This is a genomic window from Streptomyces sp. NPDC050433, from assembly GCF_044458565.1.
Classification (GTDB): Bacteria; Actinomycetota; Actinomycetes; order Streptomycetales; family Streptomycetaceae; genus Streptomyces.
In genome coordinates this window covers 57,672-105,120 of record NZ_JBITIB010000031.1, presented here as the reverse complement: position 1 = coordinate 105,120, position 47,449 = coordinate 57,672, and the positions used below count along the sequence as shown (strand labels likewise).

The 47,449-nt window shown below is 70.9% G+C and carries 46 protein-coding genes and 1 pseudogene (1 of these 47 running past the window's edge); 31 read left to right on the top strand and 16 right to left on the bottom strand.

Going from position 1 to position 47,449, the window contains the following annotated elements; genetic code table 11:
- Positions 1-158 precede the first annotated feature (158 nt).
- Entirely contained in the window at positions 159-893 is a 735-nt protein-coding gene (locus ACIBLA_RS30725) for a GntR family transcriptional regulator (protein ID WP_363239624.1), read from the bottom strand.
- A gap of 242 nt (positions 894-1,135) precedes the next feature.
- On the opposite strand from ACIBLA_RS30725, the gene ACIBLA_RS30720 reads away from it, so the two are divergent.
- The 7 genes from ACIBLA_RS30720 to ACIBLA_RS30690 all read left to right on the top strand — a co-directional run bounded on the left by ACIBLA_RS30720 (position 1,136) and on the right by ACIBLA_RS30690 (position 8,444).
- Positions 1,136-2,140, top strand: a complete 1,005-nt coding sequence (locus ACIBLA_RS30720) for a sugar phosphate isomerase/epimerase family protein (protein WP_399200514.1) — start codon at positions 1,136-1,138, stop codon at positions 2,138-2,140.
- On the top strand, positions 2,137-3,903 hold the full coding sequence (locus tag ACIBLA_RS30715; protein WP_399200513.1) for a dihydroxyacetone kinase family protein: 1,767 nt from the start codon (positions 2,137-2,139) through the stop codon (positions 3,901-3,903). The genes ACIBLA_RS30720 and ACIBLA_RS30715 overlap by 4 nt, the downstream gene beginning before the upstream one ends.
- Positions 3,903-4,367 carry a ribose-5-phosphate isomerase gene (locus tag ACIBLA_RS30710; RefSeq protein ID WP_363239621.1) on the top strand — a complete coding sequence of 155 codons (465 nt, stop codon included), beginning with the start codon at positions 3,903-3,905 and terminating at the stop codon, positions 4,365-4,367. The genes ACIBLA_RS30715 and ACIBLA_RS30710 overlap by 1 nt, the downstream gene beginning before the upstream one ends.
- 8 nt (positions 4,368-4,375) lie before the next feature.
- The gene (locus ACIBLA_RS30705) at positions 4,376-5,146 is read left to right on the top strand and encodes a triose-phosphate isomerase (protein WP_363239619.1); all 771 of its coding nucleotides are present in this window, start codon (positions 4,376-4,378) and stop codon (positions 5,144-5,146) included.
- A 57-nt stretch (positions 5,147-5,203) separates the two neighbouring features.
- A complete protein-coding gene (locus ACIBLA_RS30700) occupies positions 5,204-6,121 on the top strand; it encodes a hypothetical protein (RefSeq protein WP_363239618.1) in 918 nt (305 codons plus the stop codon).
- Positions 6,122-6,232: 111 nt separating this feature from the next.
- Complete coding sequence (locus ACIBLA_RS30695) at positions 6,233-7,165, top strand: helix-turn-helix transcriptional regulator (protein ID WP_399200512.1); 933 nt, start codon at positions 6,233-6,235, stop codon at positions 7,163-7,165.
- A gap of 190 nt (positions 7,166-7,355) precedes the next feature.
- Positions 7,356-8,444 carry a hypothetical protein gene (locus tag ACIBLA_RS30690; RefSeq protein WP_399200511.1) on the top strand — a complete coding sequence of 363 codons (1,089 nt, stop codon included), beginning with the start codon at positions 7,356-7,358 and terminating at the stop codon, positions 8,442-8,444.
- An 82-nt stretch (positions 8,445-8,526) separates the two neighbouring features.
- Here ACIBLA_RS30690 and ACIBLA_RS30685 read toward each other — a convergent pair whose 3' ends face one another.
- A complete protein-coding gene (locus ACIBLA_RS30685; protein ID WP_363239614.1) occupies positions 8,527-9,075 on the bottom strand; it encodes a DUF1707 and FHA domain-containing protein in 549 nt (182 codons plus the stop codon).
- Between the two features lie 124 nt (positions 9,076-9,199).
- Between ACIBLA_RS30685 and ACIBLA_RS30680 the strand changes: the two genes are divergently transcribed.
- The 7 genes and pseudogenes from ACIBLA_RS30680 to ACIBLA_RS30650 all read left to right on the top strand — a co-directional run bounded on the left by ACIBLA_RS30680 (position 9,200) and on the right by ACIBLA_RS30650 (position 15,274).
- Positions 9,200-10,126 carry a GNAT family N-acetyltransferase gene (locus ACIBLA_RS30680; protein ID WP_399200510.1) on the top strand — a complete coding sequence of 309 codons (927 nt, stop codon included), beginning with the start codon at positions 9,200-9,202 and terminating at the stop codon, positions 10,124-10,126.
- A 170-nt stretch (positions 10,127-10,296) separates the two neighbouring features.
- Complete coding sequence (treZ, locus tag ACIBLA_RS30675) at positions 10,297-12,048, top strand: malto-oligosyltrehalose trehalohydrolase (protein WP_399200509.1); 1,752 nt, start codon at positions 10,297-10,299, stop codon at positions 12,046-12,048.
- An 87-nt stretch (positions 12,049-12,135) separates the two neighbouring features.
- Positions 12,136-13,119, top strand: coding sequence for an aldo/keto reductase (locus tag ACIBLA_RS30670; RefSeq protein WP_363239611.1), 984 nt, complete (start codon positions 12,136-12,138; stop codon positions 13,117-13,119).
- Between the two features lie 243 nt (positions 13,120-13,362).
- Positions 13,363-13,521, top strand: a pseudogene (locus tag ACIBLA_RS30665) (GTP cyclohydrolase I); the annotation flags it as partial.
- Positions 13,522-13,555: 34 nt separating this feature from the next.
- Positions 13,556-13,912 (top strand): arsenate reductase family protein, encoded by a 357-nt coding sequence (locus tag ACIBLA_RS30660; protein ID WP_363239610.1) that lies wholly within the window; start codon positions 13,556-13,558, stop codon positions 13,910-13,912.
- Positions 13,913-14,002: 90 nt separating this feature from the next.
- Entirely contained in the window at positions 14,003-14,629 is a 627-nt protein-coding gene (locus tag ACIBLA_RS30655) for a TOPRIM nucleotidyl transferase/hydrolase domain-containing protein (protein WP_363239609.1), read from the top strand.
- 111 nt (positions 14,630-14,740) lie between these two features.
- Entirely contained in the window at positions 14,741-15,274 is a 534-nt protein-coding gene (locus ACIBLA_RS30650; protein ID WP_399200508.1) for a VOC family protein, read from the top strand.
- 22 nt (positions 15,275-15,296) lie between these two features.
- Here the strand turns inward: ACIBLA_RS30650 and ACIBLA_RS30645 are convergent, their stop codons facing one another.
- Both ACIBLA_RS30645 and ACIBLA_RS30640 read right to left on the bottom strand, forming a co-directional pair.
- Positions 15,297-16,271 carry a hypothetical protein gene (locus ACIBLA_RS30645; RefSeq protein ID WP_363239607.1) on the bottom strand — a complete coding sequence of 325 codons (975 nt, stop codon included), beginning with the start codon at positions 16,269-16,271 and terminating at the stop codon, positions 15,297-15,299.
- Positions 16,272-16,405: 134 nt separating this feature from the next.
- A complete protein-coding gene (locus ACIBLA_RS30640; RefSeq protein ID WP_363239606.1) occupies positions 16,406-17,044 on the bottom strand; it encodes a nucleoside/nucleotide kinase family protein in 639 nt (212 codons plus the stop codon).
- 67 nt (positions 17,045-17,111) lie between these two features.
- Between ACIBLA_RS30640 and ACIBLA_RS30635 the strand changes: the two genes are divergently transcribed.
- A complete protein-coding gene (locus ACIBLA_RS30635; RefSeq protein WP_363239605.1) occupies positions 17,112-17,501 on the top strand; it encodes a VOC family protein in 390 nt (129 codons plus the stop codon).
- A gap of 8 nt (positions 17,502-17,509) precedes the next feature.
- On the opposite strand, the gene ACIBLA_RS30630 is transcribed toward ACIBLA_RS30635, so the two are convergent.
- From ACIBLA_RS30630 to ACIBLA_RS30600, 7 genes are all read right to left on the bottom strand, one after another.
- The gene (locus tag ACIBLA_RS30630) at positions 17,510-17,971 is read right to left on the bottom strand and encodes a hypothetical protein (protein WP_363239604.1); all 462 of its coding nucleotides are present in this window, start codon (positions 17,969-17,971) and stop codon (positions 17,510-17,512) included.
- Between the two features lie 175 nt (positions 17,972-18,146).
- Entirely contained in the window at positions 18,147-19,577 is a 1,431-nt protein-coding gene (locus ACIBLA_RS30625; protein WP_399200507.1) for a M20/M25/M40 family metallo-hydrolase, read from the bottom strand.
- A 186-nt stretch (positions 19,578-19,763) separates the two neighbouring features.
- Positions 19,764-20,171 carry a peptide-methionine (R)-S-oxide reductase MsrB gene (msrB, locus tag ACIBLA_RS30620; RefSeq protein WP_363239602.1) on the bottom strand — a complete coding sequence of 136 codons (408 nt, stop codon included), beginning with the start codon at positions 20,169-20,171 and terminating at the stop codon, positions 19,764-19,766.
- Between the two features lie 32 nt (positions 20,172-20,203).
- Complete coding sequence (gene murC, locus ACIBLA_RS30615; RefSeq protein WP_363239601.1) at positions 20,204-21,604, bottom strand: UDP-N-acetylmuramate--L-alanine ligase; 1,401 nt, start codon at positions 21,602-21,604, stop codon at positions 20,204-20,206.
- A gap of 88 nt (positions 21,605-21,692) precedes the next feature.
- Positions 21,693-22,211, bottom strand: coding sequence for an indole-3-glycerol phosphate synthase (locus ACIBLA_RS30610; protein WP_363239600.1), 519 nt, complete (start codon positions 22,209-22,211; stop codon positions 21,693-21,695).
- A gap of 152 nt (positions 22,212-22,363) precedes the next feature.
- On the bottom strand, positions 22,364-23,128 hold the full coding sequence (locus ACIBLA_RS30605; protein ID WP_399200506.1) for a pyrimidine reductase family protein: 765 nt from the start codon (positions 23,126-23,128) through the stop codon (positions 22,364-22,366).
- 137 nt (positions 23,129-23,265) lie between these two features.
- A complete protein-coding gene (locus ACIBLA_RS30600; protein WP_399200505.1) occupies positions 23,266-24,519 on the bottom strand; it encodes a PQQ-binding-like beta-propeller repeat protein in 1,254 nt (417 codons plus the stop codon).
- 132 nt (positions 24,520-24,651) lie between these two features.
- On the opposite strand from ACIBLA_RS30600, the gene zapE reads away from it, so the two are divergent.
- The 3 genes from zapE to ACIBLA_RS30585 all read left to right on the top strand — a co-directional run bounded on the left by zapE (position 24,652) and on the right by ACIBLA_RS30585 (position 27,777).
- Positions 24,652-25,743, top strand: a complete 1,092-nt coding sequence (gene zapE, locus ACIBLA_RS30595; RefSeq protein WP_399200504.1) for a cell division protein ZapE — start codon at positions 24,652-24,654, stop codon at positions 25,741-25,743.
- A gap of 105 nt (positions 25,744-25,848) precedes the next feature.
- A complete protein-coding gene (locus ACIBLA_RS30590) occupies positions 25,849-26,274 on the top strand; it encodes an OsmC family protein (RefSeq protein ID WP_330173076.1) in 426 nt (141 codons plus the stop codon).
- Positions 26,275-26,415: 141 nt separating this feature from the next.
- A complete protein-coding gene (locus tag ACIBLA_RS30585) occupies positions 26,416-27,777 on the top strand; it encodes an alkaline phosphatase PhoX (protein ID WP_399200503.1) in 1,362 nt (453 codons plus the stop codon).
- Positions 27,778-27,840: 63 nt separating this feature from the next.
- On the opposite strand, the gene ACIBLA_RS30580 is transcribed toward ACIBLA_RS30585, so the two are convergent.
- The 3 genes from ACIBLA_RS30580 to ACIBLA_RS30570 all read right to left on the bottom strand — a co-directional run bounded on the left by ACIBLA_RS30580 (position 27,841) and on the right by ACIBLA_RS30570 (position 31,295).
- Positions 27,841-29,079, bottom strand: a complete 1,239-nt coding sequence (locus ACIBLA_RS30580) for a S1 family peptidase (protein WP_399200502.1) — start codon at positions 29,077-29,079, stop codon at positions 27,841-27,843.
- A 138-nt stretch (positions 29,080-29,217) separates the two neighbouring features.
- The gene (locus ACIBLA_RS30575) at positions 29,218-30,666 is read right to left on the bottom strand and encodes an SPFH domain-containing protein (RefSeq protein WP_363239593.1); all 1,449 of its coding nucleotides are present in this window, start codon (positions 30,664-30,666) and stop codon (positions 29,218-29,220) included.
- A 119-nt stretch (positions 30,667-30,785) separates the two neighbouring features.
- Positions 30,786-31,295, bottom strand: a complete 510-nt coding sequence (locus ACIBLA_RS30570; protein ID WP_363239592.1) for a hypothetical protein — start codon at positions 31,293-31,295, stop codon at positions 30,786-30,788.
- 163 nt (positions 31,296-31,458) lie between these two features.
- Here ACIBLA_RS30570 and ACIBLA_RS30565 point away from each other — a divergent pair, with 163 nt between their 5' ends.
- Positions 31,459-32,298, top strand: coding sequence for a polysaccharide deacetylase family protein (locus ACIBLA_RS30565; protein ID WP_399200501.1), 840 nt, complete (start codon positions 31,459-31,461; stop codon positions 32,296-32,298).
- A gap of 13 nt (positions 32,299-32,311) precedes the next feature.
- On the opposite strand, the gene ACIBLA_RS30560 is transcribed toward ACIBLA_RS30565, so the two are convergent.
- Complete coding sequence (locus tag ACIBLA_RS30560; RefSeq protein ID WP_363239589.1) at positions 32,312-32,464, bottom strand: hypothetical protein; 153 nt, start codon at positions 32,462-32,464, stop codon at positions 32,312-32,314.
- Positions 32,465-32,635: 171 nt separating this feature from the next.
- A complete protein-coding gene (locus ACIBLA_RS30555) occupies positions 32,636-33,310 on the bottom strand; it encodes an AIM24 family protein (RefSeq protein ID WP_363239588.1) in 675 nt (224 codons plus the stop codon).
- 71 nt (positions 33,311-33,381) lie between these two features.
- Between ACIBLA_RS30555 and ACIBLA_RS30550 the strand changes: the two genes are divergently transcribed.
- The 12 genes from ACIBLA_RS30550 to ACIBLA_RS30495 form a co-directional block, all read left to right on the top strand.
- The gene (locus ACIBLA_RS30550; protein WP_363239587.1) at positions 33,382-34,152 is read left to right on the top strand and encodes a peptidyl-tRNA hydrolase; all 771 of its coding nucleotides are present in this window, start codon (positions 33,382-33,384) and stop codon (positions 34,150-34,152) included.
- Positions 34,153-34,299: 147 nt separating this feature from the next.
- Complete coding sequence (locus tag ACIBLA_RS30545) at positions 34,300-35,088, top strand: DUF4142 domain-containing protein (RefSeq protein ID WP_363239586.1); 789 nt, start codon at positions 34,300-34,302, stop codon at positions 35,086-35,088.
- Positions 35,089-35,224: 136 nt separating this feature from the next.
- The gene (locus tag ACIBLA_RS30540; RefSeq protein ID WP_399200500.1) at positions 35,225-36,631 is read left to right on the top strand and encodes a DUF692 domain-containing protein; all 1,407 of its coding nucleotides are present in this window, start codon (positions 35,225-35,227) and stop codon (positions 36,629-36,631) included.
- A gap of 5 nt (positions 36,632-36,636) precedes the next feature.
- Positions 36,637-37,620, top strand: coding sequence for a TIGR04222 domain-containing membrane protein (locus ACIBLA_RS30535; RefSeq protein WP_399200499.1), 984 nt, complete (start codon positions 36,637-36,639; stop codon positions 37,618-37,620).
- A gap of 211 nt (positions 37,621-37,831) precedes the next feature.
- Positions 37,832-39,493, top strand: a complete 1,662-nt coding sequence (locus ACIBLA_RS30530; protein WP_399200498.1) for an alpha/beta hydrolase — start codon at positions 37,832-37,834, stop codon at positions 39,491-39,493.
- 234 nt (positions 39,494-39,727) lie between these two features.
- Positions 39,728-40,081 carry a mersacidin/lichenicidin family type 2 lantibiotic gene (locus ACIBLA_RS30525; protein ID WP_399200497.1) on the top strand — a complete coding sequence of 118 codons (354 nt, stop codon included), beginning with the start codon at positions 39,728-39,730 and terminating at the stop codon, positions 40,079-40,081.
- Between the two features lie 30 nt (positions 40,082-40,111).
- Positions 40,112-40,348, top strand: coding sequence for a mersacidin/lichenicidin family type 2 lantibiotic (locus ACIBLA_RS30520; protein WP_399200496.1), 237 nt, complete (start codon positions 40,112-40,114; stop codon positions 40,346-40,348).
- Positions 40,349-40,434: 86 nt separating this feature from the next.
- Positions 40,435-43,755, top strand: a complete 3,321-nt coding sequence (locus ACIBLA_RS30515; RefSeq protein ID WP_399200495.1) for a type 2 lanthipeptide synthetase LanM family protein — start codon at positions 40,435-40,437, stop codon at positions 43,753-43,755.
- Positions 43,742-44,260: a hypothetical protein gene (locus ACIBLA_RS30510; RefSeq protein WP_399200494.1), complete on the top strand. Its 519-nt coding sequence runs from the start codon at positions 43,742-43,744 to the stop codon at positions 44,258-44,260. Before ACIBLA_RS30515 ends, ACIBLA_RS30510 begins: the two co-directional genes overlap by 14 nt.
- The gene (locus tag ACIBLA_RS30505; protein ID WP_399200493.1) at positions 44,257-46,404 is read left to right on the top strand and encodes a peptidase domain-containing ABC transporter; all 2,148 of its coding nucleotides are present in this window, start codon (positions 44,257-44,259) and stop codon (positions 46,402-46,404) included. The genes ACIBLA_RS30510 and ACIBLA_RS30505 overlap by 4 nt, the downstream gene beginning before the upstream one ends.
- Positions 46,405-46,465: 61 nt before the next feature.
- The gene (locus ACIBLA_RS30500) at positions 46,466-46,975 is read left to right on the top strand and encodes a multidrug transporter (protein ID WP_399200516.1); all 510 of its coding nucleotides are present in this window, start codon (positions 46,466-46,468) and stop codon (positions 46,973-46,975) included.
- On the top strand, positions 46,972-47,449 hold the beginning of the coding sequence (locus ACIBLA_RS30495) for an ABC transporter ATP-binding protein (RefSeq protein ID WP_399200492.1). The gene runs 479 nt beyond the window's last position; only the first 478 of its 957 coding nucleotides appear in the window; it begins with the start codon at positions 46,972-46,974; the stop codon falls past the right edge of the window. Before ACIBLA_RS30500 ends, ACIBLA_RS30495 begins: the two co-directional genes overlap by 4 nt.

Sequence of the window (47,449 nt, the reverse complement as noted above, 5' to 3'; positions counted from 1 at the left end):
TGTTTTTGGGGTGTCTTGGGGGGTGCTGCTTGGGGGGCCTCTGGGGGGGTGCATTCGGCCCCCCCCCCCGCCCGGGGGGGGGGGGGCGGGGGCGGGGGGGGGGGGGCGCCCCCGGGGGCGGCCCCCCCCCGCAGCCGTAGAAGTGAGGAACGGGCCCGTCAGCCGTCGGCGGACACGCGCCGTGCCACCGCCGTCAAGTGGTCCCGCATGGCGACGAGCGGACGCTCGGGGTCGCCGGACTCGAACGCGGCCAGGATCGCGGCGTGTTCACCCACGGCCTGCTCGATGTCCGACACACCGTGGTCGACCGTCTGCCGCAGCCGGTGCACATGCGCGCTCAGGGACTCGGCGGTCTTGAGGAGGAAGCGGTTGCCGGAGGCCCGGATGATCGTGAGGTGGAACTCCCAGTCCGCGGCGAAGTATTCGCGCAGATCGGCGAAGCCGGTCGGACCGTCGTGTGCCCCCCGGAGCTTCCGTACGCGGTGCGCGCACAGCACGTGTTGAGCGTGGGCGGCGCGCAGCTCCGGCACCAGGTCGTCGGCCTGGTGCAGCGCGCGTTCGACCGCGGCCGTCTCCAGGATGGTGCGCATGTCGAAGAGTTCGGCGAGCTGGTCCGGCCCCAGCGGCGGAGCGACCCGATACCCCTTGAGCGCCACCCGCGAGATCAGACCGGTGTGTTCGAGCTGGACGAGCGCTTCACGCACCGGGGTCGGTGACACCTCCAACTCCCGTGCGAGGGAGTCGATCCCGAGCGAACTGCCCGGCGGCGTCGAGCCGTCGAGCAGCCTTTCCAGGATCGCGTCGTAGACACCGTCACGGAGCGCTCGGCGAGGGACCACCGGCTTGCGGCCGGCGGCCGGGGCGACCGCTGCACTGTTCTCGTTCCTGTTCATCTCGCTCACCAGACTAGCGCCACCGGTCGATCCGGTGGGGTGTTGCCGATTAAATAGATCCTATAGCCTCTACGATTCAGAGCCGGTCCAGTGCCGATCGGAAACCGATTCGCAGCGCTGTCCCGGCCCTTCCAGGCCCCTCCCCCGGCTCCTCCCCCTGGCCCCTCCCGGCTCTTCCCGGCTCCTCCCCTCTCGCCCCTCGGCTCCCCGAGGACAGCCCCGCCCAGACCCCGGAGACGACGATGTCCCACACCGCGCAGGACTGGCCGATCGGCGCCGCTCTGCTGCAATTCCCGAACACGACCCGCGACGGCCGCTCCGTCCAGGACGCCCCCGCCGACTCCTGGAAAAGCGTCCTGGACGAGGTCGCCGCCGAGGGCTTCGACCATGTCGACCTCACGGACAGCTGGCTCCGGCCGGGCGACCTGCCGCCCGAGCGGCTGGCCGAGCTGTCCCGGACGCTCAAGGAGAGCGGACTCGGCGTCTCCGCCATCTCCGTGATCCGGCGCAGCGTGATCGACCCGGACCCCGGCACCGCCACGGCCAACCTCGACCACTTGCTGCGCACCATCGACGCCGCGGCGGAACTCGGCACCACCGTCGTCTGCACCGGACTCCACCGGCCGCTGACCGAGAACCAGCGCCGCGCCGTCTGGTTCTGGCACGAACCCGGCGGCGCCGACCCGGCCGGTGACGAGCGCACCTGGGCGCTGGCCGTGGCGCGGCTGCGGACGGCCGGCCGGCGAGCGGCCGAACTCGGCCTGCGGCTGTCCCTGGAGATGTACGAGGACACCTATCTCGGCACCCCGGAGAGCGCCGTACGGCTGGTCACCGACATCGGGCTGCCGAACGTCGGCATCAACCCGGACATCGGCAACCTGGTCCGGCTGCACCGCCCGACGCCGCACTGGGAGGACCTGCTCCGCCCCGTCCTGCCGTACATCAACTACTGGCACATCAAGAACTACCACCGGGACTTCGACCCGGCGACCGGCGCCTACTTCACCGTGCCCGCGCCCGCCGAAGGCGGTGTCATCGACTACCGGCTCGCCCTCGAACTGGCCCTGGAGGCAGGCTTCGACGGGCCGATCTGCACCGAGCACTACGGCGGAGACGGCCTCGGGGTCTCCGCCCGCAACCGCGACTACCTGCGCCGCGTCCTCGCGGCGAAACTGCCGGCCGTGGCCGCGGCCCGGTCGGTGGCGGAGGCCGACCGCGCGGCGGTGGACGGGGCGGGCCGCTCATGACCGTCCTGACGAACGACCCGCGCGACTTCGCCGACGAGGCCCTGGCCGGCTTCGCCGCCGCCCACGCCGACGAGATACGCACCGTGCACGGCGGCGTCGTCCGCGCCTCGGCCACCCCGCCGGGCCAGGTCGCCGTCGTCCTCGGCGGCGGCACCGGCCACTACCCCGCGTTCGCGGGCTGGGTCGGCCCCGGCTTCGCGCACGGCGCGGCCTGCGGCGCCGTCTTCGCCTCCCCCTCCGCGTCCCAGATCTGCTCGGTGGCACGGGCCGCGGACAACGGCGGCGGCGTGATCTTCGGCTTCGGCAACTACGCGGGAGACGTCCTGCACTTCGGGCGGGCGGCCGAACAACTGCGCGCGGAGGGCCTGGACGCCCGGACACTCGCGGTCACCGACGACATCGCGTCCGGCCCGGCCGGCGACACCGCGCTGCGCCGTGGCATCGGGGGCGATCTGACCGTACTGAAGATCCTCTGCGCCGCGGCCGAGGCCGGTCTCGGTATCGACGAGGCCGAACGCGTCGGCCGCAAGGCCAACGCCGCCACCCGTTCCCTCGGTGTCGCCTTCGCCGGCTGTACGCTGCCGGGCGCCGAACGCCCGTTGTTCACGGTGCCGGCCGGGCTGCTGAGCCTGGGCCTCGGCATCCACGGCGAACCCGGAATCGACGAACTGCCGCTGCCCACCGCCGACGGGGCCGCCGACCTGCTGGTGGACGGACTCCTCGCCGAGCGCGAGGCGGCGGACGCGGCGGTGGGCGGCTCCCCCGACGGCCCCGGCCGGGTCGCGCTGCTCCTCAACGGACTGGGCGCCACCAAGTACGAGGAGCTGTACGTCGTCCACCGCCGCGTCGCCGAACGGCTGGCCGCCGAAGGGCTCACCGTCGTCGCCCCGGTGGTCGGCGAACAGATCACCAGCCTCGGGATGGCCGGGCTCTCCCTCACCCTGACGTTCCTCGACGCCGAGTTGGAGGCGCTGTGGACCGCTCCGGCCGCCGCCCCCGCCTTCCGCCGCGGCGCCGTCACGCCCCGACCGCCCCGTACCGACGACCTGACCGCCACGCACCGGGAGCCACCCGTCGTACCGGGCACGGCCGATTCGCGGGCTCTCGGCGTGCGACTGGCCGAAGCGCTGCGGACCGTGTGCGCGACCGTGGTGGCCCACGAGGCGCGCCTCGGCGACCTCGACGCGGTGGCGGGCGACGGCGACCACGGGATCGGCATGCGGCGCGGGGCCGAGGCCGCCACGGCGGCGGCGGAGCAGGCCGTCGCTCTCGGCGGCGGGGCCCGTACGGTGATGGCCCGCGCCGGCGCGGCCTGGTCGGAGCGCGGCGGCGGCACGTCGGGCGCGCTGTGGGGCGCCGCGCTGACCGCGTTCGGCTCGGCGCTGGGCGACGACGACAGCCCCACGCCCGACGGGATACGGCTGGTCCTCGGCGTACGGGCAGCCGTGGACGCGGTGTCGCGGCTCGGCGGCGCCACGCCGGGCGACAAGACGCTGATCGACGCCGCCGTGCCGTTCGCCGACCAACTGGAGGCGACACTGCCCGAGTTCGGATTCACCGCCGCCTGGACACGGGCCGCGCGGACCGCGCACGAGGCCGCGGAGGCGACCTCGGCGCTCACCGCGCGCCGGGGCCGGGCCCGTACGCACGGCGACCGCAGCCTCGGCACACCCGATCCGGGAGCCGTCTCCCTGGCCCTGATCGTCTCGGCGCTCGCCGCCGACTCCCCGAACTCCGTGAACTGCCTGAAGGAGAAAGACTGATGCTGCGTATCGTCGTCGGCTCCGACACAGCCGGATTCGACTACAAGGAAGTCCTCAAGGCCGACCTGGGCGCCAGCGTTCGCGTCACCGAGGTCACCGACGTCGGCGTGTCGTCCGGACAGGACACCGACTACCCGCATGTCGCGGTGGAGGCCGCCCGGCTGGTCGCCGAAGGCAGGGCGGACCGCGCGCTGTTGGTGTGCGGCACGGGCCTCGGCGTGGCGATAGCGGCCAACAAGGTGCCGGGGGTACGGGCGGTGACCGCGCACGACTCGTTCTCCGTCGAGCGGTCCGTGCTGTCCAACAACGCCCAGGTCCTCTGCTTCGGTCAGCGGGTCATCGGCCTGGAACTGGCCCGGCGGCTGGCCCGTGAGTGGCTGACCTACGCGTTCGACTCCACCTCGCCGTCCGCCGCGAAGGTGGACGCGCTCCGCTCGTACGAACCGACCGCCGGGCAGGGGTGAACGGCGCCATGCTCTGGATCGGCACCAGCTTCAAGATGACGAAGACCCGTGCGGAGGCCGTGGCGTACGCCGCGCACCTGCGGTCCCTGGTGGGCGGGGGCATCACGGGCGTCCAGCCGTTCGTGATCCCCGCGGCCACCGCCCTGGCCGAGGTCTCCGCGACGCTCGGCCCCGGCTCCCCCGTACTCACCGGCGCGCAGAACGCCCACTGGGCGGACGAGGGCGCCTGGACCGGTGAGATCTCCGTGCCACAGGCGGCCGACGCGGGCGCACGGATCATCGAGATCGGCCACTCGGAACGGCGGGAGCATTTCGCCGAGACGGACGCGACGGTGGCCCGCAAGGTCGCGACCACACTGCGCCACGGCCTGATCCCGCTGCTCTGCTGCGGCGAGAGCGCCGAGGTGGCGGACCGCGGCGAGTCCGTGAGCCACGTGCTGTCCCAGGTGTCCGCCGCCTTCGAGGGCCTGCCCGACATTTCACGGGCACTGATCGCGTACGAACCGGTCTGGGCGATCGGCGAGGGGGGCCGCGAGCCACACCCGTCCGAGATCGCCCCCGTCCACCAGGCGCTCACGGCCCGGTGGGGCCACCGCGTAGCGGCCATCCTGTACGGCGGCTCGGTCACCCCCCACAACGCCGCCGCGCTGCTCGAAGTACCGGGCGTGAACGGCCTGTTCGTGGGCCGCGCGGCCTGGACGACGGACGGCTTCACCACGCTGCTCACCACGGCAAGCCGCTCGGCGACGAGCCGGACCACCGCACCTGCCGGCCCCTGACGGACCGGCTTCGAGCCGAAATCACCAGTGCCCTGTCACGACCAGGCCGGGCAATCCTTGGACGGTCATATCGTCGCCGAGATAGCCTGCCCTTTCGCTCAGCATCCTGGCGGCCTCGTCGTCCGCGAAGTGGATATCGTCTCGGCATTAACGGGGGAGGGGATCATGGCAGGTGCGTCCGGGGATGCTTCCACCGGCAAGTTATTGGCATGGCTCGGAGGAATCGCATCCGTGATCGCGATCCTGACCTGGCTTGGAGTGAGCAACGCGCAGGAGCTGAAAGAGGTGTTGGCGGAGTCATCCCCACCCAGTTCCAGCTCAGGCGCGCATGAGCGCTCAGAAACCGACCGCGCGCCCGACGGCCCTGACAGTGATGTGGACACCAGCGGTCCGGATTCAGAAGACGACTTCGGCGGCGGAGCGGACAAGCCCGATTCCAAGGTGTCGTCGCCCACTCCGGATCCCACCGAAGAGTCATTCAAGGGTGTCTCGGTGGGCGAATGCCTGCCGGTCTACGACACCGGCCACGGGGGCAACGGCATCGACTGGAGCGCCGACGTTCCGCCGGATCCCGTGTCCTGCGCGGCGACGACGGGCATGGTGCAAGTCACAAGCACCACTGCCAGCAGCTGTCCCATCAGTGCGGGGAAGTCGGCCTGGACTTACACCTCTGCCGTCTCGGGCGAGACCACAAACCTCTGTGTCACCCGCATCTACCGTAAGCACTACTGCGTGCTCGGCAAGCAGGTAGGTAACGACACCCAACTGGGATCAATGACAGCTGTGGACTGCAAGGCGCAGCGGATTCCCGCCGCGTACGACCGGATCATCCACATCAGGGGCGTCTATCAAGCCCCGCCGGGCGGCAACGCCGGCAATTGTGTGGAGGGGGCGAACGACCAGACCCAATACCTGGCCTGGTTGGTGGACGACGGCAAGACGCTGCTCTGCGGGGCGATCTTTCAAGGCAGCTGATCAATGCCGGGCGCCGGTGCACGAGCCTCGGTGTGTACGTGCGCCCGCGACTTCTTGTCTGCTACTCGCAGGGGCAGGCTAAGTGTGGAGCGCCTGGCCATACTCGATCCCATGAACGACAGAACGCACGGCAAGTCCCTCCTCGGTGAGTTCCTGTCCACGCGTCGGGCGCAGTTGAAGCCGGCCGACGTGGGGTTGCCGGACTACGGGGATCGGCGGCGGGTGCCGGGGCTGCGGCGTGAGGAGTTGGCTCAGCTGGCCGGTGTCAGCGTGGCCTACTACATCCGGCTGGAGCAGGGGCTGTCGCTCAACGCCTCGCCGCAGGTCCTCGACGCGCTGGCCACGGCTCTGCGCCTGGATGACGCGGAGCGGCGCCACCTGCACACCTTGTCCGGTGATGCGCGGCAGAGCCGCCGCCGGCTTCCCGCCGAGCGTGTCACCGCGGCCGTGCGCCAACTGGTGTACGCCTTCGGGGACTCACCCGTGGTCGTCGTCGGCCGGCGCTCGGACGTCCTGATGTGGAACCGCGCCGGGCACGCGTTGTTCGCCGGGCACCTGGCCCCGGACAGCCCGGATCAAGCGGCCACGCGGCCAAACACCGCCCGGCTGGTGTTCCTGGACGCCCACACACGCGACCTGTACGTGGACTGGCCCAGGAAGGCACGGGACGTGGTGGGCAAGTTGCGGCAGGCGGTCGGCCACTATCCGGAGGACCCGCATCTGGCCTCCCTCATAGGCGAGTTGACCATGCGCAGCCCGCAGTTCGCCACGCTGTGGGCCGAGCACCGGGTGCGCGCCTGGGACATGGCCGAGTACCGGATGCGCCATCCGATGGTCGGGGAGCTGGACGTGCTGCAGCACTCGCTCCCGGTTCCCCGGGGACAGGGGATCCGGATGGTGGTGACAACGGCGGCGCCGGACTCCACCGCCCAGGCGGCGCTGCAGTTGCTCAACCAGACCCTCCTGCCCCCTGCGGACCGGCCGGCGACGGCCCACCCCGCCGCCGGCACCCTCGCACGCGTCGTTCCTCCCGTCCGTTCCTGATTGCCCCACGCCTGAACATCACTCGGCAGCCCCCGGCCTGAAGCCGAAAGGCACTGCCACGGGGTCAGTCACGCGCGCCTTCCCGCGCCGGGCATTCCCCTTTCACGCCACCTGAAGGTTCGCCGTGGGGGACCCCCACACAACCCACCGCAGTACATATCGGCTCCAACTCTCCTGAGGAACAAGGACAATGAAGAACACGAAGCTGAAGATCGCCATCGCCGGCGCGGTACTCGTCGCGGCGGCGGCCACCGGGACGGCCTTGGCGGCGAACGGCTCCTCCAGCGGATCCGCCTCCGGCTCCGTATCCAGCTCCGGCTCCGAGCGGCCCCGGTTCGAGCAGAGCAAGCAGAAGGCGCCCAGCCCCATCAAAGCCGCCGGCCCCAACGTGTTCCCGCACTCGCTGGACTTCGACGCGCGGTCGAAGACGTTCTTCGCCGGCTCGCTCAAGCAGGGCAAGGTCTTCGCCGTCGGTACGGACGGAAAGGTGCGCACCCACATCGACGATCCGGAACTCGTGTCGGCGCAGGCCGTCCGCGTCGACCGCGAGCGGGGTCGCATCCTGGTCAGCAACGTGGACTACGGCACCGCCGAGCGTTCCAGGGACACCCCCTTCGGCATCGCCGGTGTCGGCAGCTACGACCTGACCACCGGGAAGCAGGACTGGTGCGTCGATCTGACGGCGATCGCCCTCGACGGCAAGAAGCACCTCATCTCCGACGTGACGGTGGCGCCCGACGGCACCGTCTACGCCGTCGACGAGCTGACCCCGACAGTGTTCCGCGTCGATACGAAGGGCCGCGCCTCGGTCTTCCTGCGCAGTGACCTGCTCCAGGGCAAGCTGGACATTCCCAACTTCCTCGACGACGTGGGGATGTCAGCGGTGGAGTGGGTGAAGGGAAACCAGTTGATCATCGCCTTGGCCGACGGCTCCCTCGTACGGGTGCCCGTCCAAGACCCCGAAAAGGCGCAGAAGGTGAAGCTCTCCGCGCCGCTCGCGCCCCCCGCCGCCGGCATGCGGCTGCTGAAGGACGGCTCGCTCACGGCGGTCAGCAGCGGTCTGCTGTCCGGCAAGCCCGCCCAGATCCAGCACGTGGAGCCCGGCGACGGCTGGGAGGAAGCCACGGTGACGGTCACCGACACCGTCAAGGATCCCGTCACCAGCGACGTGACCGCGGGACCTGGCGGCACGACGTACGCCCTCAGCGGCGGGCTGGCCGACCTCCTCGCGGGCAAGTCCAACGACGGATTCACCCTGACCCCCGTCAGGACCGGCTGAGCCGGTAGCCGCCGGCCGGTAGCCCGTAGCCGGTAGCCCTTCCGCCAAGGCCCAGGTCGCCGACTTGGGCCTTCGTCGTGGCTCAGTGCGCCGCGAGCCGGAAGCTCAGCTCGCCGAAGCTCACCGCATCCCCGTCGTACACCACGACAGTCCCCGTCACCCGACGCCCGTTGACCGTCGTGCCGTTGGTCGACCCCAGATCCCGCAGGATCCACCGCCCGCCCTGCATACCCAGCTCGGCGTGCAGCCGGGAGACGGTGTCGTGGGTGAGCCGCAGCCCGTTCATCGGGTCGCGGCCGATACGAAGCGGAATCGGGCCCGGATCGGGCAGCAGCAGCTTCGGCAGCCGCTCGACCTGCCAGGCCCTGCGCAGCCGCGCGGAGAACGCGGAAGCCCGCCCCACCGCGCTGAACACCCGCCGCGACCAGCGGCCGTCGGTGTCCAAGTCGGCTGTGAGTATGGCCAGTTCGTCGGACCTGCGCGCGGCCAGCGCCAGATCCATCCGGCGTATGAAGGTGTCGTGCGAGAGCTTGCCCTGCGCCGCTCCTTCTCGCAGGAGCGCGAGCACACGGTCGCGCTCGGCGTCGGAGAGCCGAGCGGGATACGTGTGGAACTCGAACGAGGACGTCACATGACTGATTGTCGGGCCGAGTCGGTGACGTGTCCAGAAGGGCCAATCCACGGTGACAAAATTGGTTCGACCGGCCTCTGGCCGGTCGATTACGGTGAGCGCCCCTTCCTGGAGGCTCATCTACATGACCGATCCGGTCTTCCGTCCTCTCACCGGCTCCGAAGCCCCGCTGTTCCGTTCGCTGCCCGACCCCGGACTCGTCGGCCGCGTGATCACCGGCGTCGAGTACCGCACCGTCGCCGAGGGCGGCGACTACCGCCCCGAGTGGACCTGGGTGGCGTTGCGCGACAGCGTGGTCGTGGCCCGCGCCGCCTGGTGGGGCGGGCCCAAGGACCGTGAGCCGATGCTGCTCAACTGGCTCGACATCGCGGACGGCGAGGACGAGGCAGGCGCCGAACTGCTGCGCCGCGCACCGTGGAACGTCGAGTACGAGCTGATCGCGCCCGCCGGCTGGCGCGAGGACCCGGTGCTGCGCGCGGCAGTCGAGTCCCGGGCGGGCGCCGCACAGGCCGCCGGGATGAAGCCGCTGGTCGAGCGCTTCCACTACCGGTGGACGGCCGACCTGGGGCTCCCGACCCGGCCGGGCCGGCTGGAGTTCCGTCCCGAGCCGGACGACGACGTGATCTTCGACGTGCTGCGCCGCGTCCACTCGGCCACGCTCGACGCGCACGCGCGGCGCGCGATCGAGGAGTCGGGGCCGGACCGCGAGTCGGGGCTGGACCGGGCCGCCCAGGAGGAGCTGGACTTCTTCCGCTGGTGCCCGTCGCCGCGCGAGTGGTGGCAGCTGGCGTACGACCCGGCGGGCGAGCTGGTCGGTATCCACGTACCCGCGCACAACTTGTCGGGACCGTGCGTCGGCTTCATCGGAGTCGTACCGGAGCAGCGCGGTCACGGGTACGCGTACGACCTGCTGGTCGAGTGCACGAACGTGCTGGCGGAGACGGGGGCGACCGTCATCGCCGGCGCGACGGACCAGGGGAACTTCCCGATGGCCGCGCATTTCGCGCGCGCGGGGTACCCGGTGGCCCAGGAGCGGATCAACCTGATCTGATCAGCCTGATCTGATCCAGCCCCGTCTGCTCAACCTGATCCGGCCGACCTGATCCGCCGACCTGATCCGACTCAACCCGCCCGAATCGAGGGGATCTCCGAGCCTCCGGCCTGCACCCTTGTCACCATGTAGGTGAAGAGTGCCGACGACAGGACAGAGGGGGACCACTCGTGCAGTTCGAGGTCTGGGCACCACAGGCGCGGGACCGCGTCACACTCCACCTGCGAGACGATGCCGACCGCACGATGACCCGCGACCCACTGCGCGAGGGCTGGTGGACCGCCGACGCGCCCGCGGCCGACGGCACCCGCTACGGTTTCGCCCTGGACGACGGCCCCGTACTGCCCGACCCCCGCTCCCACCGCCAGCCGGACGGCCCGGACGGGCTCAGCGCGGTCGTCGACCCTGCCGCGTACGAGTGGTCCGCCCCGTGGCGCGGCCGTCCGCTGCCGGGCGCGGTGCTGTACGAGCTGCATGTCGGCACGTTCACCGACGAGGGCACCCTGGACGCGGCGGCGGCGCAGCTCGCCCCGCTCGCCGCGCTGGGCATCACGCACATCGAGCTGATGCCGGTGTGCCCCTTTCCGGGGACGCACGGCTGGGGGTACGAGGGTGTGTCGCTGTGGGCGGTCCACGAGCCGTACGGCGGGCCCGAGGCACTGAAGCGCTTTGTCGACACGGCGCACGGTCTGGATATCGGCGTCGTACTCGACGTGGTGCACAACCACCTTGGGCCGTCCGGCAATTACCTGCCTCAGTTCGGCCCGTACTTCACCGACACCCACCACACCCCCTGGGGATCGGCCGTCAACCTCGACGCCCCCGGCTCGGACGAGGTCCGCGCGTATCTGCTGCAGAGCGCGCTCGCCTGGCTGCGCGACTACCGCTTCGACGGGCTGCGCCTCGACGCGGTGCACGCCCTCGCCGACACCCGCGCGCTGACCTTCCTGGAAGAGCTGTCCACCGCCGTCGACGCGCTCTCGGCCGAGCTGGCCCGGCCGCTGTTCCTGATCGCCGAGTCCGATCTGGGCGATCCGCGGACAACCACGCCACGCCCGCAGGGCGGCCTCGGGCTGCACGCCCAGTGGAACGACGACTTCCACCACGCGCTGCACACCGCGCTCACCGGCGAATCGCAGGGCTACTACGCCGACTTCGCGGTCGCGCCGATCGCCGCGCTGGCCAAGACGCTGACCCGCGCCTTCTTCCACGACGGTACGTATTCGAGTTTCCGGGGCCGCACGCACGGCCGCCCCGTCGATCCTGCCAGGACCCCCTCCCACCGCTTCCTCGGCTACGCCCAGACCCACGACCAGATCGGCAACCGCGCGCTCGGCGACCGGCTGTCGGCGACCCTGAGCCCCGGTCTGCTGGCGTGCGCCGCGACGCTCGTGCTGACCGGGCCCTTCACGCCGATGCTCTTCATGGGAGAGGAGTGGGGCGCGCGTACGCCCTGGCAGTTCTTCACCGACCACCAGGACCCGGAGCTGGCGGAGGCCGTACGCAACGGCAGGCGGCGGGAGTTCGCGGCGCACGGCTGGGTGGCCGAGTCCATCCCCGACCCGCAGGACCCCGCCACACGCGACCGCTCGTGCCTGGACAGGACGGAGGCGGCCCGCGAGCCGCACGCCCGGCTGCTGGCCTGGCACCGGGACCTGATCGCGCTGCGCCACAGCCATCCGGACCTGTCGGACCCGGACCTGGCGACGGTGAAAGTGGCGTACGACGAGGGCGCACGCTGGCTCGCGTACCGGCGCGGCGATCTGCGGATCGCGCTGAACCTGTCCGCACAGCCGGCCGAGATCCCGCTGGGCGGCCGGAGCGGCCAGGTACTGCTGGCCTGGGCGCCGGCAGAACCGCCCGGCCCCGACGGGGTGCTGCGGCTGCCGCCGGAGTCGTGCGCGGTGCTCGCGGGCGGCTGAGCCGGGGGAAGCCGGCGCCTGTTCAAAAATCTGCCGAGAGGAAAACGCACTCCCTTGGTGTGCGCTCGAACGTCTAGCGTCGAGGCCATGAAGCAGCGAACTCTCGGTAGGACAGGGCTCCGCGTCAGCGAACTCTGTCTCGGCACGATGACCTTCATGAAGGACGACGAGGCGGGCGCGCACCGCATCCTCGACACGTTCACGGAGGCCGGCGGCACCTTCCTGGACACGGCGGACGCCTACGGGCAGGGCGTCTCGGAGGAAGTCCTCGGCGGCTGGCTGAAGGGGCGCGACCGCGACGCTCTCGTCATCGCCACGAAGGTGGCTCTCCCCATGGGCGAGGGCCCCAACGACGAGGGCCTGAGCCGCAAGCACATCGTCGCGTCGGTGGAGGCGAGCCTGCGGCGGCTCGGGACCGACTACATCGACCTCTACCAGACACACGTCTGGGACTTCAGAACCCCGATCGAGGAGACCCTCGGCACGCTCGACACCCTCGTGAAGGCGGGCAAGGTCCGCTACCTCGGCGCGAGCAACGTCTCGCCCGGCCAGCTCCAGCGGGCGCTCGACGTGTCCGACCGGCGGGGCTGGGAGCGTTACGTCAGCCTCCAGCCGATCTACAACCTCCTGGCGCGCGAGGTGGAGTGGGAACTGCTGCCGCAGAGCGAGGCGGCAGGCGTCGGCGTGATCCCGTACAGCCCGCTCCAGGGCGGCTGGCTGACCGGCAAGTACCAGCGCGGCATGACGTCCGTCCCACCCGGCAGCCGCGAGTCCCACGGCGACGGCGAGAGCTGGCGGGGCCGGGACAACGAGGAGACCTGGCGGGTCGTGGAGACGGTCCAGGCGGTCGCCGCCGAGACGGACCGCACCCCCTCGCAGGTCGCACTGCGCTGGCTGCTGGACCGGCCGGGCGTCACGGCCCCGATCATCGGCGCGCGGACGCACGACCAGCTGACGGACAACCTGGGCTCGGTGGGCTGGGAGTTGACGGAGGCTCAGACGACGCGCCTGGACGAGGCCAGCGCGCGTCCGCTGCCGTATCCGTACAACGTGCTGTCGCACTTCAGCTGACGACTCGCGCGCTGTACCGGCTCTGGCCCGAGGCGACGTCACGCTCGCGTACCGCCGCTACGGAGGCCCCGACCCGAACCAGCCGGTCACACAGCTTCGTCAGGCGTCGTGTGCCGCCGCGTGGCCTGGTTCGACGCAGCAGTCGCCGGTGCGGGGGGGCCAGGACGGACTGGACCGCCGGAGCGCGGAGTCCTTGCAAGTAGCCGGTGAGGGAGGCATGGTGCATGCCGCAGACCAGCTCCGGGGCCCGGGGTGGTCATCCAGGCCGAACACACCTGTATGACCCTGCGCGGCGTCCAGGCCACCGGCACCACCACCATGACCTCCACCCTCCTGGGCCTGCTGCGCACGGACGCCCGCCCGCGCGGCGAATTCCTCACCCTGACCAGCCTGCCCGGCTGAAATGCCCGCCGGCACATACCGAAAGACCGACGTCATGGAAATCTGGATCAATCCGGCCTGTAGCAAATGCGCCTCCGCGCTGTCCCTTCTGGACGAAGGCGGCGCCTCCTACACCGTGCGGCACTACCTGGAAGAACCACCGACCGCTCAGGAGCTGGAAGAAGTACTGGGGCTCCTCAACCTGGAGCCCTGGGACATCACCCGCACCAACGAACCCGAAGCGGCCGACCTCGGCCTTGCCGCCTGGCCCCGCGAGGCCACCCACCGCGCGCGCTGGATCGACGCACTGGCCGCCCATCCTGCCCTGATCCAGCGGCCGATCATCACCGCGGACGACGGCACCGCGGTGGTCGGCCGTTCACCGGAGGCCGTACGCGCCCTCCTGCCGTAGTCCCGGCGCCGGATCGCCGGCCCTGCGACGCCGGACGCCGCCGAGGGAAAGTCCTTGGCACGGTGGCCGGAAAGGGCGGAGACTCGTGGCATGTCTGACATGGGGGCGTTCCGGGAAGCGGCCATCGCCTGGGCCGGCGGCGGTCCCGACCGACCCGCACGCGAACTGGCCGCGCGGCTGGACGTGCGGGCGGTCGTCCTGCTCGAAGGGCCGAGCGACGCGGCAGCGGTCGGCGCGCTGGCCGCGAGCCGCGGCCGGGACCTGGCGGCCGAAGGGGTCTGCGTCCTGCCGATGGGCGGCGCGATGAGCGTCGGGCGCTTCGCGAGCCTCCTCGGCCCGGCCGGTCTGGGCCTGCGCCTCACCGGGCTGTGCGACGAGGGCGAGCGCCGCTTCTACGCGCGCGGCTGGGAGCGGGCGGGGGCGGCCGGGGCGGCGCACCACGGGTTCTTCGTCTGCGCTGCGGACCTGGAGGACGAACTCATCCGCGCCCTGGGCGTGACACGGGTGGCGGAGCTGGTCCGGGCCGAGGGCGACCTGCGCCCGCTCCAGACCTTCCTGCACCAGCCCGCGCAGCAGGGCCGTACGTCGGAGCAGCAGTTGCGGCGCTTCCTCGGTACGAAGAAGGGCCGCAAGATCCACTACGGCCGCGTCCTCGTGGAGGCGCTGGACCCCGACCGCGTCCCGGCCCCGCTGGACGACCTCCTGGCCGGCCTCTGAGCCCCGGCACCCTCACCGACCACGCCCGCCCCTGGTGATCCAGGACGACATCCGGCCTATCTCGTCCCTACCGTTGCTGTCCGCAGCCGACATCAGCGAAAGGACCGCGCCATGCACGAGCAGACCAACGTCGCGCCGGAGGGCTACACCACCGTCGCGCCCTGGGTCGTCACCGATGACACAGGGGCCTTCCTCGACTTCGTCACCCAGGCTTTCGGAGGTGAGGAGCTGGGGCGCGTGGCGACCGAGGACGGCTTGATCGGGCACGGTGAGATCCGGGTCGGCGACACTGTCGTGCTGGCCTTCGACCGGCATGCGGACTGGCCCACCGTGCCGAGCCTGTTGCGCGTGTTCGTCGCCGACGCGGACGAGGCGTTCTCACAAGCCGTCGCGGCCGGCGGCCAGGTCGTCACTCCCCTCGCGGACGACGCCTTCGGACAGCGCGGAGGGCGCGTCACAGACCCGTTCGGCAATATCTGGTGGGTGGTCAGCCGCGTTGAGGACGTCTCCGAGGACCTGATGTGGAAGCGGCTTCAGGACCCCGTGTACGCCGAGGTCATGCGGGTGGCTCAGGCGACGCTCGACGCCGAGTTGAGCGGTCGACGTCACGGGCGCGCCAGCGCGCCCGTCGAGACGACCGGCTGACCGACGACGGTCGAGCGCCGGCTCAGTGCTCGTCGTCCGGCCGCGACGGCGACACCATGCGCTCCAGCAGTTCCTGGAATTCGTCCCCGACCACGATGCGCAGCCCGCCCGCCTCCACGTTCCCCTCGTCCTTGTCGCTGAGCTGGGTCAGCGTTCCGTCGCGCCACCAGTAGACGTACGGGCTGATCGCACCCGGCGTGTCCTCGAAACCGGACGCGGCGAACGACGCCATCGCGTTCAGCGACGGGATGACGGAGGCGTCACGTATGACGTGAAAGGCGAGTTGGTGACGGAACGGGAACGCCACCAGCGCCCCGTCCGAGCCGAGCAGCCGCCCGGTGACCTGGTGGACGAGGCTGTCCAGCGCCAGCACCCGGCTCGCGGTGTAGAACGAGTCGCCCATGACGACCTCGAACCGCATCCCCTGCCCGTCCTTGACCGTCTCCCGCCCCTCGACGGGCAGTTGGCGCAGATTGCCCAGTGCCCGCGCCCGCAACTCGTGCAGCGGGCCCAGCGGTTCCAGCGCCTCGTCGGTGAGCATCATGACGCTCTCCGGGAGGTCGAGCGCGAGGATCTCGTACAGTCCGGGGGCGACGGAGCGCGCGTACGCGAACGCCTGCGCGTCGAGGCTGTCGCCGCTGATCACCCGTGGGTAGAGCTGGGCGCGGATCTGCTCGGGCGGCAGCGTGTCGAGGGCGGAGGGACCGTCCATGGTGCGCAGCACCATCCCGGCGTGCTGCCGGACGAGTTCGCCCCAGACGCGGGCGCCCCGGTCGTCGTTGTGGCAGACGGCGGCGAGGTTGGAGAGCCCGAACTGGCGGCCCGCACTGTCGGTGACACTGTCCGAGTAGACGGTGACCTCCAGGCCCCGCTCGGCGAACGCCTCACGGACCTGGCTGCGGAAGAGCGCGGCCTCGTCGGTCGAGAAGAAGGAGAATTCGGGATCGCGGGGCATCTCGCGCCCGTCACGTCTCGGCCCGCGTCTGAACAACCCCACGTCGTCCGCCTCCCCTGATCGCGCCCGGCTTGGCGCCCCGGTCCCCATTGCCCCCGTTGATCCATCCCCGTCGAACGTTCGATGGTAGGCCCTGGACGGCGGCCTGTGTCGGGGCGGGGGGCGTACGACGGCGGTCAGCCGGGTCCGACGGCGACCGGAACGACCAGGTCCGCGCGGTGCCGGCCGCGCGCCACCAGTCGCGCGTTGACCTCGTCGGAGTCTCTGACCCAGCGCTCCGCGTACGGCCGTTCCTTCCCGAAGCGCACATGCCGGTCGACCAGCCGCCGCACGCGCACCACGGGATCCAGCTCCAGGAACCACGCCTCGTCGATGAACATACGGACCGGTGCCCACACCCCGTCGTCGTGCAGCAGGTAGTTGCCCTCGGTGATGACGAGCGGGACGTCCGGCGCGACGGCGATGCTGCCGGCCACGGCCTCCTCCAGCGCCCGGTCGAACGCGGGCGCGTAGACGACGACCCCCGGCGCGGGCGCCCGCAGCCGGGCGAGCAGCGCGGCGTATCCGACGGCGTCGAAGGTGTCGGGCGCGCCCTTGCGTTCGGCTCGGCCGAGTCTGCGCAGCTCGGCCTGGGCGAGGTGGAAGCCGTCCATGGGGACGAGTACGGCTCTGCCGCCGAGCGCCGCCACGAGGTCGGCGGCGAGCGTGGACTTCCCCGCGCCCGGCGCGCCCGCGATGCCCAGGATCCGGCGTTGGCCGGGGACGGCGAGCTGGCGGGCGCGGTGGGTGAGTGCGTCGAGCTGCCGCGCGTCCATGGGCGCATTGTTCCATCCGGGCGGACTGCCTTGCCCGCCTCTCGGTCATACGTATAACGTCTCCGTCATGCCTCATATTGCCCAGGTCACTCTCGTCGTGCGCGACTACGACGAGGCCATCGCCTTCTACACCGAATCCCTCGGCTTCGAGCTGATCGAGGACACCGACCGGGGCGACGGCTCCCGCTGGGTGGTCGTACGGCCGCGAGGCGGCGGGGCCGCCCTCCTGCTGGCCCGCGCGGCCGACGCCACCCAGCGGGCGAGCGTCGGCGCGCAGACGGGCGGCCGGGTCGGCTTCTTCCTCTACACGGACGACTTCGCACGGGACCACGCCCGGATGCTGGCGGCGGGGGTCCGCTTCGTACGGGAGACCCGCCACGAGCCGTACGGCACGGTGGCGGTCTTCGAGGACCTGTACGGCAACCTCTGGGACCTGCTTCAGCCGACCCGGCCTTAGAGGGTGTCTCAGCCGAAGCGGTACACGTTGACCGTCACGGAGCCGCCTTCGGCGCTGATCGTGTACGAGCCGGGGCCCGTGTAGGGCAGACAGCCGTCGGCGAGGATGTCGTCCTCGTTGATGCCGGTGTCGTCCTCGCCCACGAAGGCGCACACCTGGGCGACGGGGTGGGGGATGAAGCGGTGCTCGGCGCCCGACTCCGGATAGCGGGGCAGGGTGGGGGTGTTGATGTCGCGGTCCGGGTGCTGCCACAGGGCGGTCTGCTGGCCCCACGGCGCCCGCATGACGACTTCGCCGTAGGGCTCGGGCAGGTCGTTGTCGTCGCTCTCCCTGGGGTTGGAGAAATCGATCGAGTAGAGGATGGGCCCACCGGGCACATCGGCCTGGACGGCGCCGACGTTCACAACACCGACCAGCATCAGGGCTGTCGAGGCGAGGACCGTCAGCCGACCCGCAGATTTGACACGCATCCCAAATTCCCTTCACTCACGGTAGCCGAATGACCACCATGAGTAGGCTATTGGGGCGCCTGGCCGGTTGACCTGGCCCGATGGGTAAACCCCCCGGACGGATGGGACGGAAGCCCGGCACCGCGATCATCGCGCGGGCGCGCACGCCAGGCCGACAACCCCCGCCGACGGGCCATCAGTTGCCCGGCATCGGGAAGGCCACCGGGCTCCGCTTCCCGTCGCGGTTGACCGCCCGCACACCGAAGAAGACGTTGTCCTTGGACAGGTCCACCGTGTGCGTGGTCGAGAGGCCGACCTTGATCACATGCGTCCACTCGGGTTCCGTCGTCTCGCGCCACACCACTTCGTAGCCCGCCAGGTCAGGCTCCGTGCCCAACGCCCATTTCAGCTCGGTGTCGTTGGTGAGGTTGCTCGTGACGATCCGCGCCTGGCGCGGTGTGCCCGGCGCCTGCGCCAGGGTCCACAGCACCGCGCCGTTCACCCGCGTCACACGGGCGATGTAGTCGAAGTCGCAGAACTCGGGCAGGTCGCCGTACTGCTTGCCGCCCTCCACCCGTACGTCCTGGTGCTGGTGGGCGAAGTCTTCGGCGGGTTCGGTGAACCGGGCCGCCGGATAGCCCTGTTCCAGGAACGGGATGTGGTCGCCGCCGCGCAGATAGCGGTCGCGCCGGTAGACCACGCGCACGTTCATACCCGTCGCGTCGTTGTCCCCCACGTCGTTCACGAAACGCGCCAGCTGCCGGGTCGCCGAATCGTTCTCGCCGCCCACCGAGCGGCGGGTGTTGGCCTGTTCCGGGGTCTCGGACGTCGGTACGCCCTCCGCGAAGAGCCGCACCGTGTACGGGTCGCGGGTGCCGTCGTCGGCGCGCGAGCTGCCGATGATGTCGTTGGTGAACATGCCCTGTACGTCAACGCCCGCCGCCTTGAACTGCGTTGCCGCGTACCTCGACCCGTACAGGCCCTGCTCCTCACCCGCGACCGCCATGAACACGATCGTCGCCGCCGGGCGCCGTTTCGCCAGCACCCGCGCCAACTCCATGACCAGCGCGACACCTGACGCGTCGTCATCGGCGCCGGGCGCGTCGCTGGTCGCGTCCATGACGTCGGTGACGCGCGAGTCGTAGTGCCCGGCGACGACGTACACGCGGTCGGGGGTGACCGAACCACGCAGCGTGGCAACGACGTTGGTGATCCGGGTCGCCACCGGGATACGCGAGGCGGGCTCCTGTATGTACGACTGGAGCTCGGCGGTCATCCGACCGCCGGACACCGCCGCGTACTTCTTCATCTCGGCCAGGATCCAGTCACGCGCCGCGCCGATTCCACGCTCGGGATCGTCCTGAACCGACAGGGTGTGCCGGGTCCCGAACGCCGCCAGCCGCCGTACGGTCGCCTCGATCCGGTTCGCGTCGACCTCCTGGAGCAGCTTGCGCAACTCCCGGTCGGGCGCCTGGGTGGTGGCGGCCCCGCCACCGCTCTCGCGTCCCCCGCCGGACGCGGCAACCGCCTGCCCGGCGGAGGCGATCAGGGGTACGCCGGCGGCCGTCACGGCGGCCGAGGCGAGAACGGTTCTCCTACGCGGCATTCCAGCGGACTGCTCGGGCATGGAAAGTCCCTTCCAAAGCGATGAACCGGCGCTTCATCGTCATGGACAGGCCAACCCCGCACAAGTCCACCTACGGCGGCGGCTCCGCCCCCGGCGCCTTGGACACACTTCGTCACGTACGCGGCGGCCGGAGCCTCAGGACGACATGTATACCGTGACGCCCCGCCCCCGCCCCCGAGTTGGCCGTCACGCCTCGTCGGGCGTCAGCCGCAGTGAGATCGAGTTGATGCAGTACCGCTGGTCCGTCGGCGTGCCGTAGCCCTCGCCCTCGAAGACGTGGCCCAGGTGCGAGCCGCAGCGTGAGCAGCGGACCTCCACGCGGACCATGCCCATCGTGCGGTCCTCGATCAGCTCGACCGCGTCGCTGTCCTTCGGGTCGTAGAACGACGGCCAGCCGCAGTGCGACTCGAACTTCGTGTCCGAGCGGAACAACTCCGCACCGCACGCGCGACAGGAGTAGACACCGGCCGTCTTGGTGTCCGTGTACTCACCGACGAAGGCGGGCTCGGTGCCGGCCTTGCGCAGCACCGCGTACTCGGCCGGGGACAGCTCCTCGCGCCACTGCTCGTCGGGCTTGTCGATGTCGTACGCCATGACTTCCTCTCTCGCGCCTCGGGTGATGCGCCTCAGTGGGACAGACGGGCAAGGATCTCGGGACCGAGATCCGTCACGTCACCCGCCCCCATGGTGAGAACGAGATCACCGGGCTTCGCCATTCCCGCCACGGCCTCCGGCACCGCGCCCGCCTCGTGTACGGCCCTGACCTCCGCGCCCGCGGCCTCCGCCGCCTCGATGATCAGCGCGCTGGTGATGCCGGGGATCGGGTCCTCGCGGGCCGGGTAGATGTCCAGCACCACCGAGGCGTCCGCCAGGGCGAGCGCCTGGCCCATCTCCGTACCCAACTCCTGTGTGCGCGAGAAGAGGTGCGGCTGGAAGACGACGAGGAGCCGGGAGCCGGGGGCCGCGGCGGCGCGCATCGCCTCCAGGTCGGCGGTCATCTCGGTGGGGTGGTGCGCGTACGAGTCGATGACCTGCACGCCGTTCGCCTCGCCCTTGAGCTGGAGGCGGCGCTTGACGCCGGTGTACTTGCCGAGCGCGGAGGCGAGATTGTGCGCCGGGATGCCGAGGGCGACGCCCGCCGCGAGAGCGGCCACGGCGTTGTGGGCGTAGTGGCGGCCGGGCACGGAGACCGCGAAGGTCAGGAAGCGGCCGTCCAGGACGACCGTGACCTCGCTGGTCAGACCGCGCGCGGTGACCTTGTGGACACGTACGTCGGCGTCCGCCGCCTCGCCGTAGGTGACGACCTTGACCGTGGAGCGGGCGCGCACCTTCGCGGTCAGCTCGACCGCGCCGGGCTGGTCGGCGGCGATCACCAGCGTGCCGCCGGGGACGATCTTGCCGACGAACGTCTCGAAGGACTCGTAGATCTCGTCCATGGAGGCGTAGTTGGCGTGATGGTCCAGCTCGACGTTGAGGACGATCGCGACCTCGGGGTCGTACTTCTGAAAACTCCGGTCGCTTTCGTCAGCCTCGGCGACGAAGATGTCTCCGTCGCCGTGGCGGGCGTTGGTGCCGGGGCCTTCCAGGTCGCCGCCGATGGCGTACGACGGGTCGAGGGCCAGCTCCGTGAGCGCCACGGCGAGCATGGAGGTCGTCGTCGTCTTGCCGTGGGTGCCTGCGACGGCGATGGACCGCAGGCCGCCGCCCATCAGGGCGGCGAGGGCGTCGGAGCGGTGCACGACGGGAACGGACAGCTCCGCGGCCCGTACCAGCTCCGGGTTGTCCGCCCGGATCGCGCTGGAGACGACCACGCAGGACGCGTCGTCCGCGAGGTGTTCCGCGGCGTGGCCGATGTGGACCGTGGCACCGAGGGCTCGCAGGGCCTCGGCGGTGCCGGACTCCTTGGAGTCGCTGCCCGCGACCTTCGCGCCGCGCTGGGTGAGGATCTTGGCGATACCCGACATTCCGGCGCCGCCGATGCCGATGAAGTGCGGCCGTTCCATGGCGGTGGGGATACCGGGTGCCATACGTGTTCTCCCAGGGTGGTGCGGTGCGGGCTGTCGACCGGGGCGACCGTCGCGGGCCGGCGGCCGTGTGCCCCGGCGGTCCCCCAGCCTATTCGCTTCGGGCCGCCCCCTTGGTCCCCCCGGCGTCGTTGTCGTCGTCCGCACTGTGTGCGAAGAGTTTGAGCACCGGCACGCCGACCTTGTGGCGTGCGCGCGAGGCCCAGTCCCGGTGGAAGAACTCCTCCACGTAGTGGGGTTCGGTGAGGACGATGACCTCGTCGGCCGCCGACTCCTCGACGACCGACTTGAGGTGGTCCAGCGGGTGACTCTCGACCACCACGCCGGTGGCATCCCGGCCCGCCGCCCGCAGGGCGGCCAGCGAGTGCGCGAGCGCCAGCTCGGCGGGGCCGCGGGCCGCGGCGCCCTCGGGCTCGTCACCCTCCCCGGCGGCTTCCCTCAGCTCGCCGAAGGCGACGTCGTCGATGGCGCGCAGCAGCGCGTCCGCCTGATCGCCGCGGGGCTGCATGAGCACGATGAAGGAGACCTGCTGGTCGCCGTGGAGCGTGGTGACGAATTCGACGTCCACGGACGACAGGGGCTTCTCGATCATCAATACGCTTGTGAACACGACAGGCGCCCTTCGTCGTTCCGGGGCCGGTGGGGCCCGCTGCGGAAACCATCCTTCCCCGTGCCGCACGGGGGATCGCGTGAGTCTGCGTAAGTCTGCGTGAGTAAGTGTGCCCAGTGGGAGCTAACCGGAACGGCAAATTCCGCCGAATATCAGATCCGACGGTATTGGGTGAAAAGGAACCCGGCCTCCTCCAGTACGGCCGCCAGGGCGAAGCGCTCGGGGTCCGGGAGCCCCGGTCCGCCGGCGATGCGCTGCGCGCTGCCGACCGTGAGCAGGGGGGAGACGGTCAGGCAGAGTTCGTCCAGCACGCCGGCCGCCACGAACTGGCCGAGCAGCCGGGGGCCGCCCTCGGTGAGCTGCCGCACCAGGCCCAGCTCCGCCAGGGCCGTGACCGCCCGGCCGGGATCGACGCCCGGCCCGTCCCCGGCGACGATCACCCGCCCGCCCGCCTTCTCGGCGTCACGGATCCGGTCGGGGGACGCGGCGGCGCCGGTCAGGATCAGGGTCGGCACGAGGGGCGAGGCGAAGAGCGGGAGCGAGAGATCCAGGTTCAGGCTGGCGCTGACGACGGCGATCGCGGGGGCGGGCGCCTGCCCGGCGGCGACGCGCCGCGCGGCGAAGGCGTCGCGGGCGCGGGCGGGGCGGTAGCCCTCCAGGCGAACCGTTTCAGCACCCACGAGTACGACATCCGCCAGCCCCCGCAGGGTGCCGAAGATCCGCATGTCGGCGTCGGACGAGATGGCCTGCGAACGGCCGTCGTGCTGGGCGGCGCCGTCGAGCGTGGAGACCATGTTCGCGCGCAGCCAGGAGCGGCCTTCGACGGGCTCGGGGTACGCGTACGCGTCGGCCAGGTCGTCGAGACTCCACTCGTGGTCGGCCATCGGCTCGGACGGCACGGGAAACAGGCGTCGCATGGCGTGCAGTCTGACACGGCGCACGCCGGGTCGCCGCCCCACACAACGTGCGCCGTCGTACCCCGAACTGACGTGCGTGGACGCCCCGGCGGGCCGCCCGCCGGGGCCGCCACGGTCAGCGCAGAGCCACCGCGGCGTCAGCGCAGAGCCACCACACCGCCGCTCGTGCGGACGTAGAGCATCCCGTCGGCCGGGAGCACCACCAGGCCGGTCTCGTCGTAGACCGCCTCGCCGTCGGGGTCGTCCAGGTCGTACCTGTTCTCGATCTTCGTGTCCAGCGCGAGCGCCCAGCGCGGCTCACCCGTGGCGGCGTCCAGGGCCACCACCTCGCCGCTGTAGGTGGCCACGTACACCACGCCGCTCGCCACCACCGGCGCGCCCGCCGCCTGCCCCTTGAGCGGGAACCTCCAGAGGCTCCGCCCCGTGGCGATGTCGAGAGCGCTGACGGCGCGGCCCAGGATCGGGGGCTCGCCGTCACCCTCCTCGTCGGCGTAGTAGAGCACGCCGCCCGCCACCGCCACCGTCCCCGCGAGCCACGACCCGTGCAGCAGGTGATGGGCACGCCGCTCCCCCGTACGCGGGTCGAGACCCACCACGCCGCCCCCGGACCGGACGGCCTCGTCGTCTCCACCCCACGCCACCGGCAGCCACACCAGGCCGTCGCCCAGGACCGCGTGGGCGCACTGGACCAGTGCCGCCTGTTCCCCGTCCTGGCCGATCGCCACATCGACGACCCTGTCGAACGCCGCTTTCCCCGTGCGTACGTCGAACGCGTCGACACCTCCGCTGGTGCGGTTGGCCTCCAGGCCCCGGGCGGCGAAGGCGGTGCCGTCGGCGGAGACCGCCGGGGCCGCGTCCAGCCAGCCGTGCAGCTTCGTGCTCCGCCAGCGCGGGGAGAGATCAGGCAGATCGAGCGCACGCACCCCGTCGCCGGAGAGCAACAGCAGGTCTCCGGCCACCGTCGGATGCCACTGCCCCCGCATCGTCCGGACGACCTGGCCCGTCTTCAGCTCGTGGACGTGCAGAGAGTCGTCGAACTCGTAGTCGAGGCCGCTCACCCCTACGAAGACCAGGTCGTTCCAGACGGCGATCGGCAGCTGCGTCACGAAGTCGCCGGGCTCGAACTCCTCGTCCTCGCCGCCCTCGTCGTCGCGGTAGGTGTGGCTCCAGCGAAGTTCGCCCGTGGCCGCGTCGAAGGCGTAGAGCGTCGCTGCCACGTCGGCCACGAGCAGGGTGCCTCCGGCCAGCACGGGCGAGGTGATCACTTCCCCTTCCGTCGCGGCCACCCACGCGACCTGAGCGCGGTCCGGGAGGCCGGACGCCTGATACGTGCCGCTGCGGCCGTCGTCGCCGTAGTGCGGTACAACCGTGGCCTCTGACATGTCCGACATGCGCGTTCCCCCCGTGCGACGAATTTCCGGCAACCGATAAACGTACAGATGTTCTAATCCTAGGGGGGTGGGCCGCTCTCACGCACATCGCCTCCACCACCTGCACGGGCCGACTCACCGCACCGCCTACAGTTGAGACCCGTGCCAGCCTCCCCCGGTTCCTCCCCCGTGTCCTCCCCTGTCTCCCTGTGCGACCGTGAGCCCCGTGTGCCCGCCGAGCGGCTGGTCGCCGAGATGGTCCCGCCGCCGCGCTTCGACTCGGTGCGTTTCGAAACGTACGTCCCCGACCCGAACCGGCCCAGCCAGGCCGAGGCCGTCTCCGTACTGAGCACGTTCGCCGCCGGGCTCGGGGGTGCGGCGGACACCGGGCAGGGGCAGAGCAGGCGCCGCTGGTTCGGCAGGAAGCCCGCCGCCGAAGCCGGGCCGCGCGGTGTCTACCTGGACGGCGGTTACGGCGTCGGCAAGACCCACCTGCTGGCCTCCCTCTGGCACGCCACGCCGGCCGCCCCGGAACAGAAGGCGTTCGGCACCTTCGTGGAGCTGACGAACCTCGTCGGCGCGCTCGGTTTCCAGCAGACTGTACGGACCCTCGGCGGCCACCGGCTGCTGTGCATCGACGAGTTCGAGCTGGACGATCCGGGCGACACCGTCCTCGTGTCGAGCCTGCTGAGCCGCCTCGTGGAGGCGGGCGTCGCGCTCGCCGCGACCTCCAACACCCTGCCCGGCAAGCTCGGTGAGGGCCGTTTCGCCGCCGCGGACTTCATGCGGGAGATCCAGGGGCTCTCCGCGCGCTTCCGCCCGCTGCGTATCGACGGCGACGACTACCGGCACCGGGGACTGCCCGAGGCCCCCGCCCCGCTCACCACGGAGCAGGTGACGCGCGCCGCGCACACCACCGGGGCCGCCAGCCTGGACGACTTCCCCGCCCTGCTCGCCCATCTCGCCACCGTCCACCCCAGCCGCTACGGCGCGTTGACGGAGGGGCTGCGCGTCGCGTGCTTCACGGATGTGGGCCCGGTGCCCGACCAGTCGACGGCCCTGCGGCTCGTCGTCCTCGCCGACCGGCTGTACGACCGGGAGATACCGGTTCTCGCCTCCGGGCTCCCCTTCGACCGACTTTTCAGCGAAGAGATGCTGAACGGCGGTTACCGGAAGAAGTACTTCCGCGCGATCTCACGTCTCACCGCGCTGGCACGCGACGCAAAGGGCCTGCTCGGCGAGTAAGTTCGGAGCCGTAACGATGTGCGGTGCGCGAGAACCGGTCGATCAGCTGTGGATCAGCTTCTCGATCAGCTCTCGCGTGCCCGATACAGAAGGGTTTCCCTCACCATGGCTACCACGCGCCAGGCACACACCGTCTGGGAAGGCGACCTCCTCAAGGGCAGCGGCGTCGTCACCTTCGACTCCTCCGGAATCGCCGAGCAGCCGGTTTCCTGGGCCTCCCGCGCCGAGCAGGCGAACGGCAAGACCAGCCCGGAGGAGCTGATCGCCGCCGCTCACTCCAGCTGCTTCTCGATGGCCCTGTCCAACGGTCTCGCCAAGGCCGGCACCCCGCCGACCAAGCTGACCACCCAGGCCGAGGTCACGCTGGTGCCCGGCACCGGCATCACCGGCGTGCACATCACGGTGCAGGGTGAGGTCGAGGGTCTGGACGAGGCGGGCTTCGTCAAGGCCGCCGAGGACGCGAAGGCGAACTGCCCGGTCAGCCAGGCGCTCGCGGGCACGAGCATCACGCTCACCGCGTCGCTCGCCTGATCCGATCCGCTGACCCGCTGATCTCTCAGGGCACTTCAGGCGACACATAGGGCTCAGTGGCCCGCACAGTTCACGTGTGCACTGCACCCGTGATACACACGTGCGGGTCACGTCTCCTGTCCGCCAACAGGGAGTTGCCTCATGTCCGCAACACGACGTCAGGTCCTGGCCACCGGAGCATCGGTCGCCGGAATCGCGTTCACCGGAGCGGTGTCGGAGCTTTTCGCCGGCACCGCCGTCGCACAGGAAATGGGGCGCAGCGGCTACGGCCCGCTCGTACCCGACCCGGACGGCCTGCTCGATCTGCCGAAAGGTTTCCGTTACCGCGTCCTGTCCAGAACGGGCGACCCGCTCCGTTCCGGCGAGGGCGAAGTCCCCAGCAATCCCGACGGCATGGCGGCCTTCGCCGGCCGCCGCGGACGCGTCCATCTGGTCCGTAACCACGAGAACCGGCACAACGCCAGGATCGGCGTCCCGACCGTCGACGGCCTGACCTACGACCCGATGGGCAAGGGCGGCTGTACGGCGCTCGAACTCGACGGGCAGGGCAACGTACTCGGCGAGCACGTCGCCATCGCCGGCACCGCCGTCAACTGCGCGGGCGGGCCCTCCCCTTGGGGCACCTGGCTCACCTGCGAGGAGAACGAGGACAAGGCCGGGACCAACGGCTACACCAAGGACCACGGCTTCATCTTCGAGGTCGACGGCGCCGATCCGCACCGCACCGGCGCCGTACCGCTGACGGCGATGGGCCGCTTCCAGCACGAGGCCATCGCGATCGACCCGCGTACGGGCGTCGTGTACGAGACGGAGGACGCGTTCGACAGGCCCTTCGGCCTCTTCTACCGCTTCCTGCCCGAGAAGCCGCTCGGCGGGATGGGATCGCTGCGCGCGGGCGGCACGCTGGAGGCCATGCGGGTCCCCGGTGTGCCGGACCTGTCGGTCATCCAGGAGCCGGGCGCCAGCTTCGACCGCGTCGAGTGGGTGCCCGTGCCCGACTCGCAGGCGAAGGAGACGCCCATCAGGCTCCAGGACTTCGGCAAGAAGGGCATCACACACGCCCAGAAGCTGGAGGGCTGCTACTGGGGCGACCGGTCGGTGTACTTCGTGTCGAGCTTCGCGAAGAGCGCGGAGGGCTCGGCGGCCGACCACTACGGGCAGGTGTGGAAGTACGAGCCGCAGCGGCGCCGGCTCACCCTGGTGATCGCCTTCGGCCCGGACACCGACATCCAGCTGCCCGGCGAGTCCCCCGACAACATCTGCCTCGCCCCCAGCGGGGGCCTGATGGTGTGCGAGGACGGCGGTGGCGCGCAGCACGTGTACGGGCTGACGCGGCACGGCGAGCTGTACGAGATGGCGCGCGGCGCGGAAAACATCGGGACGCCCGAGGAGCCGGAGTGGGGTGAGTTCGCGGGCGTCACGTTCGCGCCGGACGGCGAGACGATGTACGTGAACTGCTATACGCCGGGGACGACGTTCGCGATCAGGGGGCCGTGGCGCTGACGGGGCGTTCTCGGCGCCGGACGGGCATCGGCCCGTCCGGCGCCGAGGGCAGCGCACTCGGGGTCAGTGGTCGCTCCCGACCTCCACGCCGGAGCCGTCGTTGTCGGCGGCTCCGGCGCCGGCGTCCTGCTCAGCGCCCTCTTCGGCGCCACCGCCCGTGCCGATCTCCGCGCCCACCGCCGCCAGCGTCGTCGTGACCGGCTGGAAGAACGTCTCGCCGCCCGACGTGCAGTCGCCGCTGCCGCCCGACGTCAGACCGATCGCGGTGCCGTCCGCCGTGAACAGCGGGCCCCCGCTGTCGCCGGGCTCCGCGCAGACGTTGGTCTGGATGAGGCCGCTGACGGAGCCCTCCGCGTAGTTCACGGTCGCGCCGAGCCCGGTGACCGAGCCGTCGGCCAGCCCCGTGGTACTGCCCATCCGGATCACCTCCAGGCCCACGGCGGCCTCGCCCGCCTGCCCGATCGGCACCGTCTGCCCATCGCCGACGTCCACCTCGCTCGGCGCCTCGGTGGCCGGGTCGTCGTACGTGACGAGCGCGAAGTCCCCGTCGCCGGGGAACGTCGCGGCCTGGACCGTACCGACGGGCGCGCCGTTCTGCGCCTCGGACCACTGCTCCGCCGCGACGCCGCAGTGCCCGGCGGTGAGGAAGCCGGGGGTGCCGTCCTGCGTGGTGACGTTGAAGCCGAGCGAACAGCGGGCGCCGCCACCGAAGATGGCGTCGCCGCCCTCCAGGAACGGTTTGAACTCGCCCGCCGACTTCTGGATGCGGGCCACGCCGTCGCCCAGCGAGCGTACGGCCGACTCCAGGGTGTTCCAGCGCTCACCGGTGACCGTGGAGTCGGCGGTGACGAGGACCTGGTTGGTCCGGGGGTCGAGTGCCCACGCGGTGCCGGGGATGGTGGCGTTCCGGCTCAACGTGCCCGTGGCGGAGGTGAGTTCGCCCATGCTGTTGCGCACGCTTCTCGCCACGGCGCCGGAGGCACGCACCTGCTCGGCCGACTCACCGCTGCCACTGCCACTGCCGCCGCCGTCCGCGACATTCACCACGACCTGCTTCTTCTGCGCGTCGTAGTACGCCCCCGCGTAGTCCTCGCCGAGCTGTGCGGACAGCCGTGAGACGAGTTCCGGCGCCGACGCGGCGCTGACCGTTCTCGGGTTCTGTCCCGCGCCGCCGCCCGCGCGGTCGTCCGCGCCGGACTGTGACGCGTTGGCGTTCGGCAGCAGGACGGCCGCTGCCGCGACGCCCACCGCCCCGGCTCCCGCGAGGACGGCCTTGCCCTTGGATATTCGCCTGTGACTCAACTCGTCGCCTCCTGTGGGGGATTACGGAGTCCGACCCCTTGATACGGGCGGTACGCGAGTTGTGTTCAACGGACATGACGGAGGCCGGCCGGACAACGGTCCGGCCGGCCTCTCTCCGAACGGGTTACTGACGGCTCGTCAGCCGCCCACCTCGATCTTCTTGTTGTTCTCCGAGGATTTGGCGGCCTTGGCCCCCGTCCTGGCCGGCTCCGTCGAACTCGTCTTCTGCGAAAGGCCCTTGAGCAGTTCGGCGATGTCGACCCCGGTGGTCGACGTCAGCAGTTCCATGCCCTGCGCGACGTTGTCGGTGACCGTGCGCGAGAGCCGGCTCGCGCCGTCCGTGGAGATGACCGTCAGCTTGTCGACGGCGCTCAGCGGCTCGGACGCCTTGGCGACGACGGCGGGCAGCACCTCGACGAGCATCTGGAGCACGGCCGCGTCGCCGTACTGCGCGAACGCGTCGGCCTTCTTCTGCATCGCCCCGGCCTCGGCGCTGCCACGCGCCGCGATGGCGTCGGCCTCCGCCTCACCCTCGATCCGTACGGCCTCCGCGAGCGCCGCACGGCGCAGCTTCTCGCCCTCACCCGTGAGCCGCGACCGCTCGGCGTCCGCCTCGGCCTCCTTGACCTGCGCGATCCTGCGGGCCTCGGCCTCCTGCTCGGCCTGGTAGCGGGCGGCGTCGGCCGGCTTGCGTACCTTCGTGTCGAGCTGACGGTCCGTCAGAGCTGCCTGGCGCTCCGCCACCTTCTCCTGCTCGCCGAGGACTTCCTGCTGACGCGCGGCTTCGGCGAGCGGCCCCGCCGCGTTGGCCTTCGCCTTGGCCGCCTCGGTCTCGACCTTGATCTCGGCCTGCTTCAGATAGAAGGTCCGCTCGGCCACCGCGATCTCCTCGGCGGCCTTGAGCCTGGCCTGCTCGGAGGCCCGCTTGGCGATCGCCTCGGCGATGTCCGCCTCCTGCTTGGCGCGGGCGGCCTCGGGCCGGCCCAGGTCCTCCAGGTACGAGCCCTCCGTGGTGATGTCCTGGATCTGGAAGGCGTCCAGGATCAGCCCCTGCCCGGACAGGCTCGCCTCGGCCTCCTCGGCGACCTGCCCGGCGAAGGCGGCGCGGTCGCGGATGATGTCCTCGACGGCCATCCGGCCGACGATGGCGCGCAGGGCGCCCGACAGCACTTCCTGGGTGAAGCCGACGATGCCCTTCTGCTGGCGCAGGAACCGCTGGGCGGCGGCACGGATGGCGTCCTCGTTGCCGCCGACCTTGACGATCGCGACGCCTTCCAGATGCGCCTTGACACCGCGCAGGGTCACCGCGCCCCGGACGGCGACCGGGATGTGGCGGCTGGACAGGTCGAGCGTGAACTTCTGCTGGACGAACGGAACGACGAAGACGCCGCCGCCGACCACGACTTTCTGACCGCTGTTGTCGGTGCTGACCCGGCCGGTGACCGGATCGGTGGACGACTTGCCCCTGCGGCCGGTGATGATGAAGGCCTCGCTGGGGCCCGCGACCTTGTAGCGGGTGATGACGACGAGCGCGAGCAGGACGAGAAGTACGACGACTCCCGCCACCGCGATGATCACTGGACTCATATGGGTTTCCCCCCTGTTGACGTACGAGTTGTGGACGCCGCGCCTGTGGGACGCCGGTTGCCGCGCGGCGGTTCGACGGTTGGGTGAGCCGGTGGATCAGCAGGGCGAACGGACGGCGGTCAGCGCTCGACGGGCCGGACCCCCACCGACGTGGACGAGAGCGTCGATTCCACCCAGACCTCGGCGCCCCGCGCCAGGGGCACCGCGCTCTTCGCGGCGAACTTCACCGGCTGGCCCGCCACCCGGAGCATCACCTCGCCGTAGCCGTCGACGGGAATGGCCGTGACCACGGACCCCGACGTACCGAGAAGGTCCGTTCCCCGTGGCGTGGCGTCCGTCTGATCGCGCATCAGTACGCGGCTGAGTTTCCAGGCCAGCCAGCCCGTGACCGCGCCGGCGACGGCGCCGACGGCGATGGCGGGGCCGACACCGAGGTCCGTCGTACCGAGCATGATCGCGCCGCCGAAGCCCAGCATCGCGACGAATCCCGCCACAACGGGCACGGACAGCAGCCCCGCGAACACGCCGTCGAGCACGCCGCCGAACAGGCCCTCGAAGATGCCGTCGAAGATCAGCGCCACCGCCAGCAGGACCACGCCCGCGACTCCGAGACCGAGGAACACATCCATGGGTCGCCCCTCCCCCGGCTCTCGCCGGTCCCCCTTGAACCCTTATGCACCCTTGAACGGGAGGAGATTTTCTCACGGTCCGTCACGGCGAGCAGTGCCGCGTTCCGGCAATCTTCGAGCGCCGGAACCGCAGGATGAACAGATGGTCATATATTTTCCCCGTATGCCTAGATATGCACTGACACTCGCGTCCGTCACCGTGCTGGGGGCCCTCCTCACCGGATGCGGAACCGACACCAACGCCCGACTGACGGGCCCGCCCTCGCCCAAGGCCTCGGCGCGCCAGCCCGCCGGGCCCGAACACCCGGCCGTGACGCCGGTCTTCCTGCGCGGCGCCGACCCCGCGCGCAAGCCGCGGGCCGCGGCGGGACCCAAGACCGTCGCGCTCACCTTCGACGCGGACATGACGGTCGACCAGGGACCGCGCGCCGCCCGCGGCGAGCGCTTCGACAACCCGACCCTGATCACCTCGCTGCGCCGCCTCGAAGTCCCCTCGACGATCTTCATGACCGGCCGGTGGGCGGAGGAGTATCCGTCCCAGGCGAGAGAGATCGGCTCCGACCCCCTGTTCGAGGTCGCGAACCACTCGTACAGCCACCACGCCTTCACGGCCGACTGCCACGGTCTTCCGGTGCTCGGCCAGAAGGACATGGCCGCCGACGTGGAGCGGGCCTTCGGCGCGTTCCGCAAGGTGGGGGTGCGCCAGGTGGTGCCGTACTTCCGCTTCCCCGGCGGCTGTTACGACCAGTCGACGCTGCGCACCCTGGCCCCGGCGGGCCTGACGGCGGTCCAGTGGGACGTGGTCAGCGGCGACGCCTTCGCCACGGACGCGGACGCGGTGACCGAACAGGTACTCGCCGAGGTGCGCCCCGGCTCGCTGGTGGTCATGCACTGCACGACGAGCGCGGCACCGGTGACGGACGAGGCGGTCCGCAAGATCGTGCCCGCGCTGCGCGAGCGCGGCTACCGCTTCGTGAAGGTGTCGGAGCTGATGAAGGGCTGATCAGCACCGGCCTTCACCCCGAGCAGGCCGTCCGCTGGGCCTCGTGCCATTCGCAGACCGGGCAGAGCGTGCTGCCCTTGACCGATTCCGGGTACTCGGTCGGCTCGCCGCAGTGCACGCAGTCGGCGTACGCCACAGTCTCGCTGCCGGTGGCTTCGTCTCCCATGCCGTCGAGCGTACTGAACCGGGGCGTTCAGCCGCGCCGGGTGCCCAGGACGCAGACCCCGCCCGCCACCACGGCCGCCACCAGCGTGGCGGCGGCCAGCGGCAGGCCGGGGGTGTGGATCGCGCCGGTGCGCGATACCGGCGGCCCACCCCTCGCAGTTCCACGGGCGGATCAGTTCCCGGCGGCCTGCGCCGTTACCTCGCTCGGCCGGACGATGACGAAACCCTCGCCCTGGAGCATCAGTTGGACGGCCTCGCCGGAACCGCCGCGGATCATCGAGCCGACGGACTGCGAGCGGTGCAGCGAGGTGTTGAGCTGGGCGCTCCAGCCGACGACGGCGTCGGTGTCGACGTACACCGGCGCCTGCGCGCTGACGGGGATGACGATGGGGTCGCCCTCGCAGATGATGGCGAGCTTCCCGTAGCCGGTGAAGAGGCTGTTGAAGAGGCCGCCGCCGGTCATGCCGGCGCCCTTCACGGTCTTGATCTCGTAGGAGAGCGTGGCGTCGAAACACAGGACGTTGCGGCCGTTGACGGTGAGCGCGTCGCCCTGCTCGATGTCGACGATGAAGCAGTTGGCCGCCTCGTGCGCGAACCACGCCTCGCCCTGGCCCTTCACGGCCATCAACGGCAGGCCCTCGCCGGTGACGGCGCGCTTGAGCATCCCGCCGATGCCCTGGCCCTTGCGTTCGAACTGGAGATTGCCGCGGAAGGCGATCATCGACCCCTGGCGCGCGTGCATTTCGCCGTTGACGGCGTACTTGACGGATTTGGCGTTCTGGAGGCTCATACCGGGGGTGATCGCCTGCTGCGCCATGTTCTCGGTGGCAAAGAGATCGCTCTTCATGCCGAGCATGGTCACCCGGAGGGGCCCATTCCGCCAACAATCCGGCGGGTCCGGGCTGGCACACTTGCCCCGTGAGCATCGACGACACCCGCCCGGAGACCCCCGCCGACAGCCCGTTCCGCCACGAGCAGACCTCGCGTGACGAGGCCCCGCAGTTCGTTCTGCCGCTGGTGGTGCGGATCGAGAAGGCGGCGCCGCCGACCCGTACCGACGCGCTGGAGGCCGCCGCCCGCGCCGTACTGGTCATGCTCGCCGACGAGCGGTCGACGGGCGAGGGCGAGTGGGCGCGGGCGATGCGGGACTGGCAGGACGCCCGGATCCGCAAGGTGGTGCGCAGGGCGCGCGGCGCGGAGTGGCGGAAGGCGGGGCTGCTGCCGGGGATCACGGTGAACAGCCCGGAGGGTGCGGACGGGTCGCCGGAGGGCGTGGACTTCGCCCCGTACGCGGAGGTACGTGTCTTCCCGCCGGTCCCGCTGGACGGCTGGCCCAAGGAACTGGCGAAGCTCCAGGTCTCCGGCACCGATCTGGCCGACCCCGAGGCGCCGCCCGCCGCCGACCTGTCCGCCCCGGTGCTCTGGCTCAGCCCCGATCTCGACATGTCGGCGGGCAAGGCGATGGCCCAGGCCGGCCACGGCGCGCAGCTCGCGTGGTGGGAACTGTCGGAGGCCGACCGCAAGGCGTGGCAGGAGGCCGGTTTCCCGCTCTCCGTACGTACCGCGGACTCCGCGCGGTGGCGCCAACTGACCGGCAGCGGACTGCCGTTGGTCCGTGATGCCGGTTTCACGGAAATCGCGGCGGGGTCCAGCACGGTGGTCGCCGATCATCCGGCGCTGCGGCGTTGAACACTCCCGCGCCGGGATTCGTATCTCCCCATACCGCTAGGTAAGTTGAACGACCGGTCAGTGAGCGGTTGATTCCGCGGTGGTACGTAGTGGCACTTGGCGGTACACGGTGGTACGCGGTGGCGCATCGGCTCGGGAGACACTTTGTTGCGACGTATCAACGGCACGGCACTCATCATCGCGGCGCTCGTCGCGACGGTCGGAGCGCTCGCCTTTCCTGTCTGGTCGTACGCCGACCGCTCCGGCACGGGGGAGTCGAATCTGGCGGCGTCGAGCGTGGCCACCCAGTGGGGCCCGCTCTCGGCGACCGACCGCGACTTCCTCGTGAAGGTACGGCTCGCGGGCCTGTGGGAACTGCCCGCCGGGCAGCAGGCGATCGAGCGTGCCCCCAGCCAGGCCATCAAGGACGCGGGTGACCATCTGGTCGTCGGCCACACCGACCTCGACGCCCGCGCGCGCGACGTGGCGGCGAAGCTCGGTGTCGAGCTGCCGAACCAGCCCAACGACCAGCAGCAGGGCTGGTTGCGGGAGCTGTCGGCGGCCACGGGCGCCGACTACGACAGGAAGTTCGCCAACCTCCTGCGCAACGCGCACGGCAAGGTCTTCGCGCTGATAGCCGAGGTCAGACATACGACGCGGAACACCCTGATACGGCAGCTCGCGACCGACGCGAACCAGACTGTCCTGGACCACATCACGATGCTGGAGGGCACCGGGCTCGTCGACTTCGACGAGATCGCGCGGGAGGCCGCGGGCACCAAGACCGCCAGCCCCACCGGACCGCCGCCGCCGAACGGCAACCTGCCGCCGTCGCCGCCGGCCGCGTCACCGACCGGGGACAGCTCCTTCACCTCCCGCCCCTCCACCCAGCCGGGCGCGCCGACGGCCGTCAACACGAACCGTCCGCCGGCGCCGAGCGTGAAGGCCACGCCGTAGATCCGTCCGGTTCGCCCGACTGGGACGGGAACCTCAAATGATGCTCTGAACGTCCCCTGCTCTGGATTCACCGGCGCCCGGCGGGGCCAATACCTCTGAACCGGCACTCGCCGAGGCACGGAGGAGGGGGAGAATCATGAGCCAAGCGCCACCACTGGGGAACCGGGGAGACCTGGGAGACCTGGGCATCGGTATCGGCTGGCGGCCCGAGATCGCGGAAGCGGTTGAGGCGCTGCCCGGCATCGACTGGGTCGAGGCCGTCGCCGAGAACGTCTGCCCGGACCACCTTCCCGCTTCGCTCGTCCGGCTCCGGGAGCGCGGCGTCACCGTGATCCCGCACGGCGTCTCGCTCGGTCTGGGGGGCGCGGAGCGGCCCGACGCCAAGCGCCTCGCCGATCTGGCGGAGCGGGCCCAGGCACTGGGCTCCCCGCTGATCACCGAGCACATCGCCTTCGTACGGGCCGGTGGCCCGCTCACCGCGTCCCCCACGCTCGAAGCGGGCCATCTGCTGCCGGTTCCGCGCACGAGGGACGCGCTGCGGGTGCTGTGCGAGAACATACGGATCGCCCAGGACTCGCTGCCCGTGCCGCTCGCCGTGGAGAACATCGCCGCGCTGATCAACTGGCCGGGCGAGGAGATGACGGAGGGTCAGTTCCTGGCGGAGCTGGTGGAGCGTACGGGCGTACGGCTGCTGATCGACGTCGCGAACCTGCACACCAACCACGTCAACCGCGGCGAGGACCCGGCGACGGCGCTCGACCAACTGCCGGTCGAGGCCATCGCGTACGTCCATGTCGCGGGCGGCATCGAACGCGACGGCGTCTGGCACGACACCCACGCCCACCCGGTCGGCGCACCGGTGCTGGCGGTACTGGCGGAACTGCGCTCGCGAATCTCCCCGCCGGGCGTCCTGCTGGAACGGGACGACAACTTCCCCCCGACGGCGGAACTGTCCGCGGAACTGACCACGATCCGCACGACACTCCGGCTCCCGGCCCCGACGTCAACCACCGTGCGGGACAAGGAGGTTGCCACCAAGCCACCTGCCGACGACAGGGGCACAGCCACCAGTCCGCCGACGGCCGGAACGGCGCCGGATGCCGGAGCGGGTGAGCCCGAAGACCTCCCCACCGACCCCGTCCGTGTGCGGCTCGCTCTCGCGCAGACCGCTCTGTTGTCCGCTCTGGTCGCGGGGACCCCCGCGCCCGAGGGGTTCGACTCGCGGCGGCTCGGGGTGCAGAGTCGGGCCCTTGCCGCCAAACGGGCGGAGGTTGTCGCGAAAGTGGCGCCCGAGTTGCCGCGCATCCTCGGTGACGGCTACCGCGCCGCCTTCCTCGCGTACGCCAAGTCCCGCCCCATGCACGCCGGTTACCGGCGCGACGCGCTCAACTTCGCCGAGCACCTGCTGATCGCCGACCAGCCGCAGGACGCGGCGGCACGCCGCGAGCTGACGCAGTGGTGGCGGGACCGTTCGGGGGCACGGCCGCCGAGCCGGGCGGTCCGGATCGCACGTGTGGCCCGCGCCGTACTCGTGGGGCGGTGACCGGCATGCAGACGCTCGTGACCGCGCTCCAGATAGCCATCCCCCTGTCCTTCGTCTCGCTCCTCGTCGGAGTGATCACCCTTCGCTCGCGCGGCGGTGTGAGTGAGGTCCACGACCTCATGGACGTCGCCTTCCTCGGCGGCGGGCCCGGCCGGGTCGCCGAGACCGCCATCGTCGCCATGCACACGGACGGGCGGCTGGGCATCGGCGGCCCCGGCATCGTCGCCATCCACAGTCATGTCGCGCGTAACCCGGTGGAACAGGCCGTCATCCAGGAGCACGCGCTGGCACCGCACGGCGCCCTGCACTCGCTGCGCCTCGCGGTGATGCGCAGCCACGCCGTGCAGGAGGTCGGCGACTCCCTCGCGGCGCGCGGCCTGCTGGTCCCGGCCAGGAAGACCCGGCTGTGGGTGCACTGGGGGCTGACGCAGGCGCTCGTGTGCGTCATCTCCCTGCCGCTGACCATCATCGTGCTCGCCGGCACCGGCGACCCGGCGGCCATCCCCACCCTGCCGCTCGCGTTCCTCGGCTTCCTCTCGGGTATCGCCTTCTCCGTGGTGGCCAGGCGCCGCCTCACCACCGCCGGGATCAAAGCGCGGCTGAGGTTCCGCACGGCCTACCGGCACATCACCACCCCCGCCCATCAGATCGCCGTAGACGGGCACATGGCGCTCGACGACCCGTTGCTGCGGGAGCAGTTGACGGTCGCGAGGGCCATGCGGCCGGGCCGTGACTTCCAGCCGGCGCAGCATCTGGCCGCCGCCACGGTGGAGTGGTGCGCGAGCGCGGGCTTCGGTGACGGCGGAGGGGGCGGTGGCTCGGGGGGCGGCGGCTGCGGCGGCTCCGGAGGTTCGGGCTGCGGCAGTTCGGGCGGTGGCTGCGGCGGGGGCGGCGGATCCGGCTCCGGCGGCGGCGGAGGGGGCGGCTGTGGCGGAGGAGGAGGCGGTGGAGGGGGCGGCTGCGGTGGCGGAGGGGGCGGCGGAGGCTGACCCGCGCCACCCCTCGTACGCCACGGGGCGTGCCCGTACGCACCCGCGCACGGAGCACGCCCCGCCCGATCCCGCACCCCGTACGGGCCTCTTGAGTGACTGTATGACGCATCGGAGTCACGCGCCCCGACACCGCTCACAGATCCTTTACATGCCTGCCGCGCCGGAGATGATCGCCCTCCCGCACCGCGGCACGCCTGAAGGGAAAGCGATGAGAGCAGTTGCGAAGTACGGGGCCCTGGCCACCCTCGGCTCCTTGGTCCTGTCCACCCTCTCCGCCGCCCCGGCGGGCGGCGCGGACTTCGCCGGCGCCTCGTCCGAGGAGCGCGGCACGGTCGTCGCCGCCCAGCGCGCCGCCGCCGCCGGAATCACCTTCCGTACGTGTTCCAAGGCCGAGATGCTGCCCGCTCCCCTCACCTGCGGCACGGTCGAGGTGCCGCTCGACTACGCCCGGCCCGACGGCGAGCGGATCAAACTCACCGTCAGCCGGGTGAAGGCGTCCGGCAAGACCGGCGGCGCGGGCGGCGACGGCAAGGCCGTGGAGACCGTGCAGCGCCAAGGCGCGCTGGTCTACAACCCCGGCGGCCCGGGCGCCTCCGGCATGGCCTTCCCGATGGCGGCGGGCATGCCCGAGTGGAAGCGGATCGCGGCGGCGTACGACATGGTCGGCTACGCCCCGCGCGGAGTCGGCCGCTCCGCGCCGCTGTCCTGCCAGGAGCCCCTCGACTTCGCGAAGGCCCCGACCCTCGCGCCGACGTACCCCTCGGAGTCGTACAAGAGGGAGCGTGTCTCGCGCGCCAAGGCGTACGCCCAGGGCTGCGCCCGCAACGCGGGACCGGCGCTGCGCCACTACACCTCGCTGAACAACGCCCGCGACCTCGACGTCCTGCGCGCCGCCCTCGGCGAGAAGAAGCTGTCCTTCATGGGCGCCTCCTACGGAACGTACTTCGGCGCCCTGTACGCGTCGCTCTTCCCGTCCCACGTACGCCGGATGGTCTTCGACTCGGCCGTGAACCCGGACCCGAACCAGATCTGGTACCGCAACAACCTCGACCAGTCCCTCGCCTTCGAGCAGCGCTGGGCGGACTTCCGCGCCTGGGTCGCCAAGCACGACGCGACGTACGACCTGGGCACCACTCCCGACGCGGTGCAGCGCAGCTACGAGCGCGTACGGGCGGCGGTCGCGCACCACCCGGCGGGCGGCAAGGTCGGGCCGGGCCAGCTGCACGCGGCGATGCTCGGGGTGGGCTATTACGACGACTACTGGACGATGCGCGCCACGGCGCTCTCGGAGTTCCTGAAGGGCAACACCAAGCCCTTGATCGACCAGGCCACGCCGCGTCCCGCGGCGGCCGTCGACGACGAGAACGGCAACGCCGTCTACACGGCCGTGGAGTGCAACGACGCCCCGTGGCCGACGGACTGGAAGGTGTGGGACCGCGACAACACCGAACTCGCCGCGCAGGCGCCCTTCGAGACCTGGGACAACGCGTGGATGAATCTGCCGTGCGCCTTCTGGCCGGCGCCGCGCCAGCGGCCGGTCGACGTCCGCACCGACCGCGGTGAGCTGCCGCCGACGCTGATCCTGGCGGCCGAACGGGACGCGGCGACGCCGTATCCGGGAGCGCTGGAGCTGCAACGGCGGCTGTCCGGCTCAGCGCTGGTGACCGAACGCGACGCGGGCACGCACGGCATCGCGGGCGGCCCCAACGCGTGCGTCAACGACCACGTCGAGGCGTATCTGCTGGCCGGCAAGACACCGGCGCATCGCGCGGAGTGCAAACCGCACGCGGAGCCCAACCCGGTGTCGCGGGAAGAGGACAAGACCCGCTCCGAGCTGCGCCGAAGGCTGAACCCGGGCGCTCAACTCTGAGACCGCCGACGGCAGACGGGCGGGACGGGCTGCGCATGTCCGACCGGTTCCCGGTGCTCGCTGACCGTCCGGGACGGGCGGATCACCGAAGGCGCTCCACGCGACGGCATCGCGGTGGGGCGCCTTTTCGGCGTTGAGCACCGCGGCACGTCCGGCGGATGACCGGCGAATCCCCGAGCCCGTGCAGGACCTTCGTCGCGGGTGCCACGCATATGCCGGAAACACACCCGGCGTATGCGTGGCCTGTGCGCGTCCTCGTCCGTTCGCGGTACGCCCGGTGAATGCGGGCTGCGGAGGATGGCACCCGGATCGCCGGAGGAACACGGCCGGTGTCCCGAATCCGAAACGAGAGGAGGTGACAGACAAATGAACCTTGTTCGCGCTTGGAAGGACCCGGAGTACCGGGCCACCCTCAGCGAGGCCCCGGCCAACCCGGCCGGTCTGGTCGAGCTGGCCGACGACCAGCTCGACGGTGTCGCGGGAGGTACCACGTGGGCGTGCGCCACGATCACGCTGACGATCACGGTGTGCTCGCCCACCGGGACGCTCTGCGGTAGCTGCAGCATGGGCACACGCGGTTGTTGCTGAGCCCGCCATCACATCAAGGAGTGAATTCTCGTGGACATAGTCCGCTCTTGGAAGGACGCCGACTACCGGTTGTCCCTCGGGAGTGAGGCCCCCGCCCATCCGTCGGGCGAGGGTCTCACCGCAATCACCGATGAGGAGCTGACCGAGATCAACGGAGCCGGCTCCGGTGTCCTCGGCACGCTCGGGTGCTGCTCGTGCCTGCCGTGGTATTCGGGCTGGACCGTATGCGGCCTGGCCTGCAACCCCGGTAAGCCCTGCCAGAACTAACAGCTTACCGAAGAAACGACGTGACCGGCAGGGCCGTCTTTCGGACCCCTGCCGGTCACGTTCATGTCTCAGGAGGAGAGAGCACCGTGTCTGTCGACGCAACCGATCACCCCACCAGCCGGCTGGCAACGGCAGGCCTCCCCTGGCACCGAGCCGCCACGTTGAGCGAGAGACTGGGCGGACAGCCGTCGCGTACCGATGCCGTACGCGGCGAGAAAGGCCTGGCCGCATGGAGGGAACTCGCGCCCCTCAAAGGTGAGCGCTCCACACTGGACACGCGGCTGGCCCCGCTGGGAGTCACCGCCGACGAACTGACCGCGCTGCTCGGCGAGAGCGACGAATCCCTCGCCTCCCGCCTGACCGTCGAACCCGACTGGCACAAGACCTTCCGGCGCTGGTGGGCGGCCGGCACGGCCGCCACCGACGCCACCCGCCGGCTCGACCCGGACATGGGCCTCCTCGAAGTGATCCGGCCGCTCGTCGAAGGCGCCGTACACGAACTCGACGCGCTCCTGGAAGAGCGGATAGCGGCCTCGGCCGACCCGGTCATGGCCGATCCGGGGCACATACTCGACGTGGTGCGCGCGACCGCTCCGGCGGCCGAACTCCTCGGACATGTGCAGCGGACGCTGGTCCTCGAACTCAACATCGCCCGTGTCGAGGACCGGCTGAGCGGCGACACCCCTGAAGAGCGCTTCAGGTCCTACGTGGACCTGCTGCGGAGCGAGGACAACGCTCGTGCCATCTGGGACGAATACCCTGTCCTCGCGCGGCTTCTGGTCAACCAGCTCCGCTTCTGGATCGACACCCGCGTGGAGTTGATCGCGGCGCTCGTGGACGATCTGCCCGAGCTGCGCGAGGGACTGCTCGCCGACCTCGACCCGCGCCACCTGGAACGCATCGAGTTCGGCGCCGGTGACAAGCACCGCCGCGGCCGGTCTGTCGCGATGGTCACCTTCGACACCGGCACGCTGGTGTTCAAACCCCGTTCGCTGGCCATGGACATCGCCTTCGACGGACTTCTGGACTGGGTCAACCGGCAGCGACCGCCCCACGAACTCGCCCGCGTGAAGATTCTGGACCGGGGCGAGCACGGCTGGGTGGAGCTGGTCGACACCTCGGCGACCACCGATGCGGCGGGCGGCGACCGCTACGCCTGGCGGCTGGGGGGTCTGACGGCGCTGCTGTTCCTGCTGCACGCCACCGACTTCCACTTCGAGAACGTCCTCGCCTCCGGGGAACACCCGGTCCTGGTCGACCTCGAAGCGCTGCTGCACAGCGACAAGACCGCCGCGATCGTGAAGATCGACGGAGAGACCGACATCGCGGCGGTCACACTGGCCAACTCCGTGCAGTCGGTCGGCATCCTGCCCAACCATCTGCTCGTGCGCGGTGAGGACGGAACCTTCGGCCTCGATGTCAGCGGACTGGCCGGGCACGGTGGCCAGTTGACCCCGATGCCGGTGCCCACCTGGGAGGACAGCGGCACCGACCAGATGCGGCTCGTCAAACGGCGCATGGAGATGGACGCCGAACGCAACCACCCGATGACCGCCGACGGGGAACCGATCGACCTGGTCAGCCGCGTCGAGGAGTTCGTCGACGGCTTCACCCACGTCTACCGGCTGCTGGAAACGGGTCGCGCCCAACTCCTCGCCCCGACAGGGCCGATCGCCGCCTTCGGCACGGTCCGCACCAGGCTCATCGCCCGGCCGACCCACATCTACGGCCGTCTGCTGCTGGAGAGCACCCACCCGGACTTCCTGCGCGGCGGTCTTGATCACGCCCGGTCGCTGGCGCGGCTGGCCGGCGGACATGTCGAGATGCCCGACGCACGCGACGCGATGATCCTCGACGAGGTGGCCGAACTGTCCCTCGGGGACATCCCCATGTTCACCGTCGACGCCGACACCGGCACCCTGCGCGGCGGCCTCGACGGCGTCCGGATCGGCACCCGCCCCTCACCGCTGGCGGCCGTGCGCGAGCGTCTGGACATACTCGGGGACGACGATCTCGCCTTCCAGGTACGTGTCATCCGCTCCTGCGTCGCGGCCACCGTCATGGGAGAGAGCGGCGCGCGCTGGCCCAACTGGCGCCGTGACCGGCTGAACGGAGGCGCCGATCCCGGGGACTTCGCCGAGGAAGCCCTGCGGGTCGCGAGGCGGCTGTCGCATCTGTGCGTACGTGACGAGCACGGGCTGGGCTGGATCGGCCTGGACCTGGTGGACGAGACGTACTGGCAGTACGCCCCCGCCCCGATCGGCCTCTACACCGGTACGGCCGGAATCGCGCACGGGCTGGACGCGGTCGCGGCCGTCACCGGCGACGCCGAGATCGACGAGTTGTCGCAGGCGGCCTTCGACCAGGTCGCCAAGCGCTCGGTCCTGATAGCCGAGACCCTGGCCGGACTGGAGAAGAAGCCCGGCGCCGCCGAGTTCGGTATAGGTGCGTTCGGCCCCTTCGGCGGCGCGATATACGCCCTGGCGCACGCCTCCGTACGGCACGACCGCCCCGAGTACGCGACGGCTGCCGCCTCGCTGCTGCCCGCCATCGCCGGACTCGTCGACGACGATCCTCTCCTGGACGTGGTGTCAGGATCGGCCGGGGCGATTCTGTCGCTGCTGGCGCTGGAATCCGCCGCCCCCGGAAGCGGCGCCCTGGAACTGGCGGTGCGCTGCGCCGACCGGCTGCTGGCCACCCGGCAGGAGACCGGTGACGGCTGGGGCTGGATCACCCCGATCAACCCCGAAGCGCCGCTGGCCGGTTTCTCCCACGGAGCGTCGGGCATCGCGTACGCCTTCGCCCGCCTCAACGAGGTACTCCCCCACCCGTCGTACGCGCGGGCCGCCGGACAGGCGCTGCGCTACGAACAGACCGTCTACGACCCGGAGCTGCGTACCTGGCGCGATCTGCGGCCGGTCAACCTCGGCGGTCGCACGGTCATGAACGCCTGGTGCCACGGAGCGCCCGGCATCGCGCTGACCCGCGCCGAGTTCCAGCGGCTGCGGACCGTACCCGACCTGGCCGGTCTGATCGAGACCGACCGGCACAAGGCGGTGCTGGCCGCCATCTCCACCGGACTCGACCTCGACCCGGTGTCCGGTCTCGGCAACCACAGTCTGTGCCACGGCGATGTCGGCAACCTCCTCCTCATCGAGGCGAGTTGCGACCCCGACACGGAGCCGGAGGTGGCCGAACTGCTGCCGCGGGTGTGGAACACCCTGCTGCACGAGGGCCGTGAGAACGGGTGGCTGTGCGGAGTTCCCAACGGGGTGGAGACCCCCGGTCTGATGACCGGGATCGCCGGGATCGCGTGGGGCCTGGCGCGCATGGCCGACCCCGCGCACGTACCGGATCTGATGACACTGGCCGCCCCCTCGGGAAGGGGCGCGCGTGTCGAACAGTGAGACCACCGCGTCCGCCGCGCCGGACGGAGCGATCGCCGAAGACGTCTACCGGCCCAGCATGGTGGCCGCCTACCGGGCCAATCCGCGCGGCTCGGCGCGTACCGGATTCGATCCCGAACGGATGGCGCCGCGCTGGCGGTGGGCGCTGACGGGCGTACTGCTCATCGCCGTCACCGTCCTGGCCGGGCTTCTCCTCTCGGTGCCGGTCGGCCCGACCGGCACCGTGGCCGGGACCAACGGGAGCGACACCGTCCTGGCGTTTCCGAACTTCACCCCGCCGGCGAGCGGCAGCGAAGTCGTCCTGCGCCTCGACGGGGACCGGACCGTGACCGGACAGGTCAAGGACTCGCAGCGCGGCGAGGGAGGACTCCAGGTCACGATGCTGCTCGTCGAACTCCCTTCAGGATCCGGGCTCGAAGACACGAAGGACGGCACGCAGGTGATCCTCGACCAGGGCACCAGGCCGCTGCTCCTCGACATCCTGAACGGGGATGATGACCAGTGACGATCTTGAGGCGCAAGGTTCCCGTGCGGTTGCAGTCCACCTCGGTCGAATGCGGCGTCGCCGCTCTGGCGATGGTCCTCGGCTTCCACGGCCGGCACACCGCCGTCGCCGAGCTGCGGGACCGGATGGTCCTGGCCCGAGACGGGGCGAGCGCGGCGTCCATCGCTCGGCACGCGCGGGAACTGGGCATGAAGGTACGGGCCTTCCGCGCCGAACCGGATGCCCTGATGGGGCTGACGCTGCCGTTGATCGCGCACTGGGGCATGAACCACTTCGTGGTGATCGAACGGTTCACCCGGCGTGGCGTCGACATCGTGGACCCCGCCTCGGGGCGGCGACGCATCACGTACGCGGAGCTCGACACCTCGTTCACCGGGGTGGTGCTGGAGCTGGAGCCGACCGGTGAGCTGGAACGGCGCGCGGGCGTCGAGACCGGACTGTGGTCGTTCGTCAAGCCGTTCCTGCCGCGCTCCATGAGCGTGATCTCGGCGATCGTCATGGCCTCGGCCGCGCTGACCGTCTTCGGCCTGCTCCCGGCGTTCCTGACCGCCTATGTCGTCGACCACGTACTGCCCGGCCGTCAGGAGAACACCCTCCTGATCCTGGCGGCCGGGCTCGTCGCGTACACGGTCAGCCACGCGATGATGACGCTGGCGCGGGCCGAGCTGCTGCTGTGGCTCCAGACCCGCATGGACTGGTCGATGATGGGGTCGTTCCTCCGGCATCTGATGTCGCTGCCCTACAAGTTCTTCCAGCTGCGCACCGGCGGGGATCTCCTCGTACGCGTGTCGAGCATGGCCTTCGTACGCGACGCGGTGTCCAGCCAGCTCCTCGCGGTCTTCCTCGATGTGGCCCTGCTGGGCATCTATCTCGTGGTGATCGGCTTCAAGTCACTGCTGTTCGTCGCCGCGATCCTGGCCGTCGCGCTGATCCAGCTCGCCGTCATGATCGCCTCGGCAAGGGCCGCGCAGCGCCTGACGGAACGTGAACTCCAGGCACTCGGCGAGGCGCAGAGCACCCTGCTGGAAGCGGTGACCGGAGCCGAGACAGTGAAATCGTCCGGCGCGGAACATGTCGTGGTCCACCGCTGGTCACAGAAGTTCACCGAGCAGTTGGACGCGTCGGTCCGAAGGAGCAGGCTCGACAACGCGATCGACAGCGTCCTCGGCATGCTGGGCACGGCTTCCCCGCTGCTGATGCTCGTTCTGGGTGCTCATCTCGTCTTCAGCGCCAACCTCTCGCTCGGCGAGATGCTCGCCCTGATCGCGCTCGCCGGAGCGGCGCTGTCGCCGGTGGCTCAGCTCGGTCGGAGCATCAAGACGTTCCAGACCATACGGGTCCACCTCGACCGGCTGCGCGACGTCCTCAACGAGCCGTCCGAGACGGTCGGGCAGGGGGACCGGAAGGTCGCCCTGGACGAGCCGATCACACTGCGGGATGTCAGCTTCCGCTACTCCGGGGACGGGCCCGAGGCACTGTCGGGTGTCTCCCTCACCCTCAATCCGGGCGAGAAGATCGCCATCGTCGGCAGCAGTGGCTCGGGGAAGTCCACACTGGCACGTCTCATTCTCGGCCTCTACGACCCCACCGACGGTGAGATCACCTACGGCACGACGCCGCTGATCGACATCGACCTGGGCCACCTGCGCCGCCAGTGCGGCGTCGTCACCCAGGACGCCGACATCTTCAGTGGCTCGGTGCTGACCAACATCGCGCTGGTCATGCCCGAGGCGACCCTGGACGATGTCGTCGCGGCTGCCCGGCTCGCGGCCGTGCACGACGACATCACGCACATGCCGATGGGCTACGAGACGATCCTCGGCGAAGGCGGCAGCGGCCTGTCCGGCGGACAGCGGCAGCGGATCGCGCTGGCCCGCGCCGTGGTGCATCGTCCGCGCGTGCTGCTTCTGGACGAGGCGACCAGCCACCTGGACGCGACCACCGAGGCGGTCGTGCACGCGAACCTGTCGGAGCTGGACTGCACGCGGATCGTCATCGCGCACCGGCTGAGCACCGTTCGCGACGCCGACCGCATCCTCGTCATCGACCGGGGCCGCGTCGTCGAGGACGGGCGGCACGAGGACCTGGTCGTCCAGGGCGGCGTGTACGCCACCCTCGTCGACCAGCAGCTCGTGAATGACTGACCGATCGGCGAACGGCCGCCACGTGGCCGCACACGTACACCATCCTGGGGACGTGACAGACATGACGAGCCCCCGGCCGGTGCTCATGGTGCGGCTGCGTACGTTGGCCACCCTGGAACTGGTGAACATCATCTGGATCGGCTGGGCCGTGTTCATGGCCCTCGACGCCCCCATGAGCGCGGCGAACACGGTCGGGTACGCGCTGGTCGCGGGGCACCTGTTCATCGGCGCCGGGTACTGGGTGGTGAAGCGGCGTCAGCTGCGGGCGGGCTCGCGACGGCCGCCGATGATCGGGGTGTTCCGCCGGCTGGAGCCGGTGTGCGCGGTGGGCCTGACCGCCGGTCTCGTCGTGATCGCGGCGGCCGTCATGGGCCGGCCGGCAGGCACCTGGATACCGGGCCTGGTGCTGTACGGGCTGGCGCTGGCCGAGTACATCAACTACTTCCACTGGCAATTGATGCACGACACCCGCGCGGACTGGCGCAGGCTGCTGCGCACCCGGCGTCTGCGCAGGCCGCATCTGTACGAGGACATACGCGTCGGGCGAAGGACGAGGGAGCTGAGCCCATGACGACGACGGGGCCGAACAGCCGGTCACGACCCGCTGAGGCGCGAACCATCGAGATGGCCGGACTGACGAAGCGCTACGGCGGCACGGTGGCCGTCGACAGTCTGTCGTTCTCCGTCCACCCGAGACGCGTGACGGGCTTCCTCGGGCCCAACGGTGCGGGCAAGACGACCACCCTGCGCATGCTGCTCGACCTGGCGGCGCCCACGTCCGGCACCGCGACGATCGGCGGAGTCCGCTACCGGGACCTGCCCGACCCGCTGAAAACCGTCGGCGCGATGCTCGACGAATGCGGCGCGCACCGTGGCCGTACCGGCCGCGACCATCTCCGTATCCAGTGCACGGCCGCCGGCCTGCCGGTGTGCCGCGCCGACGAGGCTCTGGAGCTGGTGGGACTGACACGGGCCGGCAGACGGCGGTACGAGGAGTACTCGCTCGGTATGAGGCAACGCCTCAACCTCGCCCAGGCGATGCTCG

What these genes read in the sequence shown, in the direction of transcription:
- ACIBLA_RS30725 (WP_363239624.1), bottom strand. Translation starts at nt 893, where the DNA reads ATGAACAGGAACGAGAACAGTGCAGCGGTCGCCCCGGCCGCCGGCCGC.
- ACIBLA_RS30720 (WP_399200514.1), top strand. Translation starts at nt 1,136, where the DNA reads ATGTCCCACACCGCGCAGGACTGGCCGATCGGCGCCGCTCTGCTGCAA.
- ACIBLA_RS30715 (WP_399200513.1), top strand. Translation starts at nt 2,137, where the DNA reads ATGACCGTCCTGACGAACGACCCGCGCGACTTCGCCGACGAGGCCCTG.
- ACIBLA_RS30710 (WP_363239621.1), top strand. Translation starts at nt 3,903, where the DNA reads ATGCTGCGTATCGTCGTCGGCTCCGACACAGCCGGATTCGACTACAAG.
- ACIBLA_RS30705 (WP_363239619.1), top strand. Translation starts at nt 4,376, where the DNA reads ATGCTCTGGATCGGCACCAGCTTCAAGATGACGAAGACCCGTGCGGAG.
- ACIBLA_RS30695 (WP_399200512.1), top strand. Translation starts at nt 6,233, where the DNA reads ATGAACGACAGAACGCACGGCAAGTCCCTCCTCGGTGAGTTCCTGTCC.
- ACIBLA_RS30690 (WP_399200511.1), top strand. Translation starts at nt 7,356, where the DNA reads ATGAAGAACACGAAGCTGAAGATCGCCATCGCCGGCGCGGTACTCGTC.
- ACIBLA_RS30680 (WP_399200510.1), top strand. Translation starts at nt 9,200, where the DNA reads ATGACCGATCCGGTCTTCCGTCCTCTCACCGGCTCCGAAGCCCCGCTG.
- ACIBLA_RS30670 (WP_363239611.1), top strand. Translation starts at nt 12,136, where the DNA reads ATGAAGCAGCGAACTCTCGGTAGGACAGGGCTCCGCGTCAGCGAACTC.
- ACIBLA_RS30660 (WP_363239610.1), top strand. Translation starts at nt 13,556, where the DNA reads ATGGAAATCTGGATCAATCCGGCCTGTAGCAAATGCGCCTCCGCGCTG.
- ACIBLA_RS30655 (WP_363239609.1), top strand. Translation starts at nt 14,003, where the DNA reads ATGTCTGACATGGGGGCGTTCCGGGAAGCGGCCATCGCCTGGGCCGGC.
- ACIBLA_RS30650 (WP_399200508.1), top strand. Translation starts at nt 14,741, where the DNA reads ATGCACGAGCAGACCAACGTCGCGCCGGAGGGCTACACCACCGTCGCG.
- ACIBLA_RS30640 (WP_363239606.1), bottom strand. Translation starts at nt 17,044, where the DNA reads ATGGACGCGCGGCAGCTCGACGCACTCACCCACCGCGCCCGCCAGCTC.
- ACIBLA_RS30635 (WP_363239605.1), top strand. Translation starts at nt 17,112, where the DNA reads ATGCCTCATATTGCCCAGGTCACTCTCGTCGTGCGCGACTACGACGAG.
- ACIBLA_RS30630 (WP_363239604.1), bottom strand. Translation starts at nt 17,971, where the DNA reads ATGCGTGTCAAATCTGCGGGTCGGCTGACGGTCCTCGCCTCGACAGCC.
- ACIBLA_RS30625 (WP_399200507.1), bottom strand. Translation starts at nt 19,577, where the DNA reads ATGCCCGAGCAGTCCGCTGGAATGCCGCGTAGGAGAACCGTTCTCGCC.
- msrB (WP_363239602.1), bottom strand. Translation starts at nt 20,171, where the DNA reads ATGGCGTACGACATCGACAAGCCCGACGAGCAGTGGCGCGAGGAGCTG.
- murC (WP_363239601.1), bottom strand. Translation starts at nt 21,604, where the DNA reads ATGGCACCCGGTATCCCCACCGCCATGGAACGGCCGCACTTCATCGGC.
- ACIBLA_RS30605 (WP_399200506.1), bottom strand. Translation starts at nt 23,128, where the DNA reads ATGCGACGCCTGTTTCCCGTGCCGTCCGAGCCGATGGCCGACCACGAG.
- ACIBLA_RS30600 (WP_399200505.1), bottom strand. Translation starts at nt 24,519, where the DNA reads ATGTCGGACATGTCAGAGGCCACGGTTGTACCGCACTACGGCGACGAC.
- ACIBLA_RS30590 (WP_330173076.1), top strand. Translation starts at nt 25,849, where the DNA reads ATGGCTACCACGCGCCAGGCACACACCGTCTGGGAAGGCGACCTCCTC.
- ACIBLA_RS30585 (WP_399200503.1), top strand. Translation starts at nt 26,416, where the DNA reads ATGTCCGCAACACGACGTCAGGTCCTGGCCACCGGAGCATCGGTCGCC.
- ACIBLA_RS30575 (WP_363239593.1), bottom strand. Translation starts at nt 30,666, where the DNA reads ATGAGTCCAGTGATCATCGCGGTGGCGGGAGTCGTCGTACTTCTCGTC.
- ACIBLA_RS30570 (WP_363239592.1), bottom strand. Translation starts at nt 31,295, where the DNA reads ATGGATGTGTTCCTCGGTCTCGGAGTCGCGGGCGTGGTCCTGCTGGCG.
- ACIBLA_RS30565 (WP_399200501.1), top strand. Translation starts at nt 31,459, where the DNA reads ATGCCTAGATATGCACTGACACTCGCGTCCGTCACCGTGCTGGGGGCC.
- ACIBLA_RS30560 (WP_363239589.1), bottom strand. Translation starts at nt 32,464, where the DNA reads ATGGGAGACGAAGCCACCGGCAGCGAGACTGTGGCGTACGCCGACTGC.
- ACIBLA_RS30555 (WP_363239588.1), bottom strand. Translation starts at nt 33,310, where the DNA reads ATGAAGAGCGATCTCTTTGCCACCGAGAACATGGCGCAGCAGGCGATC.
- ACIBLA_RS30540 (WP_399200500.1), top strand. Translation starts at nt 35,225, where the DNA reads ATGAGCCAAGCGCCACCACTGGGGAACCGGGGAGACCTGGGAGACCTG.
- ACIBLA_RS30535 (WP_399200499.1), top strand. Translation starts at nt 36,637, where the DNA reads ATGCAGACGCTCGTGACCGCGCTCCAGATAGCCATCCCCCTGTCCTTC.
- ACIBLA_RS30530 (WP_399200498.1), top strand. Translation starts at nt 37,832, where the DNA reads ATGAGAGCAGTTGCGAAGTACGGGGCCCTGGCCACCCTCGGCTCCTTG.
- ACIBLA_RS30525 (WP_399200497.1), top strand. Translation starts at nt 39,728, where the DNA reads ATGCGTGGCCTGTGCGCGTCCTCGTCCGTTCGCGGTACGCCCGGTGAA.
- ACIBLA_RS30500 (WP_399200516.1), top strand. Translation starts at nt 46,466, where the DNA reads ATGACGAGCCCCCGGCCGGTGCTCATGGTGCGGCTGCGTACGTTGGCC.